This is a genomic window from Methylophilus sp. (assembly GCF_052437885.1).
Classification (GTDB): Bacteria; Pseudomonadota; Gammaproteobacteria; order Burkholderiales; family Methylophilaceae; genus Methylophilus.
This window is the reverse complement of record NZ_JBQVPB010000018.1, coordinates 1-49,995: the sequence shown is the minus strand read 5'-3', so window position 1 is coordinate 49,995 and position 49,995 is coordinate 1. Positions and strand designations below refer to the sequence as shown.

At 53.7% G+C, this 49,995-nt stretch carries 51 protein-coding genes; 13 read left to right on the top strand and 38 right to left on the bottom strand.

Translation table 11 applies throughout. The features are described 5' to 3' along the window. Window positions 1-383 precede the first annotated feature (383 nt). From ACT6RZ_RS14360 to ACT6RZ_RS14335, 6 genes are all read right to left on the bottom strand, one after another. Window positions 384-761, bottom strand: a complete 378-nt coding sequence (locus ACT6RZ_RS14360; protein WP_379035361.1) for a hypothetical protein — start codon at window positions 759-761, stop codon at window positions 384-386. A 32-nt stretch (window positions 762-793) separates the two neighbouring features. Further along, entirely contained in the window at window positions 794-1,243 is a 450-nt protein-coding gene (gene nrdR / locus ACT6RZ_RS14355; protein WP_379054514.1) for a transcriptional regulator NrdR, read from the bottom strand. 38 nt (window positions 1,244-1,281) lie between these two features. Then, window positions 1,282-2,529: a serine hydroxymethyltransferase gene (gene glyA / locus ACT6RZ_RS14350; protein WP_444702770.1), complete on the bottom strand. Its 1,248-nt coding sequence runs from the start codon at window positions 2,527-2,529 to the stop codon at window positions 1,282-1,284. Between the two features lie 386 nt (window positions 2,530-2,915). Continuing rightward, on the bottom strand, window positions 2,916-4,268 hold the full coding sequence (locus tag ACT6RZ_RS14345) for a TonB family protein (protein ID WP_444702769.1): 1,353 nt from the start codon (window positions 4,266-4,268) through the stop codon (window positions 2,916-2,918). Window positions 4,269-4,272: 4 nt separating this feature from the next. After that, a complete protein-coding gene (locus ACT6RZ_RS14340; protein WP_444702768.1) occupies window positions 4,273-5,973 on the bottom strand; it encodes an Hsp70 family protein in 1,701 nt (566 codons plus the stop codon). 239 nt (window positions 5,974-6,212) lie between these two features. Further along, on the bottom strand, window positions 6,213-8,285 hold the full coding sequence (locus tag ACT6RZ_RS14335; protein ID WP_444702767.1) for an AsmA family protein: 2,073 nt from the start codon (window positions 8,283-8,285) through the stop codon (window positions 6,213-6,215). A gap of 153 nt (window positions 8,286-8,438) precedes the next feature. Between ACT6RZ_RS14335 and iscX the strand changes: the two genes are divergently transcribed. Genes iscX through ACT6RZ_RS14320 form a run of 3 tightly spaced genes read left to right on the top strand, consistent with a single transcriptional unit; the run spans window position 8,439 to window position 10,645 of the window. Further along, complete coding sequence (gene iscX / locus ACT6RZ_RS14330) at window positions 8,439-8,633, top strand: Fe-S cluster assembly protein IscX (protein WP_444702766.1); 195 nt, start codon at window positions 8,439-8,441, stop codon at window positions 8,631-8,633. Window positions 8,634-8,642: 9 nt separating this feature from the next. Beyond that, entirely contained in the window at window positions 8,643-10,079 is a 1,437-nt protein-coding gene (locus ACT6RZ_RS14325; protein ID WP_444702773.1) for a phosphomannomutase/phosphoglucomutase, read from the top strand. Window positions 10,080-10,096: 17 nt separating this feature from the next. After that, entirely contained in the window at window positions 10,097-10,645 is a 549-nt protein-coding gene (locus ACT6RZ_RS14320; RefSeq protein WP_444702765.1) for a retropepsin-like aspartic protease family protein, read from the top strand. On the opposite strand, the gene ACT6RZ_RS14315 is transcribed toward ACT6RZ_RS14320, so the two are convergent. The 3 genes from ACT6RZ_RS14315 to ACT6RZ_RS14305 are packed head-to-tail and all read right to left on the bottom strand — an operon-like array spanning window position 10,642 to window position 14,288. Then, a complete protein-coding gene (locus ACT6RZ_RS14315; RefSeq protein ID WP_444702764.1) occupies window positions 10,642-11,010 on the bottom strand; it encodes a putative quinol monooxygenase in 369 nt (122 codons plus the stop codon). The two genes, ACT6RZ_RS14320 and ACT6RZ_RS14315, sit on opposite strands and share 4 nt — an antisense overlap. Before the next feature lie 56 nt (window positions 11,011-11,066). Beyond that, on the bottom strand, window positions 11,067-12,620 hold the full coding sequence (locus ACT6RZ_RS14310; protein WP_444702763.1) for a M48 family metalloprotease: 1,554 nt from the start codon (window positions 12,618-12,620) through the stop codon (window positions 11,067-11,069). Between the two features lie 33 nt (window positions 12,621-12,653). Then, window positions 12,654-14,288: an alpha-D-glucose phosphate-specific phosphoglucomutase gene (locus ACT6RZ_RS14305; RefSeq protein ID WP_444702762.1), complete on the bottom strand. Its 1,635-nt coding sequence runs from the start codon at window positions 14,286-14,288 to the stop codon at window positions 12,654-12,656. Window positions 14,289-14,525: 237 nt separating this feature from the next. Between ACT6RZ_RS14305 and pqqA (ACT6RZ_RS14300) the strand changes: the two genes are divergently transcribed. Then, entirely contained in the window at window positions 14,526-14,597 is a 72-nt protein-coding gene (gene pqqA, locus ACT6RZ_RS14300) for a pyrroloquinoline quinone precursor peptide PqqA (protein ID WP_081624291.1), read from the top strand. A 122-nt stretch (window positions 14,598-14,719) separates the two neighbouring features. On the opposite strand, the gene ACT6RZ_RS14295 is transcribed toward pqqA (ACT6RZ_RS14300), so the two are convergent. Continuing rightward, the gene (locus tag ACT6RZ_RS14295; RefSeq protein ID WP_444702761.1) at window positions 14,720-15,535 is read right to left on the bottom strand and encodes a sulfite exporter TauE/SafE family protein; all 816 of its coding nucleotides are present in this window, start codon (window positions 15,533-15,535) and stop codon (window positions 14,720-14,722) included. A 179-nt stretch (window positions 15,536-15,714) separates the two neighbouring features. Here ACT6RZ_RS14295 and ACT6RZ_RS14290 point away from each other — a divergent pair, with 179 nt between their 5' ends. Next, window positions 15,715-16,344, top strand: coding sequence for a LexA family protein (locus ACT6RZ_RS14290; RefSeq protein ID WP_444702760.1), 630 nt, complete (start codon window positions 15,715-15,717; stop codon window positions 16,342-16,344). 51 nt (window positions 16,345-16,395) lie between these two features. Here the strand turns inward: ACT6RZ_RS14290 and pqqA (ACT6RZ_RS14285) are convergent, their stop codons facing one another. Further along, window positions 16,396-16,467: a pyrroloquinoline quinone precursor peptide PqqA gene (gene pqqA / locus ACT6RZ_RS14285; protein WP_081624291.1), complete on the bottom strand. Its 72-nt coding sequence runs from the start codon at window positions 16,465-16,467 to the stop codon at window positions 16,396-16,398. 117 nt (window positions 16,468-16,584) lie between these two features. On the opposite strand from pqqA (ACT6RZ_RS14285), the gene ACT6RZ_RS14280 reads away from it, so the two are divergent. After that, on the top strand, window positions 16,585-17,952 hold the full coding sequence (locus ACT6RZ_RS14280) for a Y-family DNA polymerase (RefSeq protein ID WP_444702759.1): 1,368 nt from the start codon (window positions 16,585-16,587) through the stop codon (window positions 17,950-17,952). Window positions 17,953-18,023: 71 nt separating this feature from the next. On the opposite strand, the gene ACT6RZ_RS14275 is transcribed toward ACT6RZ_RS14280, so the two are convergent. Beyond that, complete coding sequence (locus ACT6RZ_RS14275; RefSeq protein ID WP_444702758.1) at window positions 18,024-18,317, bottom strand: DUF1330 domain-containing protein; 294 nt, start codon at window positions 18,315-18,317, stop codon at window positions 18,024-18,026. Further along, window positions 18,314-19,006, bottom strand: a complete 693-nt coding sequence (locus ACT6RZ_RS14270) for a type 1 glutamine amidotransferase domain-containing protein (protein ID WP_444702757.1) — start codon at window positions 19,004-19,006, stop codon at window positions 18,314-18,316. Before ACT6RZ_RS14270 ends, ACT6RZ_RS14275 begins: the two co-directional genes overlap by 4 nt. A 124-nt stretch (window positions 19,007-19,130) precedes the next feature. Here ACT6RZ_RS14270 and ACT6RZ_RS14265 point away from each other — a divergent pair, with 124 nt between their 5' ends. Next, window positions 19,131-20,027 carry a LysR substrate-binding domain-containing protein gene (locus ACT6RZ_RS14265; protein WP_444702756.1) on the top strand — a complete coding sequence of 299 codons (897 nt, stop codon included), beginning with the start codon at window positions 19,131-19,133 and terminating at the stop codon, window positions 20,025-20,027. 43 nt (window positions 20,028-20,070) lie between these two features. Here the strand turns inward: ACT6RZ_RS14265 and ACT6RZ_RS14260 are convergent, their stop codons facing one another. Both ACT6RZ_RS14260 and ACT6RZ_RS14255 read right to left on the bottom strand, forming a co-directional pair. After that, window positions 20,071-20,709 (bottom strand): response regulator, encoded by a 639-nt coding sequence (locus tag ACT6RZ_RS14260; RefSeq protein WP_442585794.1) that lies wholly within the window; start codon window positions 20,707-20,709, stop codon window positions 20,071-20,073. Then, window positions 20,706-22,100 (bottom strand): ATP-binding protein, encoded by a 1,395-nt coding sequence (locus ACT6RZ_RS14255; RefSeq protein ID WP_444702755.1) that lies wholly within the window; start codon window positions 22,098-22,100, stop codon window positions 20,706-20,708. Before ACT6RZ_RS14255 ends, ACT6RZ_RS14260 begins: the two co-directional genes overlap by 4 nt. 334 nt (window positions 22,101-22,434) lie before the next feature. Here ACT6RZ_RS14255 and ACT6RZ_RS14250 point away from each other — a divergent pair, with 334 nt between their 5' ends. Further along, a complete protein-coding gene (locus ACT6RZ_RS14250; protein ID WP_444702754.1) occupies window positions 22,435-23,088 on the top strand; it encodes a hypothetical protein in 654 nt (217 codons plus the stop codon). Between the two features lie 219 nt (window positions 23,089-23,307). Here the strand turns inward: ACT6RZ_RS14250 and ACT6RZ_RS14245 are convergent, their stop codons facing one another. The 15 genes from ACT6RZ_RS14245 to ACT6RZ_RS14175 all read right to left on the bottom strand — a co-directional run bounded on the left by ACT6RZ_RS14245 (window position 23,308) and on the right by ACT6RZ_RS14175 (window position 36,799). Next, window positions 23,308-24,270 (bottom strand): beta-propeller fold lactonase family protein, encoded by a 963-nt coding sequence (locus ACT6RZ_RS14245; protein ID WP_444702753.1) that lies wholly within the window; start codon window positions 24,268-24,270, stop codon window positions 23,308-23,310. A gap of 261 nt (window positions 24,271-24,531) precedes the next feature. After that, complete coding sequence (locus ACT6RZ_RS14240) at window positions 24,532-25,503, bottom strand: YVTN family beta-propeller repeat protein (RefSeq protein ID WP_444702752.1); 972 nt, start codon at window positions 25,501-25,503, stop codon at window positions 24,532-24,534. A 151-nt stretch (window positions 25,504-25,654) separates the two neighbouring features. Further along, on the bottom strand, window positions 25,655-26,056 hold the full coding sequence (locus tag ACT6RZ_RS14235; protein ID WP_444702751.1) for a thioredoxin family protein: 402 nt from the start codon (window positions 26,054-26,056) through the stop codon (window positions 25,655-25,657). Further along, complete coding sequence (locus ACT6RZ_RS14230) at window positions 26,053-26,466, bottom strand: hypothetical protein (RefSeq protein ID WP_444702750.1); 414 nt, start codon at window positions 26,464-26,466, stop codon at window positions 26,053-26,055. The genes ACT6RZ_RS14235 and ACT6RZ_RS14230 overlap by 4 nt, the downstream gene beginning before the upstream one ends. Before the next feature lie 32 nt (window positions 26,467-26,498). Next, a complete protein-coding gene (locus ACT6RZ_RS14225) occupies window positions 26,499-27,095 on the bottom strand; it encodes an SRPBCC family protein (RefSeq protein WP_444702749.1) in 597 nt (198 codons plus the stop codon). A 21-nt stretch (window positions 27,096-27,116) separates the two neighbouring features. Next, window positions 27,117-28,238 (bottom strand): VWA domain-containing protein, encoded by a 1,122-nt coding sequence (locus ACT6RZ_RS14220; protein WP_444702748.1) that lies wholly within the window; start codon window positions 28,236-28,238, stop codon window positions 27,117-27,119. Next, a complete protein-coding gene (locus tag ACT6RZ_RS14215) occupies window positions 28,238-28,840 on the bottom strand; it encodes a hypothetical protein (RefSeq protein WP_444702747.1) in 603 nt (200 codons plus the stop codon). Before ACT6RZ_RS14215 ends, ACT6RZ_RS14220 begins: the two co-directional genes overlap by 1 nt. Further along, window positions 28,837-29,871 (bottom strand): vWA domain-containing protein, encoded by a 1,035-nt coding sequence (locus ACT6RZ_RS14210; RefSeq protein WP_444702746.1) that lies wholly within the window; start codon window positions 29,869-29,871, stop codon window positions 28,837-28,839. Before ACT6RZ_RS14210 ends, ACT6RZ_RS14215 begins: the two co-directional genes overlap by 4 nt. Before the next feature lie 2 nt (window positions 29,872-29,873). After that, the gene (locus ACT6RZ_RS14205; RefSeq protein ID WP_444702745.1) at window positions 29,874-30,800 is read right to left on the bottom strand and encodes a hypothetical protein; all 927 of its coding nucleotides are present in this window, start codon (window positions 30,798-30,800) and stop codon (window positions 29,874-29,876) included. Then, on the bottom strand, window positions 30,797-31,708 hold the full coding sequence (locus ACT6RZ_RS14200; protein ID WP_444702744.1) for a DUF58 domain-containing protein: 912 nt from the start codon (window positions 31,706-31,708) through the stop codon (window positions 30,797-30,799). The genes ACT6RZ_RS14205 and ACT6RZ_RS14200 overlap by 4 nt, the downstream gene beginning before the upstream one ends. A 65-nt stretch (window positions 31,709-31,773) precedes the next feature. After that, entirely contained in the window at window positions 31,774-32,793 is a 1,020-nt protein-coding gene (locus ACT6RZ_RS14195; RefSeq protein ID WP_444702743.1) for an AAA family ATPase, read from the bottom strand. Between the two features lie 268 nt (window positions 32,794-33,061). Beyond that, on the bottom strand, window positions 33,062-33,337 hold the full coding sequence (locus ACT6RZ_RS14190) for a methanol dehydrogenase (RefSeq protein WP_379054459.1): 276 nt from the start codon (window positions 33,335-33,337) through the stop codon (window positions 33,062-33,064). Between the two features lie 83 nt (window positions 33,338-33,420). After that, window positions 33,421-33,996, bottom strand: a complete 576-nt coding sequence (gene moxG / locus ACT6RZ_RS14185; protein ID WP_444702772.1) for a cytochrome c(L), periplasmic — start codon at window positions 33,994-33,996, stop codon at window positions 33,421-33,423. A gap of 69 nt (window positions 33,997-34,065) precedes the next feature. Further along, window positions 34,066-34,908: a methanol oxidation system protein MoxJ gene (gene moxJ / locus ACT6RZ_RS14180; protein ID WP_444702742.1), complete on the bottom strand. Its 843-nt coding sequence runs from the start codon at window positions 34,906-34,908 to the stop codon at window positions 34,066-34,068. 94 nt (window positions 34,909-35,002) lie between these two features. Beyond that, window positions 35,003-36,799 carry a methanol/ethanol family PQQ-dependent dehydrogenase gene (locus tag ACT6RZ_RS14175; protein WP_444702741.1) on the bottom strand — a complete coding sequence of 599 codons (1,797 nt, stop codon included), beginning with the start codon at window positions 36,797-36,799 and terminating at the stop codon, window positions 35,003-35,005. A 538-nt stretch (window positions 36,800-37,337) separates the two neighbouring features. Between ACT6RZ_RS14175 and ACT6RZ_RS14170 the strand changes: the two genes are divergently transcribed. The 5 genes from ACT6RZ_RS14170 to ACT6RZ_RS14150 are packed head-to-tail and all read left to right on the top strand — an operon-like array spanning window position 37,338 to window position 41,795. Further along, entirely contained in the window at window positions 37,338-38,642 is a 1,305-nt protein-coding gene (locus ACT6RZ_RS14170; protein ID WP_444702771.1) for a histidine kinase, read from the top strand. Beyond that, window positions 38,629-38,982: a hypothetical protein gene (locus tag ACT6RZ_RS14165; RefSeq protein WP_444702740.1), complete on the top strand. Its 354-nt coding sequence runs from the start codon at window positions 38,629-38,631 to the stop codon at window positions 38,980-38,982. Before ACT6RZ_RS14170 ends, ACT6RZ_RS14165 begins: the two co-directional genes overlap by 14 nt. A gap of 13 nt (window positions 38,983-38,995) precedes the next feature. Continuing rightward, entirely contained in the window at window positions 38,996-39,628 is a 633-nt protein-coding gene (locus ACT6RZ_RS14160; RefSeq protein ID WP_379035294.1) for a response regulator transcription factor, read from the top strand. Between the two features lie 21 nt (window positions 39,629-39,649). Next, on the top strand, window positions 39,650-40,396 hold the full coding sequence (locus ACT6RZ_RS14155; protein ID WP_444702739.1) for an ABC transporter permease: 747 nt from the start codon (window positions 39,650-39,652) through the stop codon (window positions 40,394-40,396). Then, complete coding sequence (locus ACT6RZ_RS14150; RefSeq protein WP_444702738.1) at window positions 40,389-41,795, top strand: DUF4350 domain-containing protein; 1,407 nt, start codon at window positions 40,389-40,391, stop codon at window positions 41,793-41,795. Before ACT6RZ_RS14155 ends, ACT6RZ_RS14150 begins: the two co-directional genes overlap by 8 nt. Before the next feature lie 152 nt (window positions 41,796-41,947). On the opposite strand, the gene ACT6RZ_RS14145 is transcribed toward ACT6RZ_RS14150, so the two are convergent. The 8 genes from ACT6RZ_RS14145 to ACT6RZ_RS14110 all read right to left on the bottom strand — a co-directional run bounded on the left by ACT6RZ_RS14145 (window position 41,948) and on the right by ACT6RZ_RS14110 (window position 49,367). Continuing rightward, complete coding sequence (locus ACT6RZ_RS14145; protein ID WP_444702737.1) at window positions 41,948-42,934, bottom strand: EpsD family peptidyl-prolyl cis-trans isomerase; 987 nt, start codon at window positions 42,932-42,934, stop codon at window positions 41,948-41,950. A 124-nt stretch (window positions 42,935-43,058) separates the two neighbouring features. Then, window positions 43,059-43,745, bottom strand: a complete 687-nt coding sequence (locus tag ACT6RZ_RS14140) for a CAAX prenyl protease-related protein (protein ID WP_444702736.1) — start codon at window positions 43,743-43,745, stop codon at window positions 43,059-43,061. Window positions 43,746-43,796: 51 nt separating this feature from the next. Beyond that, window positions 43,797-44,468, bottom strand: coding sequence for a hypothetical protein (locus tag ACT6RZ_RS14135; RefSeq protein WP_444702735.1), 672 nt, complete (start codon window positions 44,466-44,468; stop codon window positions 43,797-43,799). Between the two features lie 9 nt (window positions 44,469-44,477). Then, on the bottom strand, window positions 44,478-46,100 hold the full coding sequence (locus ACT6RZ_RS14130; RefSeq protein WP_444702734.1) for a putative porin: 1,623 nt from the start codon (window positions 46,098-46,100) through the stop codon (window positions 44,478-44,480). An 82-nt stretch (window positions 46,101-46,182) separates the two neighbouring features. Further along, window positions 46,183-46,899 carry a TonB C-terminal domain-containing protein gene (locus ACT6RZ_RS14125; protein ID WP_444702733.1) on the bottom strand — a complete coding sequence of 239 codons (717 nt, stop codon included), beginning with the start codon at window positions 46,897-46,899 and terminating at the stop codon, window positions 46,183-46,185. Between the two features lie 3 nt (window positions 46,900-46,902). Beyond that, complete coding sequence (locus ACT6RZ_RS14120; RefSeq protein ID WP_379054434.1) at window positions 46,903-47,307, bottom strand: ExbD/TolR family protein; 405 nt, start codon at window positions 47,305-47,307, stop codon at window positions 46,903-46,905. A gap of 2 nt (window positions 47,308-47,309) precedes the next feature. Then, on the bottom strand, window positions 47,310-47,720 hold the full coding sequence (locus tag ACT6RZ_RS14115; protein WP_444702732.1) for an ExbD/TolR family protein: 411 nt from the start codon (window positions 47,718-47,720) through the stop codon (window positions 47,310-47,312). 9 nt (window positions 47,721-47,729) lie between these two features. Further along, window positions 47,730-49,367 carry a DUF2341 domain-containing protein gene (locus tag ACT6RZ_RS14110; RefSeq protein WP_444702731.1) on the bottom strand — a complete coding sequence of 546 codons (1,638 nt, stop codon included), beginning with the start codon at window positions 49,365-49,367 and terminating at the stop codon, window positions 47,730-47,732. Window positions 49,368-49,995 lie beyond the last annotated feature (628 nt).

Genomic DNA, 49,995 nt, shown 5'->3' with positions numbered 1-49,995 from the left:
AGTCAGCGTGGGAGTTTTCGGCCAGCGTCTGTTCGAGTTCCGCGGTGGCTTGCGCAGTGTGCAAGCCGCTAGGGCGAGTTTCGTTGGACGCCCACGCTGACGAGCAACGCAGGAAACAAGCGGAAGCTAGGGTGCCCTTTCTTTTGGTTACTTATTCTTTGGGCAAGCAAAGAAAAGTAACTCGCCGAGGGGCGAAAAACAACGGTGAATCAGAGCACTGAACTAGAGCAAAGAAATACCGATTAAAACTTCATAGAAAGTGCACCGCCGGTTCTTTGCTGCAACCAAGCTAAGCATTCACCTTGCCTGGATTCCGGCCTCCGCCAGAATGACGGGTGAATGTAGCGTCTTCCATTTGCGCATACCTCTCAGAGGTAGATAGTTTAATGCGAAGATATCTGGCTATGCGTCAGCCGACTATCCTGATCAAAATAAATCCGCAGTGCGTGATACACATGCATGCACTTACCCAGGTCATATTCCAGCGCATTGGCGTCCTCCAGGCTAGGCCGGCCAAGCAACGCCATCACCGCCTCTTTTTGTGCGCCACGGATCAGGATATGATTTTTCAGGTCATAAGCCATGTCTCCGCGCCGGCAGTCTTTTTGCACGGTGTTAGAGAGCTCTATCCAGCGGGTCTGGTCAAATTTCTCGCTGCCAAACACAGCCTGGTCTTTAAAGGCCCACCAGGTAAAAAACACGATGGTAAGTATAAGCGTAAACACCGACAGCACAATCGCAGAGATCTTGATCAGTTTCATGCGCCCACCTTTAGGGTTAGTTTGGTTACCGATTAGTTGTCCAGGTCACGAATGGCAGTATGAAAATCATCCACATCCGAAAAGCTCCGGTAGACAGAAGCAAAACGGATATACGCCACCTGGTCCATTTGTTTCAATTCCTGCATCACTGTTTCACCGAGCAGGCGCGCAGGCACTTCGCGCGCGCCCAGGCCCAGTATTTTCTGCACTATCCTGTCCAGCGCCTTATCCACATACTCGGTAGGCACCGGCCGTTTGTGCAGCGCACGGGTAAAAGACAGGCGCAGCTTTTCACGCTTGAACTCTTCACGCGTGCCATTTTGTTTTACCACCTGCGGCAGGTGCAACTCTGCTGTCTCATAGGTGGTAAAGCGCTTGTCGCACACCTGGCAACGCCTGCGCCTGCGGATGGAGTTCCCCTCCTCATTCAGACGGGAATCCACCACTTGTGTATCGTCAGCACCGCAAAACGGACACTTCATATCGTGACTATCTGGCTCTTTTTACTTGCAGGCTGTGCTTACTTGCCGTAAACCGGGAATTTATCCGCCAGGGCATGTACTTTGGCCTTGGTCGCCGCAATCACCTCGGCGTTTTCCGGGTTATCCAGCACGTCAGCGATCAGGTGCGCTACTTGTTCGGCTTCTGCTTCTTTAAAACCACGCGTAGTAATAGCTGGCGAACCGATACGGATACCAGAAGTGACGAACGGGCTTTCCGGGTCATTAGGGATCGCGTTCTTGTTCACCGTGATATGCGCCTGGCCCAGATAGGCATCAGCCGCCTTACCAGTCAGGCTCTTAGGGCGCAGATCCACCAGGAACACATGCGACTCGGTACGGCCAGAAATAATGCGCAAGCCGCGTTCTGCCAATGTCTTGGCCATGGCGCTGGCGTTTTTCAACACTTGCTCCTGGTAGACCTTGAATTCAGGCTGGGCAGCTTCGAGGAAAGCGGTCGCTTTACCAGCGATCACATGCATCAACGGGCCACCTTGCAAGCTGGGGAACACATTGGAGTTGATGGATTTCTCGAATTCGGCCTTGGCCATGATGATACCGCCGCGTGGGCCACGCAGCGTTTTGTGCGTGGTCGAGGTGACGAAATCAGCATGTGGTACCGGGTTGGGGTAGACGCCCGCCGCAATCAGGCCGGAGTAATGCGCCATATCGACCATGAAATAAGCACCGACTTTTTTGGCGATTTCAGCCATGCGTGCCCAGTCAAAGCGCAGCGCGTAAGCCGAGGCGCCGCCTATCAGCAATTTAGGTTTGCATTCAAGCGCGATGCGCTCCATCTCGTCATAGTCGATCTCTTCTTTATCGTTCAGGCCATAAGGCACGATATTGAATAATTTGCCGGACAGGTTGGCTGGAGAACCATGGGTCAAATGACCGCCATGACCGAGGTTCATACCCATCACGGTGTCGCCCGGTTTCAGGATAGAGAAATACACGGCCTGATTGGCCTGTGAGCCGGAGTGTGGTTGCACGTTAGCGTATTCAGCACCGTACAGGGCTTTCAGTCTATCGATCGCGATCTGTTCAACTTGATCGACAAACTCACAGCCACCGTAGAAACGCTTGCCAGGGTAACCCTCAGCGTATTTATTGGTCAGTTGCGAACCTTGCGCTTCCATCACTGCCGGGCTGGTGTAGTTTTCTGAAGCGATCAATTCAATGTGCTGGTGCTGACGCTCAACCTCTTGCGAGATCATTTGGGCTAACGCCGGGTCGGCAACATTTAAGTTTCTTGAAAAGCTAAACATGACGATCAAGTTTCCGTTGATATAAAAATAAAGCGCGATTTTAACATGATGCGACCATCGCTGCACTTTTCTGCTGCGCAGACTGCGATGTAAACCAGGCCTTGAGTCAGGCTGACTGCATCACCTTGGCTGGCAGCAACAGCAGGGCAGACCATACTCGCTGTGCGCCAGCATTGCTCATGGCGCACCAAAGCTGTGCACATTGCAAAACAGTTGCTGCTGCGGCAGCAGGCAAAAAGATCAAAAATACCGCTATCTAACTGATTTTTATAGGGATTAATATTCTGGCACAACTTATGCTAAATACAACTCGTAAGCGTATCTCCAAAATCGCTCCCTAAGCCCAACTTCGGTTGGGCTCTTTTTTTGCCTGGGCAAACAGTGACTCAAAACCCCATGTGTTCTGCCTGCGAGTCCAGCTGGTAAGCAAACGGAACGACCACGTAAGACTCACGTTCAGGTGGCACAAAACACCAGCGCCTCACCGCCCTTAAAGACTCTTTATCCAGCCGTGGGTAGCCGCTGGAATCCAGGATCTCGGCACTGATGACGGCACCATTCATATCTATCAGGAACTTGACTTTGACTTTACCCTCTTCACCCAGCCGGCGCGACTCGTCTGGATAAACCGGGGCCTCCTGTTTATTCACCTTGTTGCAAATGACCGGCGACTGGTCAGCAAGTGTCACGCTTTGCATGCTGTGTCGGTCAGCGACCTGTTGCAAGACATAATCACTACCCTGGAAAAACATGGCCGCTACAAACATATAAACGAAGTACCTGAACCTGTAGGTGACCGAATTAGATTTAACCAATAGCCGCAAAGCCGGAACCACGACCGCACGCACTACAAGCGTAAACAAAAATGCCAGACCGGCCACAATAAAGGAAACGATATCCAGCTTTATGGTCGAGGCTAACACCAAGGCCAGGCCCGCCGGGAACAAAGAGAAAAAGAGATCTTCCCTGGTGACGGTAAAACTGGATGCTGGTGGTGGCTTGAAATATGTTTTTAAGGCAGCAAGGTTGAGCTCATCACAGTGACGTTGCCACTGCTTTCTTTGCACGACATCGGATTTGGATAATAAAAAGACTGGCAGCCGGCTTTCCACTGCGCTGAGATTGATGTTTTTTTGACTGAGCGCCTGCTGGTAATCCTCAGCCAGTTGCCTGAAATCCACTAGCCACGCGGCTTCACCCGGGCTGAACTCACGCAGCGAAAAACCCTGGGTTTCTGTCCAGCGGTAATAGCGATCAAGCTCAATAAATGCCAGCAACAAGGGATGACGGAAGGTAAAGATCCAGTTGAGGATCTCCAGCTCTATCTGTGAACTTTCATCCAGCGAATAAACATTTAATCGCCCTAAAAACGCAAGCGTGAGCTGCTGGGCTGATTGCTCTTCGTTGCGCTCTGCCAGTTGGGTCAACTGGGTCAGGAATTCCATCACCGGCAGTTCCGGCCTGGCGATAGTCGGAGGCTCAACCGGCTGCTGGTCAGCGACTGGCGCTTGCTCCTTTTGTGTATGCTCAGCCTGCTCTGCCTGCGCTTGCTCCAGGCTTGCGAGATCATGCAGGTACTGCGCGCTGGCTATCTCGTAGGCTTGTCTGATATTGCCAAACTCTACCGGGTGCGTATCGGGGCGAAACTGTTTGATCAGCCTGGCATAGGCGCGCTTGATCTCCTTGCTGTCGGCACTGCTATCTATGCCCAGTATCTGGTAAACATCGCTGCTCATCATCGCCTTACCAAACCTCGCCTCTATCCAGAGAGTTCAGGGCACGGTAAAACGCTTCTCTGGCCTTCAGGATCTCAAGCGGGTCCTGCTTTTCGATGACAGCGATAAATTGTGTCAACAGCAAACGGACATGGTCCCTGCGCTCCCCCAGGAACTGTTCATACAGCCGCTCGCCACGTTCAAGCAGATAGCGGTTCTCTTCCTGATCGCGCGGGTGCACCTTTAAGGCAGCCAGCACTTTGCGGCGCTCGGCGATCTCTTCAGCATCGATAGTGCCGGCCAGTTTACTGATGACCAGGTTTTTATGGATACCGGCATTCTCGACATCCACATCGACTTCCAGCATGCCGTTGATATCATAGGTATAACGGATAGCAGCGGAGATCTCGCCTTTGGGTCTGGCCGGGATATCCAGCTCTACGGTTTCAAGCAAGACATTTTTACTGCAATCTCGCGATTCGCCCTGAAAGATGCGGATATTGAGTTGCGTCTGGCCATCATTGCTGGTCACCACAGACTGCACCCGGCTGGCGGGCACTATGGTATTTCGCTCTATGATAGGTAAAAAGGTCAGGCCTATCGCCTGATTCTGCTGATCATAATCAATGACTTCTGTGCCTAGCGTATGCGGGCACACATCGGTTAACACGATCTCATTGAATGCAACATCCTTGCCTATCAAGCCTGCGCAGACCGCCGTGCCCAGCCCTATGGTCTGATCAGGGTCGATATAGCGCGCCGGCAAGCGGCCAAATAACTGGCTCACCAGTTTACGTATTAGGCCCATGCGGGTAGCACCACCTACCATCACCAGCTCATCCAGGTCGCCCACCCGCAATCGTGCATCGCGCAGCGCGCGTTCAATCGGTGTACGCAATCGGTCTAACAGCCCCTTGCATGCCGTTTCAAACTCTTCCAGGGTGATCAGCGCAGATTTAAGCTCTCCAGCAACCAGCACTTCCATGCTGACCTGGGCTTGCTCACTGAAATTGCGTTTAACCTCCTCTGCCACAAAACGAATGGCTGACACTATGGCTGGATTCTGTTGTTGCGCGGCACTGAGTTGGGTCTTGCTGCTGAAAAGCGCTACCAGCACCTGGGTAAAGTCATCACCACCAAGAAAGCTATCGCCGCCGGTGGCGCGCACCTCCATCACCCCCTCAAATTTCTCAAGGATAGAAACGTCAAACGTGCCGCCGCCCAGATCAAAGATCAGAAATTTGGCTTCGGTCTCATAATCCTGGATGCCATGGAACAAGGCTGCGGCAGTCGGCTCGTTGATCAGTTGCCGTACATTGAGTCCGGCCAGTTCCCCGGCCACTTTTGTTGCGCGCCGCTGGCTATCATTAAAATAGGCAGGCACAGAGATCACCACGTCTTTCACCTCAGTACCAAGGTAGCTCTCTGCATCTGCCTTCAATGCACGCAATACCAGCGCGGATAGATCTTCAGGGCTATATTGTTTACCGCCCAACTTGACTGACTGCTTTGAGCCCATCAACCGTTTAAACGAGTGAGCAGTCAGATGCGGGAATTTATACAGCCTCTCTCTGGCAGCGGCGCCTACCAGCATGACGTCATCATCATCCACGCCTACCACTGAGGGGGTTAAAAACTTGCCTGCTGCATTGGGGATGGCGACCGGGACGCCTTGTTCAAGATAACAGATAAGGCTATTTGTAGTGCCGAGATCAATACCAAGAATCATTTCCGAGTACCTTCTTATTAGTTATTTTTTAATTTTCTGATTTGCCGCATGCCGGAATGATCATCCATCAGCATTTAAGCCAAACATATCATGAAATTGACAGGTTTGGCTTATAGGGCAAATACAGAATTTAACTAAATCGGGTACTTAACTGCCTGAATTTAAAATCATTGCCTCACCAGGGCAGGCGTCTGGTGATAAAAACAATGCGCTACGCTGGCAGCCAGTAAACCAGCTGCTTATTTTTTCTGCTGTAATTGTTTCAATGTGGCCTGACAACCGTTGTTTTCCTGGGTCTCACTGCTGCCCGGGTCCAGAAAAGGCAGGATAGCGGCAAACGGTGTCACCAGTGCCAGCAACACACCGCCGGCCACGCGTGCAGCGATAGGGCCAGGGCTGATAGACACCGCAGGGTCAACGAACGGGCCAGTCACCAGGATAGGCGAGCGTACCGTGAACGGCGAAAAGTTTTTCGGGTTAGCCTGCAGTTTGAGATTGAACTGTTCCTCTCCCAGATCCATATTGCCGTGTATATAAACCGTGGTCACTGGCGTATCTATCAAGGCCGCCTCCGGGGTCAGCACCCCCTGTTTGGCATGCCAGCCCATGGCGGCACACTGCATGGGGATAGAGTGATCACCTCTTAATAACAGTCCTACACTTTGCGCGATATCCAGGCCGGCCGCTTCCACCACCAGGTGCGAGATCTCGCCGTCGCGCACCATCAATGCCAGCTGGCCGTTCAGGGATTTCAATAATGCAGCCGTAGAGCGGCCCTGACCTTGCAGTTTTGCCCTGGCATTCAGCTGGCCGGTGATATAGGCCGGTGCATCCTTGGTGGCCTGTTTTTTGTCTTTATCCTTGTTGGCCGGCTGGTCCTCAGGTTTGACTTTGAGCCATTTTTCGAGCTGGATATTTTTTAATGCCAGCTGGATATCCCACTTGGGTAGCGGTGGATTGTCAGATTCCGCTTCTGTGCTGGCTTCTGGCGCATCGATCAATAAGGCACCTGACAGGCTACCCTGCTCAGTGCCGGCATACAGCTTGGCGACGGTGAGTTTGCGGTCCTGCAAGGTTAACTGAAAGTCCAGCGGTGAGATACGTTCTTTGAACACACTGCCAAGTTCAGCCGCATCAAAATGGATCTTGATATCGGCATTCATACGGTCGTAACTGGCAAAGTCCAGCGACTCGTCCGGGAATATCTTGCCGGGTTTTTTATTGCTGGTACCTTTGTCGGTCGCCACCGGGGCGCCGAACGCAGGGGCCAGGTCGGCCAGGACCAGCAATGGGCCTTTGACGTCACCAGTGAGCTTGGGTTTCAGATCGCCATAGTCATAAACGAACTGCCCCGCCAGCTGGCTCTGGCCTATCTTGGCATCGGTGACATTCACTTTCCATTGATTGGTATTTTTTTCAATGCCGGCAGCGATCCTGAATGGCGGTGTGCGTGGAAAAGCCAGGTCCAGCAGATCACCGACATCGGCTAATGAAGGCCCATCGACGTTCAACTTGCCTTTCACACGCTGGCCGCCGAACAGATCATACACAGCGCCATCGAACTTGAAATTGACCGCGCCATATTTGAGCCAGCCTTTGGAGTTGATGGGCGCAGAATCCTTGCCTTGCGTAGCCACCGGCAGAAAACCCTGGGTGACCAGTTCGCCCTGCAAGGGGCGTTTGCCAAACTCGCCTTTGACTTTCACGCTGGATTCCGGCGTCTTGAGATGTGCCCCTTCTTCGGTATAAAAAGTGGCGGTCAGGGTGGCTTTGGTCACGGCGTCATCAATAGTCGCCTGGCCCTTGCTCACGGATAACTCTTCAATAAACGGGAAAGGTCGTGAGGGGCCGCTATCATCCAGCTCGAAATCCCAGGTCGCATGTTTTTTGCTATCCCGTTTCATGTAGGCATCCAGCTGTTCTGCACGTATGTTTTTGATACGGTAAGCCTGGCCCTCTTTCAACTCAAACAGGTCGCGGTAGCGCAATTTGAGGTCCAGGCCATGCGCATCTACCAGATAAGGTACTTTGAATTCTTCAGGCGCAGAGATCTTCAAGTGACCGACCTGCAAGCGCAGCCCACCGAGTAATTGCAGATGGAACGGGCGTTCTATCACCACCTCCCGCTTTAATGTCTTGCTGGTGAAATCCTGCAGTGGCTGGCGTAAAAATGGCCAGCCGGCAAGCTCGCAGCCCACGATGATCACTATAAGTGCCAGTAAAATGCCAGCCAGCCAGCCCAGTACTTTGCGGGCGGTTGTTTTTGCAGATGACGGCTTAGCGACAGTATTGTTTGTTGATTTATCATTCATTTCAACATCTTGCCATGCTCACCCGGCATGACCAGTCAAGCCAGTCTGACAAGGCTGTAGGAAGATTCTGTCAAAGCCTGTTGTTTAGCCAGTCACAAGCCCGGCAGTCGGTTATAATTTAAAGCATATGCATTGCACAAAGACGAGATTAAGATGAAATGGACTGACAGTCAGCGCATCGCTGAAGAGCTGTATGACAAATACCCGCAGATAGACCCCAAGACCATACGCTTTACCGACCTGATGCAGTGGGTGATGGATTTGGATGGCTTTGATGATGATGTCTCCCGTTGCGGGGAAAAAGTGCTGGAAGGCATACAACTGGCCTGGATAGAAGAAGCCGAATAAATGGCTGCAATGACGCTGCCAGGCTCTATCTTCAAAGCTTACGATATCCGTGGCATTGTCGATGAAACACTGACAGCTGACATTGTTTACCAGATAGGCCTGGCGCTGGGCTCACAGGTGCACGCCCGTGGCGAGCAGTCGCTATGCGTTGCTTACGACGGGCGTTTATCCAGCCCTGCGCTGGCGGCAGCCCTCACAGAGGGGATACTTAAAACAGGGGTCAACGTCATCGCGCTGGGCATGGTCACCACGCCCATGCTGTATTTTGCCACCTGCCATTTGCCGAACAGCAGCAACGGCGTCATGCTGACCGGCAGCCATAACCCGCCAGCATACAACGGCCTGAAAATAGTGTTGGGCGGCGAAACGCTGTCTGGCGCCGCCATACAGGCGCTCAGGCAACAGATAGAACAGCAGCAGTTTCATCACAGCGACCAGCCTGGCCAGTGCTCCAGCCACGACATCTACCCTGCCTACCAGCAGGCCATAGCTACCGATATCCGGCTGGCGCGGCCCATGCGTGTGGTGGTTGATTGCGGCAATGGCGTGGCCGGCGCCTATGCACCATCCTTGTTTGCAGCACTGGGCTGCAGTGTAGAACCTTTGTTTTGTGAGGTGGATGGTCATTTCCCCAACCACCATCCTGACCCGGTAGAAGCCAAGAACCTGCAGGATGTCATCGCAAGGCTGCGACTCGGGGATGCCGAAATAGGCCTGGCTTTTGATGGCGATGGCGACAGGCTGGGTGTAGTGACCAAACAAGGCGAGATCATACCCAGCGACCGCCAGCTCATGCTGTTTGTGGCCGATGTGCTTAGGCAGCAACCGGCTGCCAGCGTGGTATTCGATGTCAAGTCTAGCCGCCATTTACGCCACTGGATACGCCAGCATGGCGGCGAACCAGTGATCTGGAAGACTGGGCACTCACTGATGAAAGCCAAGATACGTGAAATCGGTGCCGCGATCGGTGGCGAGTTATCAGGGCACCTGTTTTTCAACGATAGCAAACAGGGCAAGCAGCGCTGGTTCGGTTTTGATGATGGCCTCTACAGCGCTGCACGTTTACTCGAGATCGTCAGTCGCGTGGCAGATGCCAGTGCCCTGCTGCAAGCCTTGCCAGATAGCGTCAACACTCCTGAACTACAGATAGCCATGCGGGAAGGCGAGCCGCACGCACTGGTAGAGCAGTTGCAACAAGTGGCGCAGTTGCAACAAGTAGCGCAACTGCAACAAGCAGCACAGTTCCCCGAATCGACAGAAGTGATCACCATTGATGGCTTGCGGGTGGAGTATAGCGATGGGTTTGGCCTGATACGCGCCTCGAATACCACACCAGTGCTGGTGCTGCGGTTTGAAGCAGACGATGAGAACGCCTTGCTGCGCATACAGCAGACTTTTAAACAGTTATTACTGAATGCCAGGCCAGACTTGAAAATTCCATTTTGAGTCACCATTGAATGAGCATGTCTGATCCTCAACAAATGTCAAAACGCTCCAGGTCTGGTGGCCAGAGCCTGCTCTATATCGTGCTCTGGCTGGCACTGGCCGCACTGGTCTGGCTGCTGGTAGATAGAGTACAGCACCCCAACACGCTGGAGCAGGTCGGCAAACTCAATGTCGCCACCCTTAAACGCGGGCCGGACGGGCATTACAGCGCCGAGGCCCTGATCAACGGTGAACGCGTGCGTGTGCTGGTTGATACCGGCGCCACTGGCGTGGCCATCTCCCAGCATGTGGCAGACCGCCTCGGGCTGGTCAGCACCGACGCCATCAACACCCACACGGCCAACGGCAACGCCGTTTCTTACCTGGTGCGGCTAAAAAGCGTGCAACTGGGCGGCATAGTGGCCAACGATGTCGCTGCCACCATCACACCGGGGCTGGAGGGTGATGTTCTGCTGGGCATGAGTTTTCTGGGGCGCATGGATGTCAGGTTATATAAGGGCAAAATGACCATACGCGAAGGCGAAGACAGCACCACGCTTTCTTCAGAGACTGAAGCAAAAAACTAACTGCGTCTGAAACCGAACTCCAGTACAAAATACTGCGGATCCATCGCCGCCAGCGCCGGCTTTAACCTGGCGAGCGCCTGCTCAGGGCCATGAATCTCGATTCTCACCAGCGTAGACACCTCGCCCATCTCATGCAATATCGGCCGCAGGTTCTCTATATGCGCCAGCAAGGCATCTGCATCCTGAAAGCCTTCGCGGCAATGCGCAAAGTCGCCATCGAAACTGAAACCGTAATATAAACAGCCGGGTTCACGCGCCGACCACTGCACATATTTCTGGCAGATCAGGCGAAATTCTTCAGACTTGCCGGCATGGATCTGAAAATAAGGGGCTACCGAACAACAGTTATCTTGTGTCGCCATCATGTATCTCTCAACTCAGCCTGCACTATCAATTAGCCAACACTATCAATTAGCTAACACTAGCGCGCCAGCTCTGCCCCTTCGACCACCACGCGGAAGAACTGCAAGGCAGCCTGATCCTGGATGCGCACACCAGTGGCGACAGAACCACGCGCGCCTGGTGCGATACCACCGGTGATCAGCATGGATCGGCTCTGGTTCACCAGGCGGCCACGGTTATCATATTGCAGCATGCGCACTTGCACGCGAGCGACCGTCACATTACTGTTGTTCTGCACTGCGGCATAGACCAGGCCGGTATTATCAGCGATAGGCCCGGAGGGCAGGTAACGGGCCGGATTGCGCGGCAAGTCTATGCGCATGGCGCGGCCGGCGGCCTCCTTGCCTATGTCTGAATCAGAGCTGGCAGCCAACTGATAATGCTGCAAGGCGAGGCTGGTTTCGCCACGCCCTTCGGCGATCTGCCCCAGCAAGGCATAGCCAGGTGCAGTCGGCAACAACTGATTGGCTTTTTTCAGAAAAGGTTCTGCCTGCGCCTTCTTGCCTGCATTAAACAGGGCGATACCGCTTTGCACATAAGGCTTGAAATAGTCAGGTTGCAATTGAATGGCCTTGTCATACAGGGCCAGCGCTTCGGTGGTGTTTTTCTGCGTCAGCGCAATATCGCCTAACAGCTCCTGAAACCTGGCTTCCTTAGGCTCTATGCTGATGGCTTTTCTGGCTAAAGATTTTGCCTTGTCGGCATCGCCTTTCTGCAGCGCGGTTTTGCCTTCGTCATAAGCTTTATAAGCCTCGCGCGTCGCCATCAGTTTGCCGACCTTCTCGGCATAGACCTGCTTGCCCATCTCGCCGCCAGCGCCGAGTTCAGCCAGCGTTTGCTTGTTTTCATCGACCCGCTCTTGTGAAGGCGGATGGCTGGCGAACAGGCCGCTGATAAAGTCCTGCCGTTTGCCCTCGCTCAAGCGGACAAAGGTTTCCTGCAAAGTCACAGCTGCTGCCGGATCATAGCCAGCCAGCTTCATATATTTCATGCCATAGGTATCGGCCTCAGACTCGGCATCGCGGCCATACTTGCTGGTGATCAGCTGGCCGCCCAGCTGCGCCCCGCCCACTACCATATTGGCATAATTGGAATCACGGGTGGCCAGGCCTACCGCCAGCATCGCCCCTTGCATGAACATGCCGCGCTCCATGCCTTTGGCACCGTGGCGGGCGGCCGCATGCACGATCTCGTGACCCAGCACTGCCGCCAATTCGGCCTCACTATGCAGCTCATACAGCAGGCCGCGGTTAAACGCGATCTTGCCGCCTGGCATGGCCCAGGCATTGGGCACGGAGTCATTCAACACCACAAATTCATACGGCAGGTCCGGGCGGTCAGATACCGCCGCCAGCTTTTGCCCTACCTGCTGCACATAGCGCGTCAGCTCGGTGTCCAGTATGTAATCACCGCCCTGTGACTGGCGCGCAGGACTGTAATTCTGCTGGCCTATCTGTATCTCTTTGTCCTGCGAGACAAACTGGAACTCGCGCTCTTTAGTCACGGGGTTGATGCCGCAGGCCGACAAAGCCGTCGACAATAACACCGGGCAAAGTATGGTTTTTTTAAGCATGTGTTTGACCCCCGCTATTCTGCGCAGCCATGACTAAGTGATCACAGTAGGTTGCTGCCTGCCGGTCAACTGCGGCAACTGCGAGATCTGGTGCGAGACGGTGATCAGCTCGGCCAGAGCGTCCTGTGCATCCAGTTGCTGCTGGGCAGGGTCTTCAGTGTAGGCTTCGAGATAGACACGGATGGTTGCGCCTTCGGTGCCGGTGCCGGATAAACGGATCACCACGCGCGAGCCGCACACAAACAGGATACGCAAGCCCTGGCCGTTGCTGACAGAAGCATCGATAGGGTCGGTGTAACTGAAATCATCGACAGTATCTACGGTATAGCTGCCAAATATCTGCCCTGGCAAGCTGGCGAACTGCTGCTTGATATGCTGCATGACGGCCTGCGCCGGTGCGGTCGGCACGGTCTCATAATCATGGCGCGAATAGACATTGCGGCCATATTGCTGCCAGTGTTTGCGCACCAGTGACTCCACGCTCTCACCCGTGGCGGCCAGCAGGTTCAGCCAGCACAGCACCGCCCATAAGCCGTCTTTTTCACGCACATGGTCGCTGCCGGTACCAAAGCTTTCTTCACCGCACAAGGTCACTTTGCCTGCGTCCATCAGGTTGCCGAAAAACTTCCAGCCTGTGGGTGTCTCATAGCAATCTATGCCCAGTTTGGCAGCAACGCGGTCAACCGCGCCGCTGGTCGGCATGGAACGCGCGACACCCGCAAGACCACTGGCATAGGCAGGGATCAGTTTGGCATTGGCCGCGATCAGCGCCAGGCTGTCAGAAGGTGTCACGAAAAAATGACTGCCTAGTATCATATTGCGGTCACCATCGCCATCCGACGCCGCCGAGAAATCGGGGGCCTGCTGGCCATAGGCGACTTTCACCAGATCTTCGGCATAAGTCAGGTTAGGGTCAGGGTGACCGCCACCAAAATTTTCCGAGACTACACAATTCATCAGGCTGTCTGGCGGCGCAGCCAGCCGGTTGACGAATATCTCTTTGGCGTAGGGGCCAGTCACCGCGTGCATGGCGTCAAACTTGAGACTATGCCCGGCCGCGAGCCAGCGCTTGATGGCAGCGAAATCAAACATGCTTTGCATCAAATCGGCATAGTCACTGACTGAATCTATCACCTCTACCTCAAAACCATCCAGGGTAGTAGCGCCTATAGAAGACAGGTCTACTTCCGGCAACTCATGGACTATCTTGTAATGACTGATCTGTTTACTATTGGCGAAAATGGCATCGGTGATCTTTTCTGGTGCCGGGCCACCGTTGCTGGTGTTGTATTTGATGCCAAAATCATCGTCTGGCCCGCCAGGATTATGGCTGGCAGATAAAATAATGCCACCGAAGGTCGCGTATTTACGGATGATATTCGACGCAGCCGGGGTGGAGAGGATACCGTTCTGGCCGACCAGCACTTTGGCAAAACCATTGGCCGCCGCCATCTTGATGATCACCTGGATCGCCTCTTTGTTGTAAAAGCGGCCATCGCCACCCACCGTCAAAATTGCGCCAGCGGGGATCTCCAGCGTATCAAAAATACTCTGTACAAAATTCTGCAAGTAATGCGCCTGTTGAAATACGCGTACTTTTTTGCGTAAGCCGGAAGTGCCAGGTTTCTGGTCGGCAAATGGTTGGGTCGCTACAGTTTGAATCAGCATGCACATACACTCAGGTGATTAAGGGGTTGCTTTGATTGTATTACAGATTGATGTCAGTTTTTTTGCCATTGCTGCGATTGTGCATGACTTTTTTGCAATCGCCCCACTCTGCAAACTAGGTAAAATCATGAGGCGGATTTACGTGATCGGCTCAGGGTCATATTGAAACACCCGCGTATAGTGAGAGTCATACAAGTACATCACTGAGATGCACTTAACAACCAAAAGGAGATCATCATGTGGACTAAACCAGCTGCTACTGAAATGCGTTTTGGCTTTGAAGTGACCATGTACGTCATGAACAAATAATCAGCACTTATATAAACTATAAGTTCAAGCTGAAAAAAACCCGCTACGGCGGGTGCTCAATAAAAAAACCCGCTCACGCGGGTTTTTTGTTGCCTGTCGCCTGCCCAGGCTAGACTGCGAAGTCAGGCCAGCTGCGACCACAGCAGGTTGACACTCACCGCCATCAGAAAAATGGCAAAGATGCGCTTCAGCACCTTGACTGGCAATCTTTTGGTCAGCGCCACCCCCGCCGGGGCAAGCAACACGCTGAACGGGGCGATCAGCATAATAGCTGGCAGGTAGAGCAAACCAAAGGTATCCGGCGCATGTGCAGACTGGCGGATGGCATCTTGCAGGTAGCTGACTGTACTCGCCAGTGCAATGGGGAAACCGAGCACCGCCGAAGTACCTATGGCCTGCTTCACCGACACATTGCGCATGGCCAGGTAAGGCACAGTCAACGTACCGCCGCCTATAGACACCAGCGCAGAGATCACGCCTATCAGCAATGCCACCAGGCTGATCTCCACTTTGCCGGGGATCTTGTGCTGGCTGGGTTTACGGTCTGTAAACAACTGTATCGCCGCATAAAAAGTAAAGGCGGCAAAAAACAGCGTTAAATAAAGCGCGTTGAGATGTATCGCCACCAGGGTTGCCAGTAGCGAACCGACAAATGCCATAGGCACCATAGCCCACACATACGGCCAGACGATATTCTGGTTCTTGTGATGCGCGGCAATGCTGGAAAGCGAGGTGAACACGATGCACGCCATGGAAGTCGCCAGCGCCATATGAAAAGCCACATCCGCCGAAAAACCTTTTGCCACCAGGATGGCATGCAGCATGGGCACCAGCACTATGCCGCCACCTATGCCCAGTAAACCTGACAACACACCCACCACCACGCCTATCAGGCAAAAAAGTGCGTATTGCTCAATAAAAAGTTGTATCCAGTCCATGCCGCACTCATTCTTTGAAAGCGCAACAGTATAACCTTTCTTGCGCAGCAGCTCATGCAGACTGCATGCCCGCTTTCTGCACAGGCAGTTGAATTTGCCGGCATTTAAATTGACAGACGATTTATTTGCCATCATTTAATTTCAGTATCGTTTATTTTGATTTTTGTTACAATAATCAAATGGACAACCCACACGACAGAAAACCAGGCGGCAAGCGTGCAGGTGCCGGACGCAAAGCAGGCTCAGGCCCTTACCAGGAGACGACCACAGTGATACGTATCCCTGCCAGCCAGAAACCAGTGGTGAGCGACCTGATGGCGGCCTATGCTGAAAAACAGCGGTGGTTGCGAAATCAAGCCAATATAGATAGCCCGCATGCATTTGAGTTGCCAGCACCAACGCGACATACCATGGCTTTACCTTTATACCAATCCAAAGTACCGGCGGGGTTCCCCTCACCGGCAGATGATCATGTAGAGAAGCGCCTGGACCCCAGCGAATACCTGATCGATCAGGCAGAGACCACTTTTTTTGTGACTATCCAGGGCGAATCCATGATAGAAGCCGGGCTGATGCCGGGCGATAAAGCGGTGGTAGACAAAGGTAAACTGGCAGTGGTTGGCGATATTGTGCTGGCGATGATAGATGGGGAATTCACCATTAAAACGCTGGCGCAACAAAAAAATGGCAACCCTAAACTGCTGCCGGCCAATTCTTCGGGCAAATATACGCCTATCCTGATCCAGGAGCCTATGCGGTTTGAGGTCTGGGGGGTGGTGACCGGCTCATTCAGGCGTTTCAGGCAATAAGAAACCCGGCCCTAAAATACTGTGGCCGGGTCTTGTTAACAAGAACACTGATTACTTGTTCATCACGTACATTGTTACTTCAAAGCCAAAACGCATTTCTGTAGCAGCTGGTTTAGTCCACATGGTGATCTCCTTGATTGATTTTCCGAACCGACCCCGTGTCTGGTTCGTGTAAGTATTATCGGCCTGACCAGCCACATTCCTGCTATTGCGTATCATGAACACCGTTTAGAGAATTCCATGAAACACCCCTCATTGCCAATGCAGCCTGAAGCTTTAGATGCCCCTGCGGCGCGGACGATAGGGCTGGTAGACGTAAATAATTTTTATGTCAGCTGCGAGCGCGTCTTCAGACCCAAACTGCGAGATCGGCCGGTGGTGGTGTTGAGCAATAACGATGGCTGCGTCATCTCGCGCAGCGCTGAAGCAAAGATACTGGGCGTCGCCATGGGCGCACCCTGGTTTCAGATCAAAAAGTTTGCAGAACAGGAAGGCATCAGCGTTTTTTCTTCCAACTATGCGCTGTATGCGGATATGAGTGCGCGCGTGATGACGATATTGCGACAGTTTAGCCCGGCGCAGGAGATCTACTCTATCGACGAGTCGTTTCTGGACCTGACCGAGTTCAAGCAGCGGGACCTGACACACTATGCGCAACAACTGCGGCAAACAGTGTTGCAAGGCACTGGTCTGCCGGTCTGTGTAGGCATCGCCGGCAGCAAGACACTGGCCAAGCTGGCCAACCATAGAGCCAAGCGCGATACGGCGCTCAACGGCGTCTGCAATTTCAACGCCATGACCACTGTGGATGTAGACCAGGCAATGCGTGAGATCGCGATCAATCACGTCTGGGGCATAGGTCGCAACCTGGCCAGACAGATGCAGGACAGCGACCTGATGCAACAAGCCCCCATACTGACAGCCTACGATCTGAAAATGAGCAATGCCGCCACCATGCGCAAAAGATTCAGCGTCGTGCTGGAAAAAACCGTGCGCGAACTCAATGGCACCGCTTGTCTGGCGCTGGAACAGCTACGCGCGCCGCAGCAACAGATACTCAGCACGCGCAGTTTTGGCCACACGGTACGCGAGCTGCAACAGCTGCAAGAAGCTGTCACCTTGCTGACTACGCGCGCCGGCGAGAAACTACGCCAGCGTCAGATGTATGCAGGGAGTGTCTATGTTTATATCCGCACCAGCCCGTTCCGTGACGCCGGGCAGCAATACGATAATGGTCACAATGTCGTCTTGCTTACGCCGACCAACAGCAGCATGCGCCTGGTTGAAGCCGCATTCAAGGCGCTGGCACAGATCTACCGGCCGGGCTATGACTATATGAAAGCGGGGGTTTCACTGGGTGCACTGACCACCACGCAGGGGCAACAACAAGACATGTTTGATACTTCCGACACGCATGACAAGTCGGTAAGGCTGATGCAGACCATAGATGACATCAATCAAAAGATGGGCAGGGCCACCATCAAACTTGCCAGCGAGGGCGTGCAAAAATACAAACAGGCAGAGATTAAACAGCCCTGGCGCATGAGGCAGGAAATGATGAGCCCGCGCTATACCACTGATTGGGATGAGTTACTGCAAGTCAACTGAAGCTGATGAAAGTCACTTTCCTTGACAGACTCAAGCATAGACAGACTCCAGCATGGTCACCAGCGACCAGCTTATGCGTCAATGCCCTCTACGATAAATACCCGATACTGCGCTCCCTGGTGCCTATGTTTGACGGCCTCCTGATATTTGGGGCTGTAGTACCAGGCTTGGGCCTCTGCCATGCTGGGAAACCTGTGGATCAGGCAGCCTTCAAATGGCTGGCCTTCCAGAATATCCAGGGCGCCATATCTCGCCAGCGGGGTGACCGCATGCCCCTCGCGGGCAAGCGGGGCCTGGCTGGCATAGCGTTCCATTTCTGCCTGATCTGTGGTTTGTTCACGCATCATGACCACGTAAGCACTCATGATGCCTGTGCCGCTGTTAAAAAGCGTATCAGTGTCTCTGCCGCCAGCGCTGAAGAAGCCGGGTTCTGCCCGGTGATCAGCAAACCATCCTGCACCACATACGGCTGCCAGTCCGCAGTTTTAGAGTAATGGCCGCCATTTTTGATCAGTTCATCTTCCACCAGAAAAGGCACCACATCGGTCAATTCCACAGCGGCCTCTTCAGAATTAGTAAAACCGGTGACTTTTTTGCCGACCACTAATGGGCTACCATCCGCATTTTTGGCATGACGTAATACACCTGGGGCATGGCATACCAATGCCACTGGTTTACCTGCTGCCAGCGTAGTCTCGATCAGGTCAATGGAATCCTGGCTTTCGGCCAGATCCCATAATGGGCCATGACCACCTGGATAAAATACTGCATCAAATGCCTGATGCGAAACTGAATGCAAGGGCACAGTATTCGCCAGGGCCAGAGTCGCCTCTGCGTCATTCTCAAACCGTCTGGTATCGTCGGTTTGAAACGCTGCTTCATTACTTTTCGGGTCGAGTGGAGGTTGCCCGCCTTTAGGTGAAGCCAGTGTCAGTTGCGCACCGGCTTGTTTAAAAGCGTAATAAGGCGCTGCCAGCTCTTCCAGCCAGAATCCGGTTTTACGGCCAGTATCGCCCAGCGTGTCATGCGAAGTAAGTACGATCAATATATTCATGTCTATGCTCCAGTCTTGATTAATAAGTTGGTCTGCCTGTTTTGCTGAACCAATAATGAACGCTTTTATTCCATTTATGAAATTTATTATGTATATTCAAGTTATTCACACAGAAAATAACTAAATGCGTTACGACCTCAATCTGTTACGCGTGTTTCTGGCCCTGATGCAAGAGCGTAGCGTCACTCGCGCTGCTGAACGGCTAGGCATCACGCAACCGGCATTATCAAACTCGCTGAATCGGCTGCGCGATATCCTGCACGACCCATTGTTCATCCGTGAACGCTATGGCATGCAACCTACCGCAAAAGCCGAAGAGCTGGCGCCTGTGATCATGCAAGCGATCAGTCAGCTGGATGGCCTGGTTTTCGGCCAACAAGCGTTTGACCCCAGGCACTCGGATATGTTGGTCACCATTGCACCAAACAGTTATGTGGAATACGTGCTGATCCCTGCAGTGGTCGCCAGATTGCAGGCACTGGCACCAGGCATTAAATTACGGATAACGCCTTATGGAAACGATCTTGCCGAGACCGGCGTGATCTCGGGCACGACTGCGCTGGTCATGGGCAGGTTTGTCGACCCGCCTGACAATCTGGTGGTGCAGCATTTAATGGATGACAGCCTGGCTTGTGTGGTCAGAACCGACCATCCAGACGTAGGCGACACCATCACCAAGGCGCAATACGAAACAATGAAACATGTGAATGTCATGCCACCCGGAAAAATGCGGGCAGGCCTGTTTCAGGCCCTGGACCGGCATGGCCTGAAACGTGAAGTCGCAGTGTCGGTCACGCATTTTCTTTCGGTGCCGGAAGTCATAGCCACTACGGATTATTGCACTACACTGCCCAGCCAGATATGCCGTCGCCTGCTGGGCGACAAACGGCTGAAGATCCTGGCTACGCCGGTGGATCTGGGGACTTTCCCGATTGATATGGCCTGGCATGTGCGATACCGGCATGACCCGGCGCATCGCTGGCTACGGACTATGATAGAAGAAGTGGCAAGATCACTCTAGCTATATGGGCACCTTAAGCTATGTGGGATAAAACAGGCTGAGGTTACTCTGAATCTATCAAGCCGTGTTTCATAGCCAGGCGCACCATTTCCACCGGGCTGTTGACCGACAATTTCTGCTTGATCAGCGTGTAGTAATTGGCGACGGTCTTCTGGCTGATCTTGAGCATATCTGCCACCTCCTCCACCCTTTTACCTTCTGCCAGCAAGCGGAACACCTCGAACTCGCGCGAGGTCAGCTGCTGTAAAGGATTACTCTCGCCTATCAGGGTTTGCAGCGCCACTTTTTGCGCCACATCCTGACTGAGGAAAGTGCGGCCTTTGGAGACATCGAGCACAGCTTGCAACAGGTCATCAGCGACGCCGGTTTTAGTGACATAGCCTTTGACACCGGCCTTGAGTGCCTGAGCGGCAAAAGACACCGCCTCGTGCATGGAAAAAATCACAATCTTCGCATGCGGATAACGCTGCAAGATGCGTTTCGCCGCTTCCAGCCCGCCCATGCCCGGCATGGAAATATCCATCAATACGACATCGGGCGATACTTCGCCATAAATCTGGTAGGCCATTTCGCCGGTATCCGCTTCGGCCACGATTTCTATTGATTTGTGGCTTTCCAGTAGCCGACGCAAGCCTGAACGCACGACAGTGTGATCATCGACTAAAACAACTTTTACAGTCATGGTGCGGTGCCTCTAAGTCTCTCTTCTTTAAATTTCTCTGTGTTATGAAAGCGTACTTCTATCCGTGTGCCTTGCCCGGGCGCACTGGTGATGTTCATGCTCCCCATTAAGCCCTCAACCCGCTCTTGCATGCCAGCCAGGCCGTAACCCCGGCTGGGGATAGAGGCATCAAAACCGCGGCCATCATCTTCTACACGCATATATAAACCGTCCTCAGTATCAGTAACCACTATCGTCACCCGGCTAGCCGCCGCGTGCTTGCTGATATTGGTCAGACACTCCTGCAATATGCGGTAAACCGTCACCGCCACCGACTCATCCGGTTGCGAAAGATGATTGGATATCTCATTCACCACCATGATATTGCGGTTTCTGTCATGCCAGTGGTGTATCAGCTCCGCCAGCGCCAGGCTTAGCCCCAGCTCATCCAGCACGCGCGGACGCAAGCGGGCCAGCAGATCCTGGATAGTGAACATCATCTGCCGGGTGATCTGTGCAATCGCTGTGGCACTTTCGCGCGCGACAGTCAGCTTTTTGGCTGCCACCATGGCACTGGCATCGATATGCACTGCCGTTAAATACTGCCCGATCTCATCATGCAGGTCACGCGCCAGCTTTTTACGCTCTTCTTCCTGCAGGTGTATGATCTGCTGCGTCAGCCTGTGGTTATTGCGTATGCTTTGCTCCAGCGTGCTGGCCATGCGGTTGAACTTGTCGCTGATCTCACTGAGTTCGATCTGCTCAAAGCTAGGCAGCCGGCTCTGGTATTCGCCATGCTCGATCTGGTTCAAGCCCTGAATAATCTGCTTGACCGGCTTGAAGGTCGCTCTCACCATCCAGTAAACAAACAGCAGCACACTCAAACCAAACAAGCCCACGATCGCCAGCAGGCCGGAGGTATCTTCCCAGATTTCACGCAACTCAAAACTGGGGTCTGGCGTGATCACCAGCTCACCGATAAACCGTCCGTTCAAAATAATATTCTTGCGCTTGGGTTCATTCAGCACACTGGAAATATCCAGCAATTTTACAAACCAGGTTGGCGGGTCTTCACCCTCATGCTCCTCGCGCGTTGAACGGTTAGACTCACGCAAATGGCCAGTTGGATCAAAAAAGTCCACTTTCAAATGCCGGATATTGGTCAGCTCATCCAGGCGAAAAATATTGATAGACCCTTTTTCGTCGCGGTTGAGCCAGCCAAAATCGGTCATGTAGTGTGCGATTTCAGCATCCAGCAAATGGATAACCAGATTGGTGGTGGACTCTACTTCGGCCAGCACATCTTCGCGCGCGTTTTTAACCACAGAAACTGCCCAGGTGAGCAACAACCCGATCAGCAACAGGGTAATAGTCAGATTGAGTTTGAACTGTAAACTGAAGGATTTCATCATGCTCAAAGGATTGTAAGGTTTATTGCCCAGAATCTATCGGGAGTTTTTCCCAACCCATTACTACAGGAGGAAATTGCTCTGGAATATTGAGGATAGTCCAATGGCGATGCAAATAAGCTGGATCAGTCTAAAAGACCCAGCAAAGACAATAAGCAAGAACTCTAACATTTTGTACATCACAAAAGGTTCAAGGACGGAGAGAAACCAGTTACTTGCAAGTCTTTTTCGACTGAATACTAAAATAAAAAATTTCGTTCAACTAGTCCTGTTTAAAATTGTTTAAATATTATGCTGGCAAACTTACATTTCCATAAACATTCTGAGATTAATAAAAATGCGCATACACACGCGAAAAAACATTCTCTTAACTATATTTATTTGGCTAACTTTATTTGTAACAAGCAATGCTAACGCATTACTTACAAGTACGGACTATGTAGCTAACTCAGGTGACAAATGGCTTACCAATGACTCAAAAACTGGATTGCAATGGTTAGATGTAACGCTAACAACCAATCAAACATTTGATCAAGTCCGACAAGGTGAGTGGTCCGCACGTGGATTTAGATACGCTACAAAAGCCGAGTTGCAAGCGTTATTCGTGAATGCTGGCACTCCTGAGGACGGGCTTACTCATTACTTTGAAACAGAATCACTTATCGCCTTATTGGGTGCAACAATAGTTACCACAGATAGACTTGGAACGTATGGACTGATAGGAAGTGATTACTTTGATAATGACATCACACTCCAAAGCCAGCCAATAGGACAAACCTTTTCAGCTCAACTGGGCAAGCTTGATTTTTACCCATACATTGGGAAAGCACACTTTTCTGGAGGGCATCCATTTAGTAATGAAGCGAGTCCTTATTATGGAAGCTTTTTAGTACGTGCAGCACCAGTGCCTGAACCAGAGTCTAACTTGATGTTAATGTTGGGATTAATGACAATCATCTTTTTTAGCTACAAAAAGACCAGAAAAAGTTGATCAAACTTCCACCAGGCTCTTTAAAGTGGCAAGTCTGAAATGAAACCTGAAACAGTTAGAGCTCAGCATACTTAAGCTATTAAAACCTCATTCTGTCATAGTCAGAATGAGGTTTAATTATAAATTTATAGACATCCACTCGGCACTCTATTCTACAAAAGTTGTTCGCAGACAACCCGATTTTTCAATGCCATGCATAGCTTCTAATGTGCAAATGGATTAATGAATAACGACACCCCAGGGCAAATTACCAACGGCTATATCCTTCAGCTTGGCATTGGTCTCGGTATCAATCACCGACACATTATTACTGCGGCCATTCGCGACATACAGTTTCTTGCCATCAGGTGTCAGTGCCATATTCCATGGCCGCTGGCCGACAGCCACCGTGGCGATCACTTCGCGGCTGGCGCTATCTATCACACTCACATTATGGTCACCGCCATTGCTGACATAGATGCGGCTGCCATCGGCATTGACCTTGACGCCATTGGAACGCAAGCCGACCTTGATATTGGCCTGCACTTTCCAGTCGCTGGTGGACACGATTTCCAGCAGGCTGGCGGCTTCGTTGGCCACATATGCCCACTGACCATCCGGGCTGAAACCCACGCCGCGCGGGTGCTTGGTGGCAGCGATCAGATGTTCGGATTTGAGTGATTTGAGATTGATCACATCGACATTATTACTTTCTTCATTGCTCGCCAGCAGCCACTGCTGGTCCGGGGAAAACACGCAATGTTCGGGGTTTTTGCCCTGGGTGGCAATGGTGTGCCTGACCTTGTTGGTTTGCAGATCGACCAGGGCGACGGCATTTTCTTCCTCCAGGCAGGCTACGAGCAGTTTGCCATCGGGTGAAATGTCTATGCCTTCAGGTTCATCACCCACCTTGATCAGGGCAGTTTGCTGGTTTTTTTGCGTATCGACGACCGCCACTGCATTTTTATCGCGCACCACCACATACAGTTTTTGATTGGTGGGATGAATGGCCGCTGCCTGGACTTTTTTACCCAGCTTGCCTTTGGCTGGCAACAGCTTTACCACCTCATCCGTCTGCGTATCAATGACAGTCACTGTGCCATCTTTTTCATTAGGCACATACGCAAATGGTTGGGAAAATAGCGGTAAACAGAAGCAGGCGAATGCACTGGCGATGAGTGTGTGTTGTAGTTTTTTTTGCATAGAGCATCCTTAAAAAAATCGGCCGGTTGCTGCAACAACCGGCCTGAACATGGAGATATACTTTATGCAAAATCAATCAAATTCAGAATTTAAATTGATAGTTGCATCTTATGCGTTCAGGTTTTTCACCAATAGCGGCATGCTTCCCGATTTATCAGGGAAAAATTCCCGACACTACTATTGCTTTTAACGCTTTCGCCTTGCTGGCTGCTACCGCCATTGACGGCTTTTGTGTCCAGATAAACTTTGTGTGCAGATCAACTAGGGAACGCTCCCTATAAACTGGCCAAAAGCGCGTGGCTGCGAGCCAACCTCAATAGATGGCCTTAACACCAGGCGTTGACCATCGATCACCGCCAGCACATTGTCCATCCAGCTTGCCACCAGCACTTGTTGCCGCGCTGCGTCATAGGCGATGCCCTCTGGCGTTCCCGGCACGCGTATCTTGCGCATCACTTTCTGGCTAGCCAGGGCTATCACAGTCACGCTATCTTCACCGGTATTGGTGACATATAAATACTGTCCACTACTGTCTGTGGTCGCGCAGTAAGGGTGCTCACCGACGGCCAATGTGCTCACCACCTTGTGCGTCGCAGTGTCTATGACACTGATGGCATTCGAATACACATTCACTACGAATAATTGCTTACCATCCGGGCTTAAACTTAGCCCGAATGGATGTTGCCCGACTTTGATCCTATGCGATTCCTTGCGTGACCGGGTATCGATCACACTGACATCATTGCTGTCGCGGTTAGCCACATACAAAGTGGCGTCATCCTGCGCCAGCTGCATGCCGCCTGGCGCACGGCCAACCTGTATTTGCGCCAGCACCTGCCCACTGTTGGCGGCCACGACCAGTATGTGATCGTGATACCAGTCAGCGACATAAAGCTGGTCACCTGTTTTGCTCACCGTCAGCCCTACTGGGGCGATAGGCAATGCTATCGTGTTGCTGATTTGCTGGCGCTGCATATCGATCACAGATAGCGAGTGCCCTTCCACATTGCTCACATACACGACTTGATTGCGGTTATCCACGGCCACCCCTACCGGCGCCTTGCCTACCACTATGGTATTCACCACCTTCAGTTGCTGAAGATCGACGATTGAGACTGTGTGCGCACCCTGGTTAGTAATATAGGCGTAATCTGCAGCTTCTCCGCACACCGGCATGCACAAGCCCAGCACACACAACAACAGGGCTCTAAATGTCTGCGGCACAGGCTTCATTCACTAACATTGGTTGTATTTGCAAATGGTAGGCTTTTGTTTGAACAGGGGCTTGAGAGGCCGTCCTGCAATTGACAGGGAATTTTTCATACTTGATCCGGGAATGATCAATGCCTTGGTAGACGAGTAAATTGGGCAATAAACCTAATTCTCAGCCATGATTTCCAACTATAGACTTCTGCTCGAAATGTGCGGAGAAAGCCGTCATATCGAATGCCTGCCACATCTGCACATGATGGGTGAGTTCATGCGCATGCATGGCACCGCTGATCATATCGATCACAATACGCTCACGTACCACCATCAGCGCAGGCACTTGCGTGACCTGGAAATTGCGCGCCAGGTCGGTCGCGATATCTATATCTACCGTGGCAAACATTAACTCTGGATGCTGGGCGGCCACCTCGGCGAAAACTTTCGCAAACGGCTGGCAGGGTGCGCACCAGCTGGCACTGAACATGATCACCAGGAATGCATGCTCGGTGACACAGTGGTTGAACTGCGACTGGCTGTCTATGCTCAGCGGCGCGGGGTATAGGCTTTCGGTGGTCATGGTGTCTCCTTTGTTTTGGGGGCGCCCGCCGCCGGCAGGCGTTTGATAGCACCCAGCGTCCAGTGCTGCGGACCTGCCAGGCTTTGCGAACAACCCAGTTCCTGTTCCGGCGTTTCAACGGTGAGCACATGTTTGGTATGGTCAGCCGTTTGTACCTGCATGAACCAGCGGTCTACCCATACTTCTACTGGCCCCACCTCTATCGGCCTCTCCTCTCCTGACTCTTGCGGCGCGGCCAGCGCGGCGTCGGTCAGCCTGACCGAGATCAGCTGGCCGCCATGTGCCAGGCACAGCGAATCATCGGTTTCAACCAGCGTGACCAAGGTTTCTTGCGCAGCCGCATAGCCAGACTGGCAGGCGGCCATCACTAAAACAACTGGCAGGCAGTTTCTGAATGCACGCCATCGCATGGCAGGGCCCGCTGGCTCAGGCATCTCCGGCCTTAAGCACACACCGACATGCCCAGGCTTTTAAACACCGGCCGCATGGCGACGCAGACTTTATTGCGCCAGCCGCTGTTGCCAGCGGCAGCCGCGTTCTGACGTCCGTCTTTCAAGCCTTGCAGGCCTTCCTGGACGAAGGCATCCACCGCAGTCTTGGCGGATTCGTCATCTTGCCCTGCTGGTGGCTCATTGCCGGTAAACGCGCGGTAGTAGCGGGCGGTCCAGCTCACTTTGGCATTGCCTCCGTCGGCGGTGACCTTGATCTTGCCATTCAGTGAACTGACTGGCAGGGCTTCCAGATCGATATCGCCAGACAGACGGTAAGAGACTGTCATCTCGGCGGCCGACACTTCATCGATCTCTTGCAGCAGCTGCTTGCCATTTTTAAGGGTGATTTTTTGCTGTTTGTCATTCACCGCGACACAGGCGGTGACTTGCGGATGCCACTGTGCCAGGCCACAAGGGGCGCTGACACGTTTCCACACCGCGTCTGCCGCTGCACTCACCTGTATGGATTCATCGGTTTTCTGCGGTGTAGGGCCATGCGCCCAGACATTTGCGCTCATTAACCCTATCAGTAATAAAGACCACTTCATTGTTGCTCCTTCTCAAAAAAACTAAACGTGTTGCTTACCTGAAATCTTTAGCCGGCGCACGGCCTGGCCCATATCGAACCAGCGGGCAGCAGACCAGCGTCGCACCAGCCACCGTAACCAGCCACTGCCGGCAAAGCTCAGCAGCAGGTACAGCAGCCAGCATATGATGGTCGGCACCGCCAGCCAGGGCCTGAGGTCGGTATCGGCCCAGCGCCAGGCAGTCATGCCCAGGCCGGTCGCCCAGCCACTGCTTTGCCCGGCCTGTTCCAGCCGCACATAGTTAAGGCCGGTGTTGTCAGAAAGTCGCTGCAGGTTCTGTTCATCCAGCGCCGACAGGTGCGCGTTATCCAGCAGATTATTACCGGGGCCGTGACCGGCATTGCGGTCATGCTGGCCTTGTTCCATCGCCAGTACCGACAAGGTCTCGGCCATGCCGAAATTGCCGAAGCGCTGCACTTCTTCTTGTTCCCAGTAGCCGGAAACCGCATTCTTCTCATCCAGTTTGGGGATCTTGCTCGCCACTGGCTTGCCCATGCCGACCAGGTATCCCTGCACGTCGCCTGGCTTACCGGCATAGCTGGGCATGTATCTGGGGTTGGCAGGCGGCGCCTGCTGGCCATCGCTGAAAAACATGACGCGTATCTGCTTGCCTAGCTCCGGCGCCTGTTCCAGTGCGTTATACAGACCATGCGCGATAAACGAATCTGCCGCCCAGGCCATGCGCCAATCCATGCTGGCCACGGTCTGGTCCAGCGCGGCAAAATGGGCACACACCTCTACCGGCTCCACCACATTCACCACATTGCGCTCGGTAAACATGCCCAGCGCTACCCGCGAACCACAAGGCAAGGCCGACAAGGTTTTGCGTATGCTCTGCTTGGCCATCTGTAAACGGCCGATGCTTTTGCCGGCCACCTGGTAATCGGTCACATTCATGCTCTGCGTGATATCCAGCACGAAATACCAGTCATAGACGCGGTTGGGTAACATCAGGTGTGGCCTGAACAGGATGATGCTGAGTAACACAAAGGCTGCTATCAGGCATAGCTTGCGACTGGTGTGCAGCCTGGAAGCTTCGCCAGACCAGCCACCTGCCAGGCGGTTAAAAGCCGCTCGCCATACCCTGAAAAAACGCATACGCATCACGGCATGCCTCTGGGGTTGCCCGGCATGGCTGGCCAGCCGCTGGGTTCTTCTTCTGCCTTGATCTGCTCATCTTCATATTGCTGCGGGCCGGACATGCCATGCGTGGTCGGCGCCAGGCGCAATGCCAGGTGGTAGTTATATTTGACCTCGGACCAACCCGGCTCTACCCGCAAGGCTTTCTGATAGCTTTCCTTGGCCAGGGCCACCAGCGGACCGGCTTCGTCCCAGGCAGGCAGGCCTCGTTGTTCCAGCAGGCGTATCGCCGTGCGCAGGTAGAGATTGCCCGAATTGAAATAGGCCTGCTGGCGTAGCGCGTCACCTTCAGGCAGTTTGCTGATCAGTGCGGCATAGGCTGACAATGCCTGCTCAGGCTTGACCTGATCGTCATAAAACACTGCATTGGCAAACAATGCCTGCGGCGTCTGGTTGGCACCCAGCAAGGTATTTTCAATCAACACATGCGGCTGCAAACTGCTTCTATAAACCTCGGCCTGATAAATTGCTATGGCTTGCCTGATCAGCATCACCAGCGCGATCAAACTCAATAGCCCTGCCCACAGCACGCCACGCCGCAACAGCCCTGCCAGTTTTTTATTCATGTCTGCCACCGTTTCAATTCCAATGCATATAAGCCGATCAAGCACACCACCGCCAGCCACGCCAGGCCATAGGCGTACTGGCTTAGGTCCTGCCGCGACACCGGCTCAAGGTAGCGGGTCGGTTTATTTTTCAGGGTGGAAATATCGCGCACTGCCGCCATCACCGCTTGCGGGTTCTCAGCCTCATACACGCGGTAAGGCACATTCAGGGTCTGGAAGTATTCATGCAGCGCGTATTCAGGATAGGCATCTATATTCTCGCCTTCTGCCAGGCTTTGCCTGAGACTGACACCGCTCTCTGAGCGCAGGTAGATCCAGTACAGCGAGGCTTTCTGGCGCATAAACATGGCGCGCAACATATCCTGCGTCTTGCCATCCAGGTGCGCGCCGCCGTCAGACACCAGCACCATGGCGCGGGCACCAGTCACAGGCTGGTCAGCAAAATAATCCAGTGCCATGCCCAGGCCGCGTGCCACCGCGGTAAAGCCCATGCCCCCGGCTTCGGTAGCATCCAGCGCCGCCTGCACAAACGCCCGGTCATTGCCCAGTGGCGCGGCCAGGATAGGCGAAGTACTGAAAGTGACCATGCCCATCAGATCATCATGCCCTTGTGCCACCAGGGTTTTCAGCACCTTGCGTGCCACTTCCATTTTTGGCACGCGCGCCTGCGCATCATCTGCTTTTTTCGCAAACGGCTCGTTCATGCTGGCACTGCGATCCAGCACTATCATCACATGCGCGCCACGCCCTACTTTTTCCACATATTGCGATTTCAGGTAAGGGCCGGTGAGCGCCAGGCTCAGTGCCAGTATCAATACACTTAAGGCGATCTTCCACAAGCGATCCAGCCAGGCTGCCAGCGGGTCAGCCGGCAAGCCTTGCAGTGCCGGGTGCGGAAAATCCGTTTGCCCGCGCAACACCCAGGGCAACACCGCCAGTGGCAGCAGCAGCAATGGCCAGAGATCCGTCAGCCCCCAGTGCTCATGCAAGCCGCTAGCCAGCAATACGCTTTGCGCGCTTTCCTGCCACATATTCAGGTAATCTCCACCTGGCTTAAGGTCTTGGCCAGCTGCTGCAACTCATGCAGCGACAAAGACACAGGCTGACCGGCAAAAAAAGTCTGCTGAAGCTGCTGGTAAAAATGCTGCAACAGGTCACGGTAAGGCGTGAGGGCTGACTGGCTGGCAAGCAGCCCGGGCAGGTTTTCGGCGGTGACGGCATAGCCGGCAAACTGATCCAGCGCACGGCTGATCAGCCGCATGGCTTGCATACGGGTCTCGTTCTGGTCGTGCCTGGATCGGCGTATGGCGCGCCACGCCTGCCTGAACGGCATGTGTTTTTCCTGCGGCAACTGTATCCAGCCCAGATACCAGGCAAAGTAAACCAGGCCGCAACCCAGCACAGAAAACCAGCCCGCCAGCTGCCACAACTGTCTGTCCAGCGGCCATTCCGGCAATGGCGCATCCGCATACAGCTTGACGTGCTCGGCATCGATACGCGCTGGCAGCAGGCTGGAAACAATGACCTTGTCCGCAGGCACATCCAGCGTCAGGCGCTGCTGCTCACGTTTGAATTGCAGGTGCAGGTTCTTGAGCGGCAGGGTCTTCACCGTGTCACCGGCCACAAAAATCTGCCAGTCGATCACCAGCTGTATCAGGCGCTCGTTTTTGCTGTCACTGTGTGTCCAGTGTGCTTGCCTGAGTTCTATGGCTTCATTCTGCGCAGGCGCCGGCAAACTGGCCGCATCGAGTTCAAAACCGGGTGGCACATGCAGGCTGATATGTTGCCGCGCGATACTGCCCAGGGTGTAATCGGTTTCGCGGGTATGGCTTTCAGCGCGCGGCTGCATAGTGCTGGCCGCAGATGACAGCTGCGTGCCAGCCAGCCACAGCAGGCTGCAAACCAGTATGAATGTGCGTGTTTGTTTTTGCCCATGCACTGCATGCAAGCCCTTGGTCATGACATGCTCTCCATCAGATGACGACTCACTTCTTCGGCACGCCAGCCCGGGTTCAACCACAAGGGTGAGCGCGTACCCGCTTTTAAAAAGCGTGCATTGAGTGCCTGTTTTTGCTGTTGGGCGTGCTCGGCGATCTGCTGGTGCAGACCACGCCGCAACATCCAGCTGCGCTGTTCTCCGCTTTCCATATCGCGCAGACGTGCCCAGCCAAAGGCGGGCAAGCCCGCCGTCGCGGTATGGTCGCGCAGCACGACCGGGATCACATCGTGATGCTGTCCGGCTTGCAGGGTTTGTTGCAGCAAGGCCTCAGGCCAGTAAAAATCAGAAAGCAGCAACACCAGCGCGCGCTGCGGCCCCAGTGACGATATGGTTTCCGGCATGGCCCTGGCACTGCGGCCATCCGCGCTAGCCGTCGTTGCAGCCTGTTGCCAGAAGCGGGTGATCTGTTGTGCCACTGCCTGCGCCGTCCCTGGCTGAAAACTGGGCAACACCTGCAAGGCCAGTTGTTCGTGATCGTCTGCAGCGCGCATGGCGAAGGCATCGCCCTGGCGGTTGGCAGACCAGGCCAGCGAGGAAACAAACTCTGTCACCTGCTGGCGCATATTGGCTTCGCCCGCAAAGAACATGGAGCTGGAGACATCGATAATGGCATAGACGCGCACGGCAGCACGTTCCAGATAAGTCCGCACCAGCCATTGCCTGGGCACGGTGCGCACACTGGCACGTATATCTATGCGTTTCGGGTCCGGGCAGGCCAGCAGCGGGGCAAAACCGGCAAAATCACTGCCATTGCCATGGTGGGTGGTCAGGGTAGCCCCGGCGTGATAAGCCCTGGAACGCCAGTTGATATTGTAAAAAAACTGGCGCGGCTCAAAACTGGCGTGCAGCTGCGAGGGTGCTGCAGTCATCGCGGATACATTTGCGGTTGGTGCTGACAGGATAGCCATAACGGTAACAACAGACTGCCGCCAGACTAAGGCGCAGACACCTTATCCAGGACCGCCTGCAACAGCAGCGGTGCCAGACGTGCGTGCTGCAAGGCATAAGCACCATTGAAGAACACTCTGTGGGTCATGACGAATGGCCACACGGCACGGATATCATCCGGGGTCAGATAATCGCGGCCTTCTATCCAGGCACGCGTGCGCGCACTGCGCATCAGCATGGCGGTACCGCGCGGGCTGGCGCCACCAGCCAGCAAGCGCGACATATCCACATCTGGCAGTTGGATACCTGCGGCCAGCGGGTCTTTCAGTGCCCGCCACAGATCGACGGCATACTCCTGCAAGGCGATTTCGGCCCGCACTGTTCCCTGTATGGTTTCGGCGACCAGGTTCAATTGATGGTAAGGGGTCAGGCCGGATGGCAAGCTCTGTATCAGTGCATCCACATCATAAAAACGCGTGTCGAACATCAATGCCCGCTGCAGCTCACGCGCATCCGGTGCCTGCACTGCGATCTCCATCAAAAAGCGGTCACGCGCAGCGGCCGGGATCTCAAAAGTCTCTTCCCTTTCCAGGCGGTTGCGGTCGGCAAACACGGTCAGGTGCGGGAAACGGTATTCACGGTTGAAGGCATTCACAGAGCGCTCAGCCATCAAACGCAGGAACAGGGCATGCGCCTGCGGGCGGGCACGGTTGATCTCGTTAAAGAAAAATACCGCCAGCGCCTCATCATGCTGCAACAGCGGGCCGGGTTTGACGGCGGCCTGGCCTTGCTCATTGATATAGGCATGGTAAAGAAAATCGCTGGGCATCAGGTCTATGGCACCCTCTATGCGTTGATAGCCACCACCCAGCAACTGGGCCGCCGCGCGCAACAGCGTGGTTTTCCCTACGCCCACATCGCCTTCCAGCAACACGTGGCCGCGTGAAAAAATGGCGATGGTCAGGGCACGCGTTTGCTCAGGCATGCCAACTACCACGCTGTTGAGCGCCTGTTCAAATGCCAGGGCACGTTCGCGCCAGGCAGCTAATTCGATTTTATTTTCCATACACGATCCATGATTCAGGATGAAACAGACCACTGCCGACTACCTGCAATCGACACCGGTCTGTCACATACAAGGGAGGTTGAAACTGAGCACAAAACGTCATCAGTCTCGTGGGAAAACACTGAATAATTGGCTATACGTGCAAATTGCAAGCTGGCGCGGCACTTGAAACCCTGGTCTGCTCGACATCTCGGGTTCTGCGTTCCATGCGTCTGGCACTTTGCCCCTTCACGCAACCATTCAGCGCTCTCTTTGGGGGGAATTAAGATTACTTCACGTCAAACACGAAATTGCCGTTGGATTTTGCATTAGCAATACGTTTTGCATTGCGTGCATCCATCGCTTTGATGGATTCCTCTTGCTTGTTGAGTTCTACCGGATCATGTTTCGGGTCATATTTGCTACCCGCAATCTTTTCCGGATAGCCGGGTTTGGCTTCCCAGCAGTTACCTGGCTCTTTACAACTTTGACCGTCGTAAGCCAGCGCCTGATTTGACACTGCAAACACTCCGGCCACCGCCAGTAATGTCAATACGTGTTTCATCACTTTCTCCTTAATCACAAATTAGCTGGTGTATTGTTTTCAATTAACAGAGCGCCCACCAGCAAGACGATCCGATAATGGGTTTAACCGTGTGGTGCCGCGCCGCCGTTTTTGACGTTCTCATCGGCCTGATGGCGTATCCAGGCGATCACATGCAGGATCTCGTCGACAGTCATACGGCCCTGTTGTGGCCCCATCATGCCGGCAGCACCGCCATAAATGGTTTCAAAGATACCTTTATCGGTCTCGTTCTTGGGGTAGGTCCAGTAATCGTCAGCCAGTGCCGGCCCCAGCTTGCCTTCAGCCAGGTGACCGTGGCAGCCGGAACAAGCGGTAGAAAAGATCGTGTAGCCTTTTTTCACTTCTTCTGCATTGCCGGTATACGGGTTCTCGCCGGTGGCCAGAAAGTGCTTGGCTTCTGCGGTAAAAGTCTCGCCTTCCATAGGTGACAGATCCAGCACATCGCCCGACAGCGTGCCGCGGAACTCGATCGCAGGACCGTCCTTGAGCGCTACTTTGGCTGGTGCGGTCTTGCTGGCACTGTCGGCCTGCGCAGCCGTGTCATCCTTGGCACAAGCCACGGTAAAGAAGGTCGCCATGACCAGGCCAGAGATGCCGAACGCCATCGCCAGCTGTTGTTTCACACGACGCAACGGCAGTGGCTGCGACTGGGATTGTTGAGATTCTTTCAATTCAAACTCCAAAAACTAATTAATCAGGATTGTGATTCAGTGCAGGGCCAGCAGAGGGATACCTTCATCGGTGAGGATGGCGGTGATCTCAGCCCCGTGTTTATCGATCACGCCATTCAAGGCTTCCACCAGCTCGGGGCGTTTTTTGCTGACGCCCATCACCACGTTGTAATGCATGGGGATCTTTTCACCGTTGGTCTTTTTGGCGTTGTCTTCGACATTCACCATTTTCAATGGCACTTCCGAGGCACGCACATAACGAGCCGCTTCAGGCGCCCACAGCATGGCCATATGCAGATGCTTGCTAGACACATCATTCACCAGGCGTGAAGGCTCGACATGCACATAGCGGTTACGCGTGGACTGGAAATTCTGGATCTCGGTGAAGTAATCGAACATGTCATCAAAGCGGTTGATCTGCAGCAACATGTTTTTGCCCGGGCTATCCGGCATCACACCGATACGAAAATTCTTTTCCTTGAGGTAGGGATGGTCCCAGGAGGTGACATCGATCTCGCGGTCGGCACGGGTGACGAACACATAGGAAGAACGGTAATAGGGTTTGGTGACCAGCACACGCGGGTCGTTGGGGTCAGTGCCCAGCAGCACATCACATTTGCCTTCTTCCATGTCCTTTTGCAAGGTTAACGGGTTGGTCCACCAGAAATAATTGACCGGCACATTCAGGGTTTTGCCAATGACAGCAGCGATCTTGTTCTCAAAGCCTTCTTTTTTGTCATTGGAGAAAGGTAATTCGGATTTACCGGCACAGATATTCAGTGCATCGGCAGCAAGTGCGGGCAATGCCATCACACTCAGGGTCACAGACAGGCAAACGCCCAACCAGCGACGACTATTTCTTTTCACATCAGCAAACATTTGTTTTCTTCTCCATTAGAGAGAACAGGATGGCCGGCATTCCTTGCGTCAGACGGCCATCCTGCACATTACAGCTACAGGTTCACTGTGTTGATTACAGGCTGAACACCATCAGGCCACCGCCCATTTGTGTGTGGTTCTGCAGTTCTTTGAACGCACCAACCGCACCCAAACCAGCGCTAGGGTCTGTCAGGTCAAACACCAGACCTACACCAGGCCAGCCGCCTACACCGTACATGCTGCCCACGTACTGCTTACCCTTGAAGGAGTAAGTCATAGGTGATCCGATACCACCGGAAGGCATCTTGAAGTTCCACAGCTCTTTACCGTCTTTGTTATCCAAAGCTTTCAGGTAACCGTCCAGAGTTGCGTACCAGACCAGGCCACCTTTGGTGTACAAAGTACCGCCCCAGGCTGCGAACTTCTCCCACTTGGTCCATTTCGCCTTACCTGTAGTCAGGTCGAAAGCACGGATCTGACCCATTTCTTTCTTGGTCGGGCCGTTAGGGCCTGGGTACATCGCCAGCGTTGCACCAACGAAGAACTGACCTGCACGGTATGGCAGCATGAACGGCTCCCAATCCATACAAATGTGGTTCAGGCCTGCGTACAGCGTACGGCTTTCAGGATCGTAAGAGTCAACGCCCTGGTTGTGGAAGCCCATCGCTGATGGACAAATATTGGTACCTTTGTGGTCCATACGGGTTGCAAACTCAGGGTCACGTACCGGGGTGCCGGTTTTCAGATCCACTTTTTTGAACACGTTCACAGCCGGGTCGACTTTTTCAGCAACGATCAGGTTGCCGTTCTCGCGGTTCAATGTGTAGAGGATACCGTTACGGTCAATGTGGCTCAGCAATGGTGTCACTTTGCCGTTGACTGGCTGGTCGGTCAGCACCATCTGGTTCACACCAGCAAAATCCCACTCATCGTGAGGCGTTTTCTGGTAACCCCATTTCGCCATGCCGGTGTCCAGATCGCGACCCCAGATAGTCATGGTCCACTTGTTGTCGCCAGGACGCATGGTTTCGTTCCATGGTGCCGGGTTGCCAGAACCGTAGTAGAACAGGTTCAATTTAGGGTCATAAGCATACCAACCCCAGTTTGTACCGCCACCGATCTTCCAGGCATCGCCTTCCCAGGTTTTGGTACCCAGGCCGAATTGACCATAGTGTGGATTGTCTTTGTTGAAGTCTTTAGCCAGACGCACAGAGTCATCAGAACCTGTAGCAAAGGCACGCCATTTCAACTCACCTGTTTTCAGGTCGAAGGCATTCACAGCACCACGCACACCCAGCTCGGCACCTGAACAACCCATAAGGATGGTGTCTTTAGCCACGAACGGAGCCTGTGTCAGTGTAGAACCCACTTTAGGGTCACAGACTTCCACTTCCCAGTTGGTTTTGCCGGTTTTGGCATCCAGTGCCAGCAAATGACCATTGGCCTGTTTCTTGATGATCTGGCCAGCGCCGTATGCCAGGCCGCGGTCAACCACGTCACAGCACATCACCGCTTTGGTAGAAGCATCCTGCTTGGGTTTATGCTGCCAGACGATCTTGCCCGGATCATTCAGGTTCAGGGCGTAAGTATTGTTTGGGAAAGCAGAGTGGATGTACATCATGTCGCCGATGACCAATGGCGCACCTTCATGGCCATTGAGTACACCAGTAGAGAATGACCATGCCGCTTTTACATTTTTTACGTTGGATTTATTGATTTGAGCCAATGGGCTGTTGTGCTGGCTATAATAGCCACCAGTTGCGATCGGCCAGGCGCCAGGTGTGTTTACCTGCTTGTCCAGCTCTGCATCTGCCATGGCCAGGCCAGAAAAGCCTGCAAACAGGCCCCCGACCAAAGCGCCAAGAATGGCACTAGATGATGTTACTTTCATACTATCTCCTAATCTCTCAAGAATGAGTTTCACGTGGTGTTGCGACATCCCCCCGAATGCCGCACTGCACGACCTGAATTGTTAATAATTTGTAACAAAGGCAATAGATGAATGATTCCCTATCATTGCTTCAACAATTCATTCATGAAGACCGGCCATATACGGGAATTTTTCACGAGGCAGTTGATTGAGATGTGGTCTATAGTGGCGCTACGTTAAGTGCCACTGAATAGGTCGCGCTACGTTAAGTGCCACTGAACAAGGTCGCGCTCATTAAGTGCCACTCAAGGAAGGTGGCGCTAAATTAAGTGCCACTGAATAAAGTCGCACTACATTCAGTGCCACTGGATTTGAGAGGCGCCAGATCAAGTGCTTATAGAAGTCGCGCTGAATTAAACGGGTCGGCGATGCCTGGCCTTCTTAAGTTTCCTGAAGCATTGTTTCATTCATGCATCCTTACTAACTGGTCTACCCTGTGATTGCTGTTATTCAAAAATTTGGCAAATTAGGCCGCCCTGGTCAGGACACGCTCATTGTGATGACGGGCGTGGCGCTTACGTTTGCGCTCTCATCCGAGTTTGACCTGGCCGAGCATGTCACTGCCTGGTTATTGACTTATGAATATGCACAGCTGGATGAAGTCCCGCTCACATTGTTTGTGTTTGTATTGTTCAGCGCCTGGTTCAGCCAGCGCCGCATCCGTGAGATCCATGCCGAGGTTGAGCGCCGCCAGTTAACCGAAGCTCAGTTACTGAGTAGCCAGCAACTATACAAGACCCTGTTTGATGGCGACCTGACCGGCAATGTCGTGCTGGATACCAATGGCAATATCGGCATGCATAACCGTGCCTTTGATCGTATCTGCCGGCCGCAGAACAGCGACCGCAATGCCAGGAAACTGTTTGATTTCGACTGGAGCGCGTTTGTGGCACAACTGCAACATCACCAGGAAATCAATTTCAATAAGCTGCACATCTGCAGGCCGGACGGTTTGCCGTGCTATGTTGGCGCCAGGTTTGTCTATGTACCGGCAGAAAAAAACAACAGCGCGCAGATACATGGTTACCTGGTCGACATGACTGAACAATGCCTGGTAGAGCTGGACCTGGAACGCACCTTAAAAGAAAACCGCGTACTGGCCCGCCATGCCATGCAGGTACAAGAGCAGGAACGTAAATATATCGCCAGCGAGATTCACGACGAAACCGGCCAGTATCTGACGGCGATCCGCATGGACGCACTGGCGCTGCAAAAAAGCACGCCTGCCCAGGCCAATGTCATCGCAGTCAGGATCGCTTCCAACACCCAACATGTACAACAATCCATACGTGTACTGATCAAACATTTGCGGCCACCGGCGCTAGACTCGCTTGGACTGATAGGCGCAGTAGAAAGGCTGGTCAACGACTGGCAAAAACTCAATCCCAAAGTGGAGTGCCATCTGCAACTGGATACCAGTGATTATGTGTTGCATGAAGATATCAACATTGTGGCGTTTCGCGTCGTGCAGGAGGCCTTGACCAATATCACGCGTCACGCACATGCCAGTGAGATCTGGGTGGATATCCACATCGTCACCAGACAGGGTGCCTCCCTGCTGCAGATCGAGATCCGCGACAATGGCCTGGGCATGGATACCACGCAATCTACCGAAGGCGTCGGGCTGGTAGGCATGCGTGAACGCATTGAGTCCCAGCAGGGCACCTTCAAACTGATGAGCGGTTTGCAAGCGGGCACCATGATCACCGGACTGATCCCCTTACCGGAGGTGCAGCGAAAAAAGCTGCCCCAGACATCCCTTTCACCCTCAGCATCAGGAGTAAATGATTATGCAACATCGTAAATGGCTAGCGTTGATCGCACTGGCTTTCCCGCTATATTTGCCAGCCAAAGACCTGAACACGGAAGAACGCCCTTTTCTCGAGGCCTACAGCGGCAAATCGCGCGACTTTGTAGAAGAGAACCTGGGTAAACCTGTGAAAAAGGAAAGCGCCGTCAAACCCCATAATGCCGACCAGATCCTGCAGGAAAAAGGACAGGCGGTTTCAGGCAATGGCGACAATGTCGAGATGTGGTATTACCGCGGCAAGATCCAGTACGCGCCAAACAAGTATTTCAATACCGCCGAGCTGACATTCGCCAACGACAAATGTGTGAATATCACGTTTGCCAACAAGAAATAAAGGATAAGCATTGATGGCAAAAGTAATGATCGCCGATGACCACGCCATGCTCAGACAAGGTCTACGCACATTGCTTGAGCAGGCCAACCATCAGGTAACCACCGATGCCCTGAATGGTGAAGAAGCCTGTTTACTGGTAGAAAAACATCACCCCGAGCTGTTGATCCTGGATCTGGATATGCCGGGCATAGGCGGGCTGGAGACACTCAAACGTATTTTGCATCGCAAACCGCAAATGCGCGTACTCGTGTTCAGCATGCATGATGACTGTATCTATGCGACGCGCGCCATCCAGGCAGGAGCCCGCGGTTATGTGACCAAAACCGAACCGCCGGAAGTGGTGATGGAAGCCGTGCAAAAAATACTGCGTGGCGGACGCTTTATCAACAATGAGCTGGCTCAAAACCTCTCCATGTACCATCTGGAAAGCCAGGAGAACCCTATCCAGAAGCTGTCGCCACGCGAATTCGAGGTGTTTAGGCGTATCGCGCAGGGAGAAGCGCTGGCGGCAATCGCCAAAGGCATGCATATAGGCTACAAGACCGTGGCCAATATCCAGACCAGTGTGCGGCAGAAGCTGGGGGTGGAGACCACCGGCCAGCTGGTGCATATCGCCGTGCGTTTCGGCATCATCAAAGGGCTTTAACGCCCACACCCGGTACCCTGCATGATACTGATCATTGCCCGCAAAGAACTCCGCAGCCTGTTTGCCACGCCTATGGGCTGGCTGGTACTGGCTATTTTCCAGGCCATCGTCGGCACTTACTACAGTTTAAGTTTCAACCAGTATTTTGAGATCATGCAAAGCGCACAATGGCAGGTGCAGAAGATAGGCATCACGCAATTCATGGCCGAAGGTGTGTTTGGCGTGGCGGCGATGCTGATGCTGTTCGTGGTGCCACTGATCAGCATGAAACTGATCAGTGAAGAGCGCAAGAACCAGACCATGGCCCTGCTGATGAGCGCGCCATTGTCCATGAGCGAACTGATACTGGGCAAGTTGCTGGGTATCGTCAGCTACCTCAGCCTGCTGATAGTGACCATGGTGGTGATGATAGCCATGATGTTGCCGTGGGCCGAAATAGATATCCCCTACCTGCTCACCCACGCGCTGGGTCTATGGCTGCTGGTGGTTGCCAGCAGCGCGCTGGGCCTGTATGTCTCCTGCCTGACGGCCAATCCTATCCTGGCGGCTTTCGGCAGCCTGGCTGCGCTGATGGTCTGGTTGTTGCTGGACAAGTTTTTTGCCGATAACAATCAGGTACTGTTTCACGATTTCTCGCTGATGCAGCACTACCGCCAGTTCGCACTTGGCATGCTCAACAGTTACGATGTCTTATTCTTTGTGCTGTTCGCGGCCTTCTTTATCCTGCTTTCTATTCGCCGCTTACATGCTGATCGGTTGTATGGCTAATCCACTACTTTCCAAACCGGCCAGATCCTGGTTATCGCTCACAACACTGCTATGGCAGCACCGCCTGGTGGTGCCTGGTTTATTGCTGGTGACGCTGGCACTGGGTGTGCTGGCCTGGCATTTCAATATCATCACCGACCATACCAACAATCAGCGCAACACTTTATCCAAAGCCAGTATCACGGTATTGCAGGCATTACCTGCGCCTATAGAAGTCACGGCGTTCAGCAGCAACAGCCCTTACAAAGGCCGCTACTTCAGAAAGTCCATACAGTCGCTGGTGCAACGTTACCAGCATATCCACCCCGCTATCCAGTTGCAGTTTATAGACCCGTCTACAGCTCCTGCGCTGGCGCGCGAGCAGCAGATCAAAAAAGAAGGCGAAATGATCATCCGCTATCGCGGGCAACAACAGCGCATGTACCTGCCTTACAGCGAAGAGGCATTCACCAATGTGCTGCTGCAACTGCAACACGGCGCGCGGGCGCCCGTGCTGTTCTCTAGCGGCCAAGGCGAGACGGCACTGGACAGTAGCGCTGGCGATGGTGCCAGCCAGCTGGCGGCAGCCATACGCGCAGCCGGCTTACAGCTGCTAGACAGCCCGGACCTTGCCCTCGCCAGCGCGGAAAAAAAACTGCCTGTGCTGGTACTGGCTGGCGCGAGCCAGCCCTATTCTCAGGCGCAGGTAACAGCGATACAGACGCATATCAGCAAAGGTGGCAATCTGGTGTGGCTGGTAGACGACCCGGCCAGGCAAGGGCTGCAGGCCGTGGCAGACTCACTGGGGCTGGCTATCAGTCCAGGCATGGTGATAGACCCGGCCAACCGCCAGTACGATATCCCATTGCATGCGCTGAGTACGCAACGCTACTCCGGGCAAGGGCCGACCCAGGAGTTCTCCCTGCGCAGTTTTTTTGAGCAGGCACATGCCATCGTGCGTCACCGGCAGCCGCAAGACCCCTGGCGCACGCTGCCACTGGTTGCCGCGGCAGAGCACGGTTGGGCCAGTAGCGCCTATCGCATGGCCCATGCAGAAAAACTGCCGGCTTTCAACGCGCAAACGGATACACAGGGGCCAGCGACCATCATGCTGGCGCTGGAAAAGACACAACCCTCGGGTGAGCTGCAAAGGATAGTGGTGATAGGCAGCACGGGCTTTTTCAGCAATGCCCAGCAGCAGCGTGGCGGCAACCTGGCACTCAGCATGCAGAGCCTGCAATGGGTGGTCAACAACCAGCCCAGTGTCAGCCTGCCGGTGGCACCTTTACGCGATAGCGTTATTCTGCTGCCTGCACGGCAGACCTGGTTGCTGCTGTTGTTCAACAGTTTCCAGTTTGGCCTGCCGGCATTATTGCTGGTTGCCGGCTGGTTAAGCTGGCGCAGGAAACACCGGCACTAGCCTGGTTTCTGCCGCATTGACCTTCTGTGAGCCACTCAGCCGCAGCTGTTGACGCCAGCGCCAGTCAGGCGATCCGCGGATGCAGCGCATGCCAGCCACTACAAAGAAAAAGCCCCGGCATGCCGGGGCTTTATTCATGACGCTATCAGCGATTACAAGCCTGACAGGCCTTTTTCAATGGCTTTATTATGTCCACCTGGCTGAGGCGCGGCCTCTCCGGGGGCGGCTGGTGCTGCAGGCAGAGCAGGTGCATCTGCTTTGCCTGCAACCGGCGCGGTGGCTGGAACGGCGGCTGGCTTGCTATCCAGTGTCAGTGTTGAGAAATCGCCAAAGAACTCCACTTTGGCTTCTTTGCGCAAAGCGGCCACTTCATTTTTGATCAGGGTCTGCTGACCGGCGTTCACCAGATATTGCTGGATCACCGGCTTGGCTTTATCCACTTCAACAGGTTGGCGGTCTACTTTGGCCAGGAACAGCAGCACCAGGGCATCTGGGCCTTTAACGATCAGCGTATCACCGCTTTTGAGCGTGTTCAGCTTTTTCAGCAGGTCCAGCGGTAATTGTTCGGCGGCTTTTCTGCTGGCATTGGCGGTAAACACATAGTTATTGTCTTTCAACCATTTGCCCAGTTCGTCGCCGGTCTTGGCAGGCGTAATACCCGCTTCGATCTCGCTGGCATGCTGGTTGCCGTCTTTGACCACGAATTCCTGGATCACATAGACATTACGCTCGCTGAACAACTCAGGATGCGTGTCGTAGAATTTCTTGATGTCGTCACTGGATGGCTGCGCTTGCTTGGCAGCCACTTTTTGCATGTAGGCTTGCGCTAACAGTTGTTGCCTGGTCGCTTCCAATACCTGCAATACATTCGGGTCGCGGTCCAGCTTGGCAGCCAGTGCTTTTTGCTTGAGCAATTCAACATCTACCATTTGTTGCAGGACTTTTTCTGAAGCAGGCTTCAGCTGCGCCTGGTCTATCTTGCCTGCTTTGGAAAGTGCAAAGTTCAGCTGGTGCACCGTGATCTCATCGCCATTGACTTTGGCCACCACTTGCGTGGAGCCTTTGGCGGATTCTTCGTGCTTGCTGCAACCTGCCATGACCAGCATCAGTGCTGGTACGATTAATGCAATTTTTTTCATCATCACCCTTTAATAAAATTCATCTAAATTGTGCTTATGTTTATAGCGCGCCAGAACTATGTTTCTTAACGTCACCTGAGCTTTGGTATGCTCTATTGTTCACAATGTATGTTACCACACTCATTTACCAGTATTGCCAATGTCCACCAAGCACCACCCACGCGCCCAGCACGCCATTGGTCACCATGTGCGCCAGTACCGCGACCCACAGCAGCTGGTATCTACGGTACAGGCCGGCGTAGATCAGGCCGGCCAGTAGCCCGGCGAACCAGAGCTGGTGTTCAATGGCAAATAATACGCTACTTACCAGCACTGCATAAGTGCCCACGGCAGCGGGTGAGACTGCCATAAACTCGGCATGTTCCAGCCTGCGCATCAAATAGGCGCGCCAGAACAGTTCTTCGATGACAGGCACCACCAGCGCGGAGCCGCTCCAGCGACAAACCAGCCAGAACACATCCATCGCATCGTACAAAGGTAAAGCTTTGCTATCAGCGGCAACATAACCGCCCATCCATGCCGGATAAGGCAATATCCAGATGGCGAACACCAGCAGCCCGCTCAGGATGGCGATCACGCCGTGGTAAAAAGAGGGCGCCAGCGACAACTCTGTATAGTCACGCCAGAAATAAAGCAATAATGCGACGGCGGCCAGCGTACGCAACAGGTAGGTCGGTTGGCTGCCCAGCCCCAGCCAGCTCAGCCCCGAGGCAAGCAAAGGCTCGCAAGCCAGCAACAGGATAAAGCCGATAAAAGGATAGATCCTGGCCCGCTCGTGCAGGGTGAACAGGGATTGCAGTTGAAAAGACATCAGCTCAGCCTATACTTAAAGTCACGGAAGCCCCTCAACCACATGCGATGGTCAGGGGCTTGCTATTGTATCAACTTTATTTTCAAGCAGCTGGCTGCGTTTGTTTTGTAACAGGTTTTCAAGCTCTACGCGCTTGAGTTGAAAGAAAGGCTCTTCACGCATGGCTTTGCGGTAGGCACTTGCATCCGCATACAGGCCGACCAGATCATTACCATAGGCATACAGGCGGCTGTTCTTCTCTTCGCAGGACACCAGCTGCTGATGCGCAGCACTCACATTGCTGACCAGCTTCTTGCGCTGTGCATCATTGACGCCCAGATCTGCCCTGGCTGACTGCAGTTGCTGCTCAGCGGTTTCGCGGCCCTGCGTCTGTTCTGCCAGCTGCGCTTGCAACTGTTGCAGCTGGGTGGCTAATGCCGCCTTTTCACTGCCCAGCCTGCTCGCCTCAGCCTGCAGCTGCTGCGTGCGTTTAGCCTGGCCCTGCAGTTTGGCAGAATGCGCACGCTCTGCATTCTGGGCGTGGCTCAGGGCATCAGACATGCTTTTCTTTTCCTGCTCGAACTCGGTCTGCAGCGCCGTTTTCTCTGCTTCCATATCCTGCTTCATCTTCTGCATCAGGATCGCAGCGCGTTTCGCCGCCTTGTCCTGCTTTTCAGCCGCCTGCACCGGTGCCTGCATGCCCAGCAGCAAAAGCCCCACAACCATAGATGAGATGAGTTTCATGCCGTGCTCCTAGAATCTGCCATTCAGGTCGACAAAGAAGGTATCCACCGAGAACGGCAAGCCCGAGATCTCGTCAGTGCTGATATACCTTGAGGATAACCAGGCATTTTTACCTATGCCATACTGGCCGCCGATAAAGAAGCCTTTGGCATCTGTACCACCCAGGTGGAAGTTAGAATCGGTGAAGCCATCCATGACCGCATCCGCTTCCAGTCGGCGATAGCCGCCGAACACTTGCCAGTCATGCAGTTTTCTCACTGACTGATGGCCTACCATCAGCGATAGCTCGTAGCCTTCGTTTTCCTCTTTGTAAACGTTGCCGGTACGACGCAGGATCTCCTGCTGGTCAAAGCCTATGTTTTTCACGTAAGCACCATGCAGAATAACGTGTACCGGGTCGAATGCCGCCAGGTCCACTTCGCCGGTAAAGTTGATCAGCTGGAACTGTGAGGCCAAACCACAAGGGCCACCTGCACCACAGCGATTGGCATTCAGGCCGTCTACACTGAAGGTGCTGTTGCCTTTTTGGCGCCATAACGGCACGGTGCCTGCATAGCGGTTTGGATCGCCTATCGGGTTGAGTTCGCCTTCTACATTCTTGAAGTCATAAAAAGCCACGCCTAGTTTGACTTTGCTATCGTTGCTTGAAGTCCACTCCACACCACCCTGCGCGGCATACAGCCACTTATCTTTCGCCTTGTTGATATTAGAGCTTTCAATCTCTTCTATCGGATAGGCACCCACGCTGGAGAACAGCTTCCAGTGCTTGTTGATGGCCGGGTTGGCGCTCGCCACAAAACCATCAAACGCCAGATCCGGGTCCCAGATCAGATCGGTGCCAAAAGTACGGTTGCTGGTAAAGAAAGGATTGGCGAAACGGCCGCCCGTCAGGGTCAGCCAGTCATACGGTTTCGCTTCCAGAAAAGCACGGTCCAGGCCGAACACGAATTTACCCTGCGAGAAACCCTCGGTCTGGTTAGGCGTCACCGGCGTCTGCAACAGGCCGGTCTGGAAACGGATACCGCCGGTCAACCAGTCATTGATATGCAGATTGGCGCCGAACAATGCGCGGATACGATGGCGCTCACGGTCTTCGGTTGAGTTATTGACCACCACATTGCGCACTTCTGATGACGACAGCACGCCGGGGATCACATTATTCTCGCTGAACATGTCTTCCTGGTAGCGCAGGCGCAACTCGCCTGTCCATTCAATACGGTCTATCCACTCCGGCACACCCAGGCGCTCACCCGCCTTGTAATTGAGCTTTTTCATGACTTCCTGCTCGATTTCGGCACGCATCTCGTTTTTGACATGCTCAGGCACATATTGCACGCGGATAGCCTTAGGCTGGCCTTCAGCCGGCTTTTCTGCGACTGTCTCGGCTTGCGCTGCTGCTGCGTCCGCTTCTTCCTTGGCTTTCTGTTTTGCCAGCTGCGCCTGTTTCAGCAAGGCGTCGGCTTTCTCTTTTGAAAGCACGCCTTCCTGCACCAGCAGCTCGATCAGGCTCATGGTGGTCGCTCTTACCTCTTCCAGTGACTCACGCTCACTGGCACTGGCGATATCGGTCTGCGAGCCGAATATGGCCGCCACCATCATTGGGATCACCCAGTTTTTTGCTTGAATTTTCATTATCTTTCCCTTGTTACCCTTATCTTTTACAACTGCCCGAGCGCTGCATGGCTATGTCCGGGCTTGCCCGGTCAGCACACGATCAGGACATATTTTGTGAAGTCACCCGTATCACCACTTTGCGTGGCATATCTTCAGGTGCTGATTCCCCTAGCGGTGCCACGTGAGCCAATGCCTTGCGTATCAGGGCATCAGTCTCCTGGTCACCGGTGGAAGCTATCAGTTCTGCATGGTCTATATCGCCCTGTGCATTTAAAAACACCCTGACTTCGACCTGGTACTTGGTCTTGTTCAGGCCGCTCTCGGCTGCCAGCGTCTTTTTAATCTGTGCATCCACCTTGCCGGTGAACCAGGCAAAGGCCGCCATATTCTTTTTGCCGCCTATCCTGGGGCCGGTGGTGACATCGCCGCCTTTGTATTCATTGTTGACCGCCCCTGACTGAAACGCGCTAGGGCCATCGCCGGCCGGGCCTTCCATTTTCAGGTTTTCCGCCGGTGGTGCTTCTGCCGGCTTGGGCTCAGGCTCCTTGGGCGCTTCCTTGGGTTGCTCTTTAGGCGTCTCCTTGGGCGGCTCTTTCGGAGGCGGTGGCGGCGGAGGCGGTGGTGTATCCGGCAGCAGCTTGACAGTAGTGATCTGCTTTTTATGCGGCTGGCCGCCAGAGAACAGTTTTTTAAAGCCGTAGCCGATACCGACCAGTACCGCCAGCAGCAGCAATACGATCGCGATACGCGTCAGCCAGACACGTGCCGCAGAGGGCGGCAGCGGCTCTGAAATAGGGTCCAGTTCATGTGATGCCATGGCTTACGTCCCTATCTTGCCGGTGACCAGGCCGACATTTTCTATCTGCAGCCGGTTGACCAGGTCTATCACCGAGATCACGCCGGCATAAGGCGCCTGTGCCTGGCCCTTGATCATGATATTGACCTTGGGGTCCATAGCCTTGGCCTGGTTGAGCTGGGTCTCCAGTTCGGCCATGTTCACGCCCACGCCATTGATAGTCAGCGTGCCGCCCTGCTGCACCTGCACTATCTTGAGGTCGTGTTTCTCGGTGCTGGGTTTGTTGGAAGGCTTGGGCAGATTCATGGTCAGCCCCTGCACGCCCGCCGTGGTCATCAGGATAAAGATCACCAGCAGCACATAAGCCAGGTCCAGCATGGGCGTGATGTTGATGGTGTCGTAGGGTTGTGCGTCGTTTTGAACTTGCATGCTTATTCCACAACCTTTTTGGTGACCAGGCCGACTTCGGTGATATCCAGCCGCTTGCAGATCTCCAGCACTTCGGAGATCTTTTCGTAATGCGCTGCAGCATCGCCTTTAAGCACCACCGGCAACTCGGGGTTACTGCCCTTGTATTCGGCCAGACGCTGTTCCAGCTGTGCCATATCGACCGGGAAAGCATCCAGATAGACACTGCCGTCACTACTGACCGTAATGGCGCGCATTTGCGGCTTGGCCAGTGCCGCAGAGTTGACGGTATGCGGCATTTCGACTTTGACGCCCTGCACTGAAGCGGTGGTCATGATGATAAAAATCACCAGCAACACATACGCCAGGTCCAGCATGGGCGTAATGTTGATCTCATCATAAAGCTGGTTCTCTTCCTTGACGCCTTCTGACATCGCGCTGCCTTATTCCTTACCGTACAGTTCGGCAGTGCGGGTGATGAACTCATCGACAAAGATCTGCATGGCGATGGTGATGTTTTTGACACGACTGGCCAGGTAGTTGTAACCAAACAGGGCCGGGATAGCGACCGCCAGACCAGCGACAGTGGCCAGCAACGCAGCGGCGATACCCGGTGCAATGGCGTTGACGTTGACGTCACCGGCGGCGGCGATCGCGGCAAAGGTGATCATCACACCGACCACCGTACCTAACAGACCCAGGAAAGGGCCGCCGGAGATCGCAATGGTCAGCAACACCATCAGGCTGTTCATGCGCTGTGTCTCGCGCACCTGGTCAGCATCGACAGCGGCCTTGATCGCATCGATAGAGGCACCGCTTAACGACACCTTGCCGTCATGTTCCCGCTTTCTGATCTCGCGCAGGCCAGCCTGGTACAAGCCGAACAGCGTGGAGTTAGGGTAATTGCCGGCTTTGTCCAGCGTCAGCAGATCTGCGGCTGAAGCTTTCTGGAAACGTTGCAGGAACAGCGCATTGTCTTTGTCAGTACGGGTGACCAGCACCGCTTTGCTGAACATGACCCAGACACTGATGAAGAACATCACGGCCAGTATGCCTATCACCACTTTGGCATCGACGGTCAGACTGTCGATCAGGATGCCCATATAATTAGGTTCACCGCCCTCTTCGGCATCACTTTCACCGGCAGAAGTCACGACGATCAGTTTGGCATCAGCACCTTGCGATTGCGCGACCAGCTCCAGCCAGGCAGCGCTACGTGCTGTGGATGCCAGTTGCAACTCATCGATCTCGGCACTCAGTGCCTCACCTACGGTCAAGCTGGCCGCGGCCTGTGCATCACTGGCGGCAACCTGGGCAACAGATTGCCCATTGATATAAAGAATGGCCTGGCCACCCTGGAATACCAGCGCCACATGTTGCCACTGGCCGGGCTTTAATTCGCCACCGCGTGTGCTGGCAGCACCTGCCTGCAAGGCCAGGGTATTACCGTCCAGGTTCAGGCTGATATTGCCGGTCTTGAACACTGCAGCCGTTTGCGGCAGGCTGGCCGCTTTCAGCCACACTGACCAGGTCGCTCCATCGGCCAGCTGCGGCGCGGCTGGCAGGGTGATGGTCAACGGACTATTGTTGAGCACTGCACTCTCGGCGATCAGGCCGGCTTTTTGCTGGGTGGCATTGCCGCTGGCTGTCAGCTGGCCCGGGCCGCTATCTTTCAGCAAAGCATTTTCAGAGAAGGCAAAGCGTGCCACCAGCGCGGTATCATTGAGCGCCTGTGCGTCGCTACCAGGCTTGGCCGACTCATTACCTGTGTACAGGCTGATGGCCAGGTCTTTGTTGGCAGAAGACAATTGCGGCAGCACTACCCAGGCGACCGCCAGCTCGTTCACCGCATCATATTTCTCAAGTGAGAACTTGAGTTCAGTTTTGTCATCCGCAGCAATAAAGCGGATATCCGAGCCATCGACATTGGCACCGGTGAAATCGAAATTTCCCGAATGCAAACGTACCAGCACAGGCGCCTGGTTCACGGCTTCCTTCACGCTGGCTGTGTCTATGCTGATTTTTTGTTGGGTGGCCCAGTCTGAATTCCAGGCGGCCTTCGCCGGTAAAGCAAGGGTCATCAAACAGAGGCTGGCTATTAAACCAAGGGTAGACTTCTTCATATCCATCGCAGTCGAGTTAATTCGAGGTGCAAGTCTATAGAGTGAATGTTGCAGAGAAATTAACAACGGACTAGCCGGACTAGTTTTTTAATTTTCACAAAAGAATGTAGCGGTCAGGCTTAGTGTTTATAGGCTGAGAGATCATTAAAGCTGGAGGTTTTCTGAGCATGTGCAACGGTTGGTTTATGCGCAAACCGTGCGCGCTACATTAATCCGTCATTCCGGCGGAGGCCGGAAAACGTAGCGTAGCGAAGTTTCGAGGGACGGCTATCCAGGCAAGGTGAATGCTTAGCTTGATTGCAATTAGGGTGCAGATGTCGCGCTTGCTGGAGGTTTTAGTAGGTATTTATTTGGATAGCTCTGTGCTCTATTTCGGCATTTTATTTCGCCCCTCGGCGAGTTACTTTTCTTTGCTTGCCCAAAGAATAAGTAACCAAAAGAAAGGGCACCCTAGCTTCCGCTTTTTCCCTGCGTTGCTCGTCAACGTGGGCGTCCAACGAAACTCGCCCTAGCGGCTTGCACACTGCGCAAGCCACCGCGGAACTCGAACAGACGCTGGCCGACCCCTCCCACGCTGACTGCGCTA

Excerpts from the sequence above, each read along its gene's own strand:
- ACT6RZ_RS14280 (WP_444702759.1), top strand. The coding sequence starts at position 16,585 with ATGAAACACCCCTCATTGCCAATGCAGCCTGAAGCTTTAGATGCCCCT.
- ACT6RZ_RS14210 (WP_444702746.1), bottom strand. The coding sequence starts at position 29,871 with ATGTGGCAGGAAAGCGCGCAAAGCGTATTGCTGGCTAGCGGCTTGCAT.
- ACT6RZ_RS14225 (WP_444702749.1), bottom strand. The coding sequence starts at position 27,095 with ATGAAGTGGTCTTTATTACTGATAGGGTTAATGAGCGCAAATGTCTGG.
- ACT6RZ_RS14135 (WP_444702735.1), bottom strand. The coding sequence starts at position 44,468 with ATGAAACTCATCTCATCTATGGTTGTGGGGCTTTTGCTGCTGGGCATG.
- ACT6RZ_RS14320 (WP_444702765.1), top strand. The coding sequence starts at position 10,097 with ATGTCTGATCCTCAACAAATGTCAAAACGCTCCAGGTCTGGTGGCCAG.
- ACT6RZ_RS14220 (WP_444702748.1), bottom strand. The coding sequence starts at position 28,238 with ATGCGTATGCGTTTTTTCAGGGTATGGCGAGCGGCTTTTAACCGCCTG.
- ACT6RZ_RS14190 (WP_379054459.1), bottom strand. The coding sequence starts at position 33,337 with ATGAAACACGTATTGACATTACTGGCGGTGGCCGGAGTGTTTGCAGTG.
- ACT6RZ_RS14120 (WP_379054434.1), bottom strand. The coding sequence starts at position 47,307 with ATGCAAGTTCAAAACGACGCACAACCCTACGACACCATCAACATCACG.
- ACT6RZ_RS14175 (WP_444702741.1), bottom strand. The coding sequence starts at position 36,799 with ATGAAAGTAACATCATCTAGTGCCATTCTTGGCGCTTTGGTCGGGGGC.
- ACT6RZ_RS14205 (WP_444702745.1), bottom strand. The coding sequence starts at position 30,800 with ATGACCAAGGGCTTGCATGCAGTGCATGGGCAAAAACAAACACGCACA.
- ACT6RZ_RS14250 (WP_444702754.1), top strand. The coding sequence starts at position 22,435 with ATGCGCATACACACGCGAAAAAACATTCTCTTAACTATATTTATTTGG.
- ACT6RZ_RS14195 (WP_444702743.1), bottom strand. The coding sequence starts at position 32,793 with ATGGAAAATAAAATCGAATTAGCTGCCTGGCGCGAACGTGCCCTGGCA.
- ACT6RZ_RS14115 (WP_444702732.1), bottom strand. The coding sequence starts at position 47,720 with ATGTCAGAAGGCGTCAAGGAAGAGAACCAGCTTTATGATGAGATCAAC.
- ACT6RZ_RS14325 (WP_444702773.1), top strand. The coding sequence starts at position 8,643 with ATGACGCTGCCAGGCTCTATCTTCAAAGCTTACGATATCCGTGGCATT.
- ACT6RZ_RS14150 (WP_444702738.1), top strand. The coding sequence starts at position 40,389 with ATGGCTAATCCACTACTTTCCAAACCGGCCAGATCCTGGTTATCGCTC.
- ACT6RZ_RS14310 (WP_444702763.1), bottom strand. The coding sequence starts at position 12,620 with ATGCTTAAAAAAACCATACTTTGCCCGGTGTTATTGTCGACGGCTTTG.
- ACT6RZ_RS14265 (WP_444702756.1), top strand. The coding sequence starts at position 19,131 with ATGCGTTACGACCTCAATCTGTTACGCGTGTTTCTGGCCCTGATGCAA.
- moxJ (WP_444702742.1), bottom strand. The coding sequence starts at position 34,908 with ATGTTTGCTGATGTGAAAAGAAATAGTCGTCGCTGGTTGGGCGTTTGC.
- ACT6RZ_RS14315 (WP_444702764.1), bottom strand. The coding sequence starts at position 11,010 with ATGATGGCGACACAAGATAACTGTTGTTCGGTAGCCCCTTATTTTCAG.
- ACT6RZ_RS14335 (WP_444702767.1), bottom strand. The coding sequence starts at position 8,285 with ATGAATGATAAATCAACAAACAATACTGTCGCTAAGCCGTCATCTGCA.
- nrdR (WP_379054514.1), bottom strand. The coding sequence starts at position 1,243 with ATGAAGTGTCCGTTTTGCGGTGCTGACGATACACAAGTGGTGGATTCC.
- ACT6RZ_RS14170 (WP_444702771.1), top strand. The coding sequence starts at position 37,338 with ATGACGGGCGTGGCGCTTACGTTTGCGCTCTCATCCGAGTTTGACCTG.
- ACT6RZ_RS14305 (WP_444702762.1), bottom strand. The coding sequence starts at position 14,288 with ATGCTGATTCAAACTGTAGCGACCCAACCATTTGCCGACCAGAAACCT.
- ACT6RZ_RS14270 (WP_444702757.1), bottom strand. The coding sequence starts at position 19,006 with ATGAATATATTGATCGTACTTACTTCGCATGACACGCTGGGCGATACT.
- ACT6RZ_RS14145 (WP_444702737.1), bottom strand. The coding sequence starts at position 42,934 with ATGAAAAAAATTGCATTAATCGTACCAGCACTGATGCTGGTCATGGCA.
- ACT6RZ_RS14345 (WP_444702769.1), bottom strand. The coding sequence starts at position 4,268 with ATGATGAGCAGCGATGTTTACCAGATACTGGGCATAGATAGCAGTGCC.
- ACT6RZ_RS14240 (WP_444702752.1), bottom strand. The coding sequence starts at position 25,503 with ATGAAGCCTGTGCCGCAGACATTTAGAGCCCTGTTGTTGTGTGTGCTG.
- ACT6RZ_RS14125 (WP_444702733.1), bottom strand. The coding sequence starts at position 46,899 with ATGGCATCACATGAACTGGACCCTATTTCAGAGCCGCTGCCGCCCTCT.
- ACT6RZ_RS14295 (WP_444702761.1), bottom strand. The coding sequence starts at position 15,535 with ATGGACTGGATACAACTTTTTATTGAGCAATACGCACTTTTTTGCCTG.
- ACT6RZ_RS14140 (WP_444702736.1), bottom strand. The coding sequence starts at position 43,745 with ATGTCTTTTCAACTGCAATCCCTGTTCACCCTGCACGAGCGGGCCAGG.
- ACT6RZ_RS14130 (WP_444702734.1), bottom strand. The coding sequence starts at position 46,100 with ATGAAAATTCAAGCAAAAAACTGGGTGATCCCAATGATGGTGGCGGCC.
- ACT6RZ_RS14360 (WP_379035361.1), bottom strand. The coding sequence starts at position 761 with ATGAAACTGATCAAGATCTCTGCGATTGTGCTGTCGGTGTTTACGCTT.
- ACT6RZ_RS14255 (WP_444702755.1), bottom strand. The coding sequence starts at position 22,100 with ATGATGAAATCCTTCAGTTTACAGTTCAAACTCAATCTGACTATTACC.
- ACT6RZ_RS14155 (WP_444702739.1), top strand. The coding sequence starts at position 39,650 with ATGATACTGATCATTGCCCGCAAAGAACTCCGCAGCCTGTTTGCCACG.
- glyA (WP_444702770.1), bottom strand. The coding sequence starts at position 2,529 with ATGTTTAGCTTTTCAAGAAACTTAAATGTTGCCGACCCGGCGTTAGCC.
- ACT6RZ_RS14160 (WP_379035294.1), top strand. The coding sequence starts at position 38,996 with ATGGCAAAAGTAATGATCGCCGATGACCACGCCATGCTCAGACAAGGT.
- ACT6RZ_RS14235 (WP_444702751.1), bottom strand. The coding sequence starts at position 26,056 with ATGACCACCGAAAGCCTATACCCCGCGCCGCTGAGCATAGACAGCCAG.
- ACT6RZ_RS14260 (WP_442585794.1), bottom strand. The coding sequence starts at position 20,709 with ATGACTGTAAAAGTTGTTTTAGTCGATGATCACACTGTCGTGCGTTCA.
- ACT6RZ_RS14340 (WP_444702768.1), bottom strand. The coding sequence starts at position 5,973 with ATGATTCTTGGTATTGATCTCGGCACTACAAATAGCCTTATCTGTTAT.
- iscX (WP_444702766.1), top strand. The coding sequence starts at position 8,439 with ATGAAATGGACTGACAGTCAGCGCATCGCTGAAGAGCTGTATGACAAA.
- ACT6RZ_RS14110 (WP_444702731.1), bottom strand. The coding sequence starts at position 49,367 with ATGACCCTTGCTTTACCGGCGAAGGCCGCCTGGAATTCAGACTGGGCC.
- ACT6RZ_RS14230 (WP_444702750.1), bottom strand. The coding sequence starts at position 26,466 with ATGCGATGGCGTGCATTCAGAAACTGCCTGCCAGTTGTTTTAGTGATG.
- ACT6RZ_RS14215 (WP_444702747.1), bottom strand. The coding sequence starts at position 28,840 with ATGAATAAAAAACTGGCAGGGCTGTTGCGGCGTGGCGTGCTGTGGGCA.
- ACT6RZ_RS14165 (WP_444702740.1), top strand. The coding sequence starts at position 38,629 with ATGCAACATCGTAAATGGCTAGCGTTGATCGCACTGGCTTTCCCGCTA.
- ACT6RZ_RS14200 (WP_444702744.1), bottom strand. The coding sequence starts at position 31,708 with ATGACTGCAGCACCCTCGCAGCTGCACGCCAGTTTTGAGCCGCGCCAG.
- ACT6RZ_RS14275 (WP_444702758.1), bottom strand. The coding sequence starts at position 18,317 with ATGAGTGCTTACGTGGTCATGATGCGTGAACAAACCACAGATCAGGCA.
- ACT6RZ_RS14290 (WP_444702760.1), top strand. The coding sequence starts at position 15,715 with ATGGACAACCCACACGACAGAAAACCAGGCGGCAAGCGTGCAGGTGCC.
- ACT6RZ_RS14245 (WP_444702753.1), bottom strand. The coding sequence starts at position 24,270 with ATGCAAAAAAAACTACAACACACACTCATCGCCAGTGCATTCGCCTGC.